31 protein-coding genes (1 of these 31 running past the window's edge) are annotated in these 57,671 nt (G+C 71.5%); 18 read left to right on the top strand and 13 right to left on the bottom strand.

Features of this window, described 5'->3' with window-relative positions:
* The 3 genes in view from RIN75_RS33335 to RIN75_RS33325 are tightly spaced (at most 6 nt apart) and all read right to left on the bottom strand, a layout consistent with a single transcriptional unit that may run on beyond the window.
* On the bottom strand, positions 1-202 hold the start of the coding sequence (locus RIN75_RS33335) for a flavin reductase family protein (RefSeq protein WP_309116052.1). Its footprint begins 296 nt before the window's first position; only the first 202 of its 498 coding nucleotides appear in the window; the start codon lies at positions 200-202; its stop codon lies beyond the left edge, outside the window.
* A gap of 4 nt (positions 203-206) precedes the next feature.
* A complete protein-coding gene (locus tag RIN75_RS33330) occupies positions 207-665 on the bottom strand; it encodes an acyl-CoA thioesterase (RefSeq protein ID WP_309116051.1) in 459 nt (152 codons plus the stop codon).
* Between the two features lie 6 nt (positions 666-671).
* A complete protein-coding gene (locus tag RIN75_RS33325) occupies positions 672-6,395 on the bottom strand; it encodes a type I polyketide synthase (protein ID WP_309116050.1) in 5,724 nt (1,907 codons plus the stop codon).
* Positions 6,396-6,746: 351 nt separating this feature from the next.
* Between RIN75_RS33325 and RIN75_RS33320 the strand changes: the two genes are divergently transcribed.
* The 7 genes from RIN75_RS33320 (at position 6,747) to RIN75_RS33290 (ending at position 15,231) form a co-directional block, all read left to right on the top strand.
* A complete protein-coding gene (locus RIN75_RS33320; protein WP_309116049.1) occupies positions 6,747-7,733 on the top strand; it encodes a hypothetical protein in 987 nt (328 codons plus the stop codon).
* Between the two features lie 21 nt (positions 7,734-7,754).
* Entirely contained in the window at positions 7,755-8,819 is a 1,065-nt protein-coding gene (locus RIN75_RS33315) for a cobalamin-independent methionine synthase II family protein (RefSeq protein WP_309116048.1), read from the top strand.
* Between the two features lie 5 nt (positions 8,820-8,824).
* The gene (locus RIN75_RS33310; RefSeq protein WP_309116047.1) at positions 8,825-9,814 is read left to right on the top strand and encodes a DUF1702 family protein; all 990 of its coding nucleotides are present in this window, start codon (positions 8,825-8,827) and stop codon (positions 9,812-9,814) included.
* A 119-nt stretch (positions 9,815-9,933) separates the two neighbouring features.
* The gene (locus RIN75_RS33305; protein ID WP_309116046.1) at positions 9,934-10,914 is read left to right on the top strand and encodes a DUF1702 family protein; all 981 of its coding nucleotides are present in this window, start codon (positions 9,934-9,936) and stop codon (positions 10,912-10,914) included.
* Positions 10,911-12,851, top strand: coding sequence for a CRTAC1 family protein (locus RIN75_RS33300; RefSeq protein ID WP_309116045.1), 1,941 nt, complete (start codon positions 10,911-10,913; stop codon positions 12,849-12,851). The genes RIN75_RS33305 and RIN75_RS33300 overlap by 4 nt, the downstream gene beginning before the upstream one ends.
* Before the next feature lie 5 nt (positions 12,852-12,856).
* On the top strand, positions 12,857-13,870 hold the full coding sequence (locus tag RIN75_RS33295; protein ID WP_309116044.1) for an enediyne biosynthesis protein: 1,014 nt from the start codon (positions 12,857-12,859) through the stop codon (positions 13,868-13,870).
* The gene (locus tag RIN75_RS33290; RefSeq protein ID WP_309116043.1) at positions 13,867-15,231 is read left to right on the top strand and encodes a cytochrome P450; all 1,365 of its coding nucleotides are present in this window, start codon (positions 13,867-13,869) and stop codon (positions 15,229-15,231) included. Before RIN75_RS33295 ends, RIN75_RS33290 begins: the two co-directional genes overlap by 4 nt.
* 264 nt (positions 15,232-15,495) lie before the next feature.
* Here RIN75_RS33290 and RIN75_RS33285 read toward each other — a convergent pair whose 3' ends face one another.
* Positions 15,496-16,224, bottom strand: coding sequence for a helix-turn-helix transcriptional regulator (locus tag RIN75_RS33285; protein ID WP_309116042.1), 729 nt, complete (start codon positions 16,222-16,224; stop codon positions 15,496-15,498).
* Positions 16,225-16,921: 697 nt separating this feature from the next.
* Here RIN75_RS33285 and RIN75_RS33280 point away from each other — a divergent pair.
* The 4 genes from RIN75_RS33280 to RIN75_RS33265 all read left to right on the top strand — a co-directional run bounded on the left by RIN75_RS33280 (position 16,922) and on the right by RIN75_RS33265 (position 21,981).
* Positions 16,922-17,452: a DUF5987 family protein gene (locus RIN75_RS33280; protein ID WP_309116060.1), complete on the top strand. Its 531-nt coding sequence runs from the start codon at positions 16,922-16,924 to the stop codon at positions 17,450-17,452.
* Between the two features lie 73 nt (positions 17,453-17,525).
* Positions 17,526-19,187 carry a GMC family oxidoreductase gene (locus RIN75_RS33275; RefSeq protein WP_309116041.1) on the top strand — a complete coding sequence of 554 codons (1,662 nt, stop codon included), beginning with the start codon at positions 17,526-17,528 and terminating at the stop codon, positions 19,185-19,187.
* A 210-nt stretch (positions 19,188-19,397) separates the two neighbouring features.
* On the top strand, positions 19,398-20,375 hold the full coding sequence (locus tag RIN75_RS33270; protein ID WP_309116040.1) for a carboxymuconolactone decarboxylase family protein: 978 nt from the start codon (positions 19,398-19,400) through the stop codon (positions 20,373-20,375).
* A gap of 1 nt (position 20,376) precedes the next feature.
* Complete coding sequence (locus RIN75_RS33265) at positions 20,377-21,981, top strand: DHA2 family efflux MFS transporter permease subunit (RefSeq protein ID WP_309116039.1); 1,605 nt, start codon at positions 20,377-20,379, stop codon at positions 21,979-21,981.
* Positions 21,982-22,128: 147 nt separating this feature from the next.
* Here RIN75_RS33265 and RIN75_RS33260 read toward each other — a convergent pair whose 3' ends face one another.
* Positions 22,129-22,554: an SgcJ/EcaC family oxidoreductase gene (locus RIN75_RS33260; protein WP_309116038.1), complete on the bottom strand. Its 426-nt coding sequence runs from the start codon at positions 22,552-22,554 to the stop codon at positions 22,129-22,131.
* A 154-nt stretch (positions 22,555-22,708) separates the two neighbouring features.
* Positions 22,709-23,374: a winged helix-turn-helix transcriptional regulator gene (locus RIN75_RS33255; protein ID WP_309116037.1), complete on the bottom strand. Its 666-nt coding sequence runs from the start codon at positions 23,372-23,374 to the stop codon at positions 22,709-22,711.
* A gap of 561 nt (positions 23,375-23,935) precedes the next feature.
* Between RIN75_RS33255 and RIN75_RS33250 the strand changes: the two genes are divergently transcribed.
* The 4 genes from RIN75_RS33250 (at position 23,936) to RIN75_RS33235 (ending at position 27,657) form a co-directional block, all read left to right on the top strand.
* Positions 23,936-24,502 carry a hypothetical protein gene (locus RIN75_RS33250; RefSeq protein ID WP_309116036.1) on the top strand — a complete coding sequence of 189 codons (567 nt, stop codon included), beginning with the start codon at positions 23,936-23,938 and terminating at the stop codon, positions 24,500-24,502.
* A gap of 3 nt (positions 24,503-24,505) precedes the next feature.
* Complete coding sequence (locus tag RIN75_RS33245; protein ID WP_309116035.1) at positions 24,506-25,732, top strand: DUF6239 family natural product biosynthesis protein; 1,227 nt, start codon at positions 24,506-24,508, stop codon at positions 25,730-25,732.
* A 65-nt stretch (positions 25,733-25,797) separates the two neighbouring features.
* A complete protein-coding gene (locus RIN75_RS33240; protein WP_309116034.1) occupies positions 25,798-26,490 on the top strand; it encodes a maleylpyruvate isomerase family mycothiol-dependent enzyme in 693 nt (230 codons plus the stop codon).
* A 144-nt stretch (positions 26,491-26,634) separates the two neighbouring features.
* Positions 26,635-27,657 carry an ABC transporter substrate-binding protein gene (locus tag RIN75_RS33235; RefSeq protein ID WP_309116033.1) on the top strand — a complete coding sequence of 341 codons (1,023 nt, stop codon included), beginning with the start codon at positions 26,635-26,637 and terminating at the stop codon, positions 27,655-27,657.
* 238 nt (positions 27,658-27,895) lie between these two features.
* Here RIN75_RS33235 and RIN75_RS33230 read toward each other — a convergent pair whose 3' ends face one another.
* Genes RIN75_RS33230 through entS form a run of 7 tightly spaced genes read right to left on the bottom strand, consistent with a single transcriptional unit; the run spans position 27,896 to position 53,435 of the window.
* Positions 27,896-31,267: an amino acid adenylation domain-containing protein gene (locus RIN75_RS33230; protein ID WP_309116032.1), complete on the bottom strand. Its 3,372-nt coding sequence runs from the start codon at positions 31,265-31,267 to the stop codon at positions 27,896-27,898.
* The gene (locus RIN75_RS33225; protein WP_309116031.1) at positions 31,261-38,658 is read right to left on the bottom strand and encodes a non-ribosomal peptide synthetase; all 7,398 of its coding nucleotides are present in this window, start codon (positions 38,656-38,658) and stop codon (positions 31,261-31,263) included. Before RIN75_RS33225 ends, RIN75_RS33230 begins: the two co-directional genes overlap by 7 nt.
* Positions 38,651-42,988 (bottom strand): amino acid adenylation domain-containing protein, encoded by a 4,338-nt coding sequence (locus RIN75_RS33220; RefSeq protein ID WP_309116030.1) that lies wholly within the window; start codon positions 42,986-42,988, stop codon positions 38,651-38,653. Before RIN75_RS33220 ends, RIN75_RS33225 begins: the two co-directional genes overlap by 8 nt.
* A complete protein-coding gene (locus RIN75_RS33215) occupies positions 42,973-51,132 on the bottom strand; it encodes a non-ribosomal peptide synthetase (RefSeq protein WP_309116029.1) in 8,160 nt (2,719 codons plus the stop codon). The genes RIN75_RS33220 and RIN75_RS33215 overlap by 16 nt, the downstream gene beginning before the upstream one ends.
* Before the next feature lie 2 nt (positions 51,133-51,134).
* A complete protein-coding gene (locus RIN75_RS33210) occupies positions 51,135-51,341 on the bottom strand; it encodes an MbtH family protein (protein ID WP_309116028.1) in 207 nt (68 codons plus the stop codon).
* A gap of 52 nt (positions 51,342-51,393) precedes the next feature.
* Positions 51,394-52,197 (bottom strand): alpha/beta hydrolase, encoded by an 804-nt coding sequence (locus tag RIN75_RS33205; RefSeq protein ID WP_309116027.1) that lies wholly within the window; start codon positions 52,195-52,197, stop codon positions 51,394-51,396.
* Positions 52,170-53,435, bottom strand: a complete 1,266-nt coding sequence (gene entS / locus RIN75_RS33200) for an enterobactin transporter EntS (protein WP_309116026.1) — start codon at positions 53,433-53,435, stop codon at positions 52,170-52,172. Before entS ends, RIN75_RS33205 begins: the two co-directional genes overlap by 28 nt.
* Before the next feature lie 67 nt (positions 53,436-53,502).
* On the opposite strand from entS, the gene RIN75_RS33195 reads away from it, so the two are divergent.
* The 3 genes from RIN75_RS33195 to RIN75_RS33185 are packed head-to-tail and all read left to right on the top strand — an operon-like array spanning position 53,503 to position 57,079.
* Entirely contained in the window at positions 53,503-55,104 is a 1,602-nt protein-coding gene (locus RIN75_RS33195; protein WP_309116025.1) for an AMP-binding protein, read from the top strand.
* Complete coding sequence (locus RIN75_RS33190) at positions 55,101-56,114, top strand: iron ABC transporter permease (protein ID WP_309116024.1); 1,014 nt, start codon at positions 55,101-55,103, stop codon at positions 56,112-56,114. The genes RIN75_RS33195 and RIN75_RS33190 overlap by 4 nt, the downstream gene beginning before the upstream one ends.
* Positions 56,111-57,079: an iron chelate uptake ABC transporter family permease subunit gene (locus RIN75_RS33185; protein WP_309116023.1), complete on the top strand. Its 969-nt coding sequence runs from the start codon at positions 56,111-56,113 to the stop codon at positions 57,077-57,079. Before RIN75_RS33190 ends, RIN75_RS33185 begins: the two co-directional genes overlap by 4 nt.
* The last annotated feature ends 592 nt before the right edge of the window (positions 57,080-57,671 follow it).

The following is a 57,671-nucleotide window of genomic DNA, read 5'->3' as shown; positions in this document are numbered from 1 at the left end:
TGGTGATCGCGTCGTGCATCACCGCCGCGCGGGAGACGCAGCACAGCACCAGCGGCGGGTCCAGCGACACCGACGTGAACGAGTTCGCGGTCATGCCGTGGGCGTGCTCACCGCCGACCGTCAGGACGGTCACACCCGTCGCGAAGCGGGACATGGCCTCCCGCAGCGACGTCTCCTCCATCGTGGGCACCGCTTCGTACATCGGGTCATCCCCCCAGTCCGGCCCGGGCCAGGACCGGGGTCTCCGCGTAGGGCGCCAGCGCCCGCCGCAGCTCCTCCGGGACCCGCGCGGGCACCGTGTCGGTGTTCGGGCCGCGCATGCAGGCGATGCGCTGCCGGCCGCGGGCGACCAGCACCTCCTCGCCGCCGGTGACCTTGACGTAGTCGAAGCTGAACTGGATCTGGGTCTGGGTCAGCTCCTCCAGCCGCATCCGCACCGAGAGCTCGTCGAACGCGGTGATCTCGTTGAAGAACTCGCACTCCACCTTCAGCGTGAACAGCTTGAGGTCCTCCTGGACCTCGGCCAGCACGGCGGGCGCCTTCTCCTTGAGGAACATCTCCCGGCACCGGCCCTGCCAGCGCAGGTAGTTCACGTAGTAGACGTTGCCGACGAGGTTGGTCTCCTCGAACCCGACGGTGTGGCGGATCTCGTAGTAGTCCGACATGGCGGCTCAGCCCTCCTTCCCGACGAGGACCGCGAAGACCACCGGCTCGGTGCGCCCGTTCACGGTCGTGGCCCAGGTGGCGACCTTCGCGTCACCCGCGGACAGCACGGCCCAGCCGTCGGGGTGGACCCGTTCGACGGTGAGGGCCTGGGTGGTGGACCCGGTCTTGCGCAGGCACTCCAGCGCGCCCCACACCCGCGTCCCGGCGACCGCCGCGGTCTCGGCGGCCTCCCGGGTGAGCAGGTCGCGGACGGCCAGCAGGTCCTTGCCCAGCAGGTCGGCCCAGTCCTGCTCGGCGCGCGGCAGCGCGGTCTCGACGTCGCAGCCGAGCTTCCCGCCGCCCGCGACGGCCAGCGTCAGGCCGGCGCCGTGCGACGCGGAGACCGCCACGCCGTCGACCTCGGGCTTGCCGTCGGGCCGGTAGCGGACGTCGACCTTGCGGTTGAGCGCGCGGCCCAGCGCCAGGGCGGTCTGGGTGCGCCGGTCGGACTCGGTGTCGGTCGGGTCGGGCTCCACGACGACCGCCCGGGTGCCGCCGAGCACGCGTTCCAGCGACCGCTCCAGGTAGGAGCCGAGCATGGTCGGCGTCCACGGGCCGGCGCCGTCGCGCTTGCGCACCGCCCGCAGAACCAGGCCCTCCCACCGCTCGACGACCTTCCCGGAGGGGTCGCGGACGTCGAGGTCGTAGGTGTAGCTGTCGCCGTCCTGGGACCGCTCGCGGGCGTCGAGCACGACGTACTCGGCGGCCTGCTCGCTCGGGTGGGCCAGGTACAGCCGCTCCACCCGCTGCGGCAGCAGGGTCGCGTCCGGGACGCAGCACTGGATGGCGTGCATCATCACGTCCCGCGTGCCCGGGTCGGCCAGCAGCCGGTCCTGCGGCAGGAACGGGGCGAACCAGGACGCCACCGGCGTGGTCGCGACCTCGGCCACGGCGTGCCGCGCGGAGGCCCGCCGGTAGCCCTGCAACCGCTGGAACCGCTTGCCCTGGAACAGGACGCTGCCGTACAGCTCGGTCACCGGGTCGACCGGGACCAGCGGCAGGCCGGGCTCCTCGACCGGGCCGCCCGCGGGGATCTCCGGGCGCGGGAACCGCAGGCGGGCGCGGAAGTGGTCGGCGGAGAACCCGGTGTCCTCGGCCCGGATGGCCACGTCCACCACGTCGCCCTGGGCCAGCGCGGCCAGCCGCACGGTCAGCGCGCCGTCCGGCCGCACCACGACCGGCCGCAGGAACTCCACGTCCTCCAGCACCGGCGGCACGTCGAACCCGGTCAACGCGGTCGCCACCTGGGTCATGGCCTCCATGCCCAGCACCGCCGGGAACAGCAGGTCGCCCTCCAGCAGGTGGTCGCCCAGGTACGGGTCGCTGCCCGCGGACAGCTCCGCCTCGGTGACCAGCTCGACCGACGGGTAGTGCACCAGCACGCGGTCCACGAACCGGGTCAGCGGGAGGTCGTTGCGCTCCATCTCCAACGTGGGCAGGCCGGCCGCCCGGCCGCTGACCACCAGCACCGGACCGACCTCGGGGTCGGCCAGCACCTCGCGCAGCACGCCGATGCCGGCGTCGGTGGAGATCGGCGTGATGCCGTCGCGCATCAGCGCCTCGACCACGCCGAGCCGCTCGCCCATGCCCGCGCCCGACCACACCGACCACTCCAGCGCCAGCACGCGCGCCTTCGGGTGCTTGCGGCCGAAGTCCACGGTCAGCTCGGACATCCAGTCGTTCGCGGTGGAGTAGTGCGCCTCGCCGCGCAGGCCCGCCCGGCCGATGATGCTGCCGAAGGTGACCAGGAGCTTGATCCGCTCCGGGTCGACCGCGTCCAGCACGGCCTTCAGGCCGTCGATCTTGGGCGCGAGGGTCTTGGCGAAGTCCTCGTCGGTCAGGCCGGTGATCGCGCGCGGCTCGTTGCGGCCCGCGCCGTGCAGCACGGCGGTCACCTCGCCCAGTTCCGCGCGGAAGACCTCCACCACGTCGGCGACCTCGGCGCGCGAGGTCACGTCGGCCCGCTCGTAGCGGTAGCGGATGCCGGCCGCGGTCATGCGGGCCAGGTTCGAGGCCAGTTCGGTGTCCTGGGCCGGGTCGGCGCGGCCGACCAGGGCCAGCGCGGCGCCGGAGTCCTGCGCCATGGCCAGGGCGCACTCGGCGGTGATGCCCTTGCCGCCACCGGTCACCAGCAGCACGTCGTCCGCCGTCAGCGGGGTGCCGGTCTTCTGCCCGGACACCGCGCGCAGCACCGGGACGGTGCGCACGCCGTCCTCGTCGTAGCGGACCTGCGAGAAGCCGGTCGTGGCGGCGACCTCGGCGGCCACCCGCGCCACCGCGTCGGTGTCGTCGGCCAGTTCGACCACGGTCACCGGCACCTGCGGCGCTTCCAGGTGCAGCGTGCGGGCCAAGCCGGACGCGCCCAGCTTGCCCTGCACCACGGCGAACCGGGTCCCGGCGGGCGCGGCCAGCACGGTCTTCGCGGCCTCCAGGAACAGGCTCGTGTCCCCCTCCGCCGCGATCAGCAGGACGCCGTCGCCGGGCAGCGCGCCGCGCAGGGCGTCGGCCAGCGGGTGCCCCTCGGGGGCGAACACGGTCCACTGCCCCGCCGCGACGGACGTGGCGACCGGGCGCGGGCGTTCGACCCGGGTGACCAGGAACGGCCGCACCCACGGCGCCACACCGGGCACCTCGCCGTCGGTCTTCTCCTCGGCGTGGGCGGTGTCGGCGAGCTGGTCGATCAGCTCGGCCAGCTCGCCCAGGCGCACGGTGGCGAAGTTCGGCTGGGCCTCCAGCGCGGGCCGCCCCAGCGTGCGGGTGACCTCGTTGACCAGCTGGCCGACCGTGATGGAACTCAGGTGCAGGTCGTCCAGCGGGTGCGTGGACGCGCTGATGGCGTCCAGCGGCAGCTCGACCCGCTCCGCCGCCAGCCGGCGCAGCAGCTCCAGCGTCGACTCGCCGGAAGTGTCCTCAGTGGACTCGGCCTTGGCGGTCGGCTCCTCGAAGACCACCGCGCCCGCGTCCCACGTCGGCGCGGTCTCGCACGGGCTGGCCAGGAACGTCATGTCCCCGTCCAGCGGCAGGGGGCGCAGGACCCGGTCGGCGAACAGGGCGTCCACCCGGACCGGCGCGCCCAGCGCGTGCGCCGCCGCGACGATCGTCAGCAACGGCACCAGGGACGCCGAGTCGGTGTCCACCGACAGCGCGGGCTTGCCCGGCGCGATCTCGGCCATCAGCCCGGACAGCACGCGCCCGGGGCCGACCTCCAGGACCAGGTCGGTGCGCGCCGCCGCCTTGGCCGCGGCCTCGTGGAAGCGGACCGGCAGCAGGACCTGCTCGCGCAGCAGCTCGCGCAGGTCGGTGCCGGGCTCCAGCACGTCACCGGTCACCGTGGAGTGCACCGGCCGGATCAGGCGGCCGAAGTCGAAGTCGACCAGCCGCTCCCGCATGGCCACCGCCGCGGGCTCGACCAGCGGCGAGTGGAACGCGTGCGAGACGTTGATGCGGGTGGCGTGGACGCCGGCTTCGCGGGCCACCGCGCACACCCGGTCCACCGCCTCGGCCGGGCCGGACAGCACGGTCTGCGTCGGGCCGTTGTAGCCCGCGATGACCACGTCCTCACCGGCGGCCAGTTCCAGCGCCCGCTCGGGGCCGGTGGCCAGGCCCGCCATCGCGCCGCCGCCGTGGCTGGCGGTGGCCATCACGCGCCCGCGTTCGGCGGCCAGGTTCAGCACCCGGCTCGCGCTCAGCGCGCCGCCCCAGTGCACGGCGGTCAGCTCGCCCAGGCTGTGCCCGACCGCGGTGTCCGCCTCGATCCCCAGCTCCCGCAACACCTTCAGGCCCGCCAGCGCCCCGGCCACGATGCGCGGCTGGGCGACCTCGGTGGCCACCTGGTTGCCGTTGGTCGGCAGGCCCAGGCCCGCGAAGACGTCCTCGGCGACGGCGAACCGGCGGCGGATCGCGCCCACCGCGCCCTTCCCGGAACCCTGACCGGGGAACAGGAACGCGATGCGCGGCGCGGACGGCCGCGAGTCCAGGAAGATGCCGTCGGCGGCGTCGAACACCGAGCCGGTGTCCAGCAGCTCCAGCAGCCGCCCGACCTTGCGCGCGGCCTCGTCGGGGCTGGTCGCCACGACCGCCGCGCGCACCGGGGCGCCGGTCAGCCGCGCGGCCAGCGCGCCCGCCAGGTCGGCCAGCTCGGCGAAGGCGATCTTCGGCGCGAGCGCGGCGACCTCGCTCAGCTTCGCGCGCACCGCGGCGAGGTCCACGCCGTCGAACAGCAGCACCTCGGCGTCCTGGCGGGACGCCACCAGCGCGCGGGTCTGGTCGTCCAGGCTCGACCGGCGGGCCGCGTCGGGCGCCTGCTCCAGCGTGATGTGGGTGTTGATGCCGCCGAAGCCCATGGCCGACACGCCGGCGCGCACGGGCCGGTCGTCGGGCCACAGCTCGGCCGAGCGCGGCACGTACATGACCGCGTCGTCGGCGGTGAGCTTCGGGTGCGGGTCGAAGTGCCCGGTGCCCGGCGGGATGACCTGGTGGTGCACGGCGAGGGTCGCTTTGATCAGTCCGGCGACCCCCGCCGCGGCCTTGGTGTGCCCGAAGTTGCCCTTGACGCTGCTCAGCGCGGCGGGGCGGGCGTTCGGGTCGGCGGCGCGGCGGGCCGAGGACAGCGCCTCGATCTCGGTGGCGTCGCCCAGCGCGGTGCCGGTGCCGTGGCCCTCGAAGTAGGACACCGACTCGACGCCGTAGCCCGCGCGCTCGTAGGCGCGGGAGATCGCCAGCCGGTGGCCGCTGGCCTCGGGGCGGGTGATGCCGCCCTTGCCGTCCGACGACACGCCCCAGCCCGCGATGGTCGCGTAGATCCGCAGGCCCTGCTTCAGGGCGTCCTCTTCGCGCAGCAGCACCAGCGCCCCCGCGCCCTCGCCCGGCCAGAAGCCGTTGGAGTCCTTGTCGTAGACCTTCATCTCGCCGGTGGCCAGCGCGCCGGTCTTGGCGAACCCGATGACCTCGAACGGGTCGATCGACAGGTCCACGCCGCCGGCGACCGCGACGTCCAGGTCGCCTTCCACCAACGACTTCGCCGCGGTGGCCACCGACAGCAGCGACGACGAGCACGCACCGTCCACTGTGTACCCGCCGCCGTGCAGGTCGAAGTAGTTGCAGATGCGGCCCGCGATGGTGTTGGCCAGACCGCCCGCCAGCGAGTCCTCGTCGATCGGCGGGAACGGCGCCTTGTACTGCACCTCCAGCTCGCGCAGGAAGCCCGCGGTCTCGTCCTCCGGCCAGCCCTTGGCGGTCAGCGCCGCGGCCACCGTGCGCCGCACGTACGGCCAGCGCAGCCGCATGATGTTGGCGCGGGAGAACTCGCCGGTCAGGCTGTTGCCCAGGACCACGCCGGTGCTGCGCCGGGGCAGGCCCTCGGCGTCGGGGAAGCCCGCGTCGGCCAGGGCCTGCGACACCACGTCCAGCGCCAGCCAGTGCGTCAGGTCGGTCGACCGGTACGTGCTGCCCGCCACGCGGTACTTGACCCGGTCGAACTCGAAGTCCCGCAGCACCGCGGCCTTGGCCGAGTAGAAGCGGTCCGGCGCCTTCGGGTCCGGCGAGTAGTAGTCGGCGTGGTTCATCCGCTCGTCGGGCAGCCGGCGGAAGGCACGTCGACCGGCCAACACGTTTTCCCACAGTTCCCCGGTGGAACCGGCGTCGGGGTAACGCAACCCGATGCCGACAATTGCGATCCGCTCACTGCTCATGCTTTCACCGTCTCCGCGACTCCGGTTCGGTCCCCTCGGCAGAAACATCGCGCACGTTTGAAGGGCATTAAGGCGATGCTTCGAAGAAATGCGCGCCCGGCCTAGCCTGCCGGAGCACCCGACGGCGTTGCTTCTCCGATTGTGCCCTCCGACCAGCGACTATTCCATAACAGCGTCATTTTCATTGTCCGATCACCTTCACCACGACCGGACCGGCCCGGCCCCGCCGCACCGGCGGCAGACTGCGCATCTTTGGAGAAGGACAGGCCGGCCGGCAGCCCGGATGCTGGTGACCGCTCGCGCAGTGCCGACCAATGCCACCGACCACGATCGAGCCGCGAGGGAGAGCCCATGACGCGCAGCGGCACCAACCACATCCACCAAAAGGGGTTCGGCGGGGTCGAGCCCGTGGCGACCTCGACGTTGGTCAACGGACATTTCCCGCGCAGGCGGGGGTTGATCATCCTGCTCAGCTCGCTGGGCGGCTTCCTGCTCACCGTGGTGTGGTCGGCCCACTTCGTGGACTCGGTGATCGGCGACAACGTCGCCAACACGATCCTGGGCCACGACGCCAAGGGCGAGCCGATCACCGGCATCGCGGCGGGCATCGCGTTCGCCTTCGCCACCGGCGTCGCGGGCACGTTCACCGCGTGCAACATCGCCGCGTTCGGCGCGGTCGCGCCGCTGCTGGGCTCCACCGGCAGCCGGTGGTCGCGGCTCAAGGCCTCGCTCAAGCCGCTGGGGTGGCTGTCGGTCGGCATGATCAGCGTGTCCGCGCTCTACGGCGCCCTGGTCGGCATCGTCGGCACCCGGATGCCGCAGTTCTCCACCGCGCAGGCCACCGCCGGCACGCTCAACAGCCGCAGCATCCAGACGCTGATCGTGTTCGGCGTCATCGGCCTGGTCATGCTCTACCTCGGCCTGGCCACCCTGGGCATCGTCAAGGACCCGTTCCGCAAGATCTCCCAGCGCCACCCCAACGCCCCGATGGTCGTCATGGGCGTGCTCATCGGCGGGTTCCTCATCGGCCGGCCGTTCGGCCTGTTCCGCAAGATGTTCCGGGACGCCGCGGAGAGCGGGAATCCCCTCTACGGAGCCGCAGCGTTCACCCTGCAGTCGGTAGGCAACATCGTGATCATGGCCCTACTGTTCCTCGCACTGGCGCACTTCACCGGCGGCCGTTTGCAGCGTTGGCTCACCGAGAAGCCCACCCGGGCCACGGTGATCACGGCCGCTGCGCTGATCGTGGCCGGTGTCTTCACCTTCCTGTACTGGGACGTCCGGCTCCTGGCCCGGCGGGAGATCATCCCGTGGTACCCCACCGCGCCGTGGAGCTGACCTGCGCGTAAGGGGAACTCCATGGGTATTCCGACGGAGCCGATCGGCAGCATCCCGCGCCCGGCGGAGCTGATCGCCGGACAGGCGGACTTCGCCGCCGGCCGCATCGGCGCCGAGCAGCTCGACGAGCTGACCGCCAAGGCCCTGGCGGACACCATCACCCGGTTCGCGGCCACCGGCTCGCCGGTGGTCACGGACGGTGAACAGGCCAAGTCCAGCTTCCTGACCTACCCGGTCGCCGGGTTGCCCGACCTCGACCCCGGCGGCCTGGTGGTGCCGTTCTCCGACGGCCACACCCGGCAGCTGCCGACGCTGACCAGAGGCCCGTTCCGGTACGCGGCGCACGCCGTGGACCAGTTACGGGCCGCCCAGCGGCTCACCGACCTGCCGATCAAGCAGCCGGTGATCGCGGCGTCCGCGCTCAGCCTGCTCTACCCGGCGGACGGGATCGACGGCTACAGCCGCGAGCAGTTCCTGGCCGACCTGGTCGACGAAGCCGAGGCCGACATCCGGCAGGCGCTGGACGCGGGCGCCCACTCGGTGCAGCTGGACTTCACCGAGGCCCGCCTGACCATCAAGCTCGACCCGTCCAAGTCGATCCTGCGCGAGCTGGTCGCGCTCAACAACCAGGTGCTGTCCCGGTTCTCCGCCGAGGAGCGGGCGAAGATCGGCGTGCACACGTGCCCCGGTGGCGACTGGGACGCCACGCACAGCGCGGACGTGGACTACGCCGACCTGCTGCCCGACCTGTTCACCCTGGAGGCCGGGCAGTTCTACGTGGCGTTGGCCGCCGAGCCGGACCGCCGCCGCGTGCTGTCCACCATCCGCGACACCCTGCCCGCCGACCGGCGGGTGTTCATCGGTGTCACCGACCCGATCAACCCGACCGTGGAGACCGCGGCGCAGGTGCGCGACCGGGTCCTGGAAGCGGCCGAGTTCATCCCGGCGGACCGGCTGGGGACCTGCGACGACTGCGGGTTCGCGCCGTTCGCCGACGACACCTCGACCTCGCGGGACACCGCGTTCGCCAAGATCGCCGCCCGGGTCGAGGGAACGAGGGAAGCCGAGCAGACACTGGGGGTCTAGAAGACATGTCCACGACGCTGGGATCGCTGCGCAGGCTCGTGATGGCGCCTTCCTTGAAGGAGGTGACGTTCGGCTCGCGCGGCTTTCCCGGCGCGTCGAGCGAGTACGCGCCCAAGCTGGAGGCCATCCCGCAGTCGGTCGTCTGCGGGTTCGAGTGGGGCATCGACTCGCGCGACCAGTGGGAGGTGGTGCGCCGGCTGGGTTTCGTCGAGCCGGAGCTGCGCGGGTTCGCCTACGAGGGCGCGACCATGGCGTTCACCATCCGCGACGTGATGGGCCGCGGCACCCGCACCCGGGACCTGCTGCGCGGACCGGGCGCGGAGCACCTGTTCGTGGCCTACATCGGCATCGGGTTCGCCATGAACCACCTGCCGCGCCCCGTGTGGCGCAAGGTGATGCCGGACCTGTCCGGGTCGCCCTACCACCCGACGATGAGCTGGCTGGCCGTCGACGGCTACGGCTTCGACCTGGCCTACTTCCACACCCGCAAGTGGGTGGACGAGCAGCGGGTGCCCGCGCCCTACCCGTGGCAGGGCCGCCCCGACTACTTCCCGCGCGCCATCGACCAGGGCATCGGCCGCGCCCTGTGGTTCATCCACGGCGCGCAGAGCGCCGAGGTGGCCGCGGCGGTGGCCCGGTTCGACCCGGCCCGGCACGCCGACCTGTGGAGCGGCGTGGGCCTGGCGGCGACGTTCGCGGGCGGCGGCACCGCCGACGAACTGGCCACCCTGCCCGCCGCCGCGGGCGAGCACCGCGCCGAACTCGCCCTGGGTTCGGTGTTCGCGGTCAAGGCGAGGATTCACGCGGGTTTCGTCCCAGCGCACAGTTCGACCGCCGTCGGAACGTTCGCGGAGATCACCCCGGAAGCCGCGTCGGAGATCGCCGACGCCACCGCCGTGGCGCCCGACGCCGAGGGCGAGGTACCGCCGTACGAGGTGTGGCGCAGTCGCATCCGTGCGCATTTCTCCGCAGCCCGGAAGAATCTCCTCGCTTGATCAAAAATTGATCGGGCCTGCTTGCGCACGACTGAAGTAGCCGGGCCGCGCGCCCCGCTGCAACTATTTTGCCGATACTCGACCCGGTTGTCTTCTCGCCCGACGTTGGGGGGACGAATGTGAGTGCTTTGCGTGCCTTGCGGCGCCGATTGTTGACGCCGAGCATGTCCGAGACCTTGATGGAGACCCGCGGCTTCCGGGTGAAGAACGAGGCCGGCAAGGAATTGCTGGAGACGGTCGGCCGGATGTTCCTCACCGGGTACGCCTTCGCCGTCGAGGCCCGGCACCCGCGGGACGCCGAAGAACACCTGGAAAAGCTGCCGACGCGGTTCAAGGGATTCGCCTACGAGGGCGCCGGAATGGGCTTCGCGGTCCTCGACGGAATGCCCTTCGGCCACTCGCGGCACGTCGAGCAGTTCCTGGAGGGCCGGGCCGCGGACCACATCTACATGGTCTACGTCGGCATCGGCTGGGCGATGGCCCGGCTGCCGCGGTTCTGCTGGCCCAAGAGCGCCTCGACCGACCCGCTGCTGCGCTGGCTGGTCCTGGACGGCTACGGCTTCCACCAGGCGTACTTCAAGACCGACAAGTACGTGCACGGCCAGTACGTCGACCGCGACTTCCCCTGGCCCGCCGAGGGGCCGCGGGCGTACACGAACCGCGCGCTGGACCAGGGCATCGGCCGCGCCATGTGGTTCGTCGGCGGCACCGACGCCGAGTACGTCGCGGACCTGATCGACGGGTTCGCCGAGCACCGCCGCGAGGACCTGTACGCCGGCGCCGGCCTGGCCGCCACCTACGCCGGTGGCGTGACCGAGGACGAGCTGGAGCTGTTCCGCCAGCGCTCCGGCCGCCACGCCGGGGTCGTCGCGCAGGCCGGCGCGTTCGCCGCCGAGGCCCGCGTGAAGGCGGGTCTGCTGGTGCCGCACACCGGCCTGGCCACGCAGGTGTTCTGCGGCACCACGCCGGAGAAGGCCGCGCAGGTCACCCAGGACGTCCGGCCCGCGCCGCCGATCACCGACGGCGCCGAGCCCGCGTTCGAGCTGTGGCGGCAAGCCATCGCCCGTCAGTTCGTCCACCAGGAAGGAGTCGGTTCGTGAGCGCCACCACCGGCTGGCTGCGCAGGCAACTACCCGGGATCCTCGCGCTGGTGCTGGTCGCCGCCACGTTCGCCGTGGCGCGCCTGCCCGAGTCGTCGGCCGCCGAGAAGCGGGACCTCGCGTCGAGCTTCGGGTTCGCGCCCGAGTCGATCGCCCTGCCCGGCGGCTACACCCAGCAGTCGATCCGCAAGGTCAACCAGGACTACAAGCACATCGACGCGTGGATCTCGTCGGTCGGCTCGGCCATCGCGATGAACGACCTCGACGGCGACGGCCTGTCCAACGACATCTGCTTCGTCGACGTGCGCATCGACCAGGTGATCGTCACCCCGGCCCCCGAGGCGGGCAAGAAGCCGCGCTACACCCCGTTCGCGCTCAGCGCCGGCTCCCTGCCGGTCAACGACGTGATGGCGCCGATGGGCTGCGTCCCCGGCGACTTCAACGAGGACGGCGCGATGGACCTCCTGGTCTACCTGTGGGGCCGCACGCCGATCCTGCACCTGGCCAAGTCCGACCAGAAGGCGCTGACCGCCGACTCGTTCGTGGCCACCGAGCTGGTGCCCGGCGCGACGAGCGGCACCTACGCGGGCCCGGAGTGGAACTCCAACTCCGCGACGGTCGCCGACTTCGACGGCGACGGCCACGACGACATCTACATCGGCAACTACTTCCCGCACGGTCCGGTGCTCGACCCGAGCAAGGACACCGGCGTGGAGATGAACGCCTCGATGTCGTTCGCGCTCAACGGCGGTGAGGACTACATCTTCGAGTGGACCGGCGGCACCGCCGGCGACAAGCCGACGGCGAGCTTCACCCGCCACGACGACGCGATCCCGCACGACGCGTCCAAGGGCTGGGTGCTGGCCTCCAGCTCCAACGACGTCGACGGCGACCTGCTGCCCGAGCTGTACCTGGCGCACGACTTCGGCCCGGACCGCATGCTGCACAACCGGTCCACGCCCGGCAAGTTCGAGTTCGCGCTCGTCGAGGGCACGCGCACGCCGTTCGAGCCGAAGTCCAAGAACGTCGGCGTGGACTCGTTCAAGGGCATGGGCGTCGACTTCGGCGACCTGAACGACGACGGCATCTACGACATGTACGTCAGCAACATCACGACGTCGTTCGGCATCGAGGAGAGCCACTTCGCGTTCCTGAGCACCGGCGAAGACGTCAAGTCGGCGCTGGAGGAGGGCACCGCGCCCTGGGAGGACGAGAGCGCGCCCCTGATGCTGGCCTGGTCGGGCTGGGGCTGGGACGTCAAGCTCGCCGACTTCGACAACAGCGGCGTCCTGGAGGTCGCGCAGGCCACCGGCTTCGTCAAGGGCGACGTCAACCGCTGGCCCCAGCTGCAGGAGCTGGCCACCGCGAACGACGCCCTGCTGGCCAACCCGGTGTGGTGGCCGTTCGTGACCGCGGGCGACGACGTCGGCGGCAGCCAGCGGTTCCACCTGTTCGCCAAGAACGCCGAGGGCCGCTACGACAACCTGTCCCCCTCGCTGGGCCTGGACATCCCGGTCCCCACCCGCGGCATCGCCACCGGTGACGTCGACGGCGACGGCCGGCTGGACATGGCGGTCTCCCGGCAGTGGGAGGACCCGGTGTTCTACCACAACACCGGCAAGTCCGACCACGGCTTCCTCGGGCTGCGGCTGACCCACGAGCAGGACGGCGACGACACCGTCGGCTCCCCCGTCATCGGCGCGCAGGTCACCATCAAGACCGCCGACGGGCGCACCCAGATCAACCGGGTCGACGGCGGCAGCGGCCACTCCGGCAAGCGCAGCCACGAGGTCCACTTCGGACTCGGTGACGCGGACGGCCCGGTGTCGGCGCACATCAAGTGGCGCGACCGCGACGGCAAGATCCACGAGCAGGACCTGACTCTGTCCGCGGGCTGGCACGACATCCAGCTCGGCGACCAGGCCAAGGAGAAGTGACGCACATGGCCGAGACCACAACGAGCCCGCCGCGGCACGACCCCAAGGTGGTCACCGCGCTCCGGCGGTTCGCGATCTCGATCACCATCTTCAACATCGTCGGCTACACGATCCTCGGGTTCGAGCAGCCCTGGCTGTGGCCGTTCATCGCGCTGGCCACCGGGTACGCGGTGGAGATCTTCCTGGAGATCATCGGCGCCCGCGTGGAGGGCCGCGCGCCGCGCTTCGCGGGCAACGGGTTCCGGGGGCTCATGGAGTTCCTCTACCCCGCGCACATCACCAGCCTCGCGATGAACATGCTGATCTACGTCAACGACAACCTGTGGGCGATGATCTTCGGCGTGACCGTGGCGGTCGGCGCGAAGTGGGTGCTGCGGGCGCCGGTGCGCGGCCGGATGCGGCACTTCATGAACCCGTCGAACTTCGGCATCACGGTGATCCTGCTGGTGTTCCCGTGGGCGTCCATCGCGCCGCCCTACCACTTCACCGAGCACGTCGGGACGTTCGTCGACTGGCTGATCCCGCTGATCATCATCACCGCGGGCACCATGCTCAACGGCATGCTGACCGGCCGGCTGTGGCTGATCCTGGCGTGGGTCGTCGGCTTCGCGCTCCAGGCGGTGATCCGCGGGTTCCTGCTGGACACCTCGATCCCCGCGGGCCTGGGCATGATGACCGGTGTGGCGTTCGTGCTGTTCACCAACTACATGGTGACCGACCCGGGCACCAGCCCGTCGCGGCCGGTGTCGCAGATCGCGTTCGGCGGCGGCGTGGCGGCGGTGTACGGCGTGCTGATGGGCATGTCGATCCCCTACGGCATCTTCTTCGCCACGGCGATCGTGTGCCTCATCCGCGGCGGCTTCCTGTGGGCGCTGGAGATCGTCGACCGCTCGCGGCGCGAGTGGGAGGCGCAGCAGAAGGCGCTCGCCGCCGCGGCCCCCGTTGAAGCGTCCACTGTGGACGCCGCGCTGAACGGCAACGGCGCGCCGAAGAAGACGACGGAGGTCGTGCCGACATGACCGGGATCGCGGCCGACGTCCGGCGGACGCCCCCGGGGCCTCCGCGCAGCGCGACACTGGGTCTGCTGAAGAAGTTGGCCGGGGACCGGCTGGCGCTGATGACGTCGGCCGCGAACCAGTACGGCGACGCCGTGAAGATGGCCATCGGGCCCAAGACGCTGTACTTCTTCAACCACCCCGACCACGCCAAGCACGTGCTGGCCGACAACGCGGCCAACTACCACAAGGGGATCGGCCTGGTGCACGCCCGCCGCGCGCTCGGCGACGGGCTGCTCACCAGCGAGGGCGAGCTGTGGCGCAAGCAGCGCCGGGCGACCCAGCCCGCGTTCCAGCACAAGCGGATCGCGCGGCAGGCGGGCGCGGTGGCCGAGTCGGCGGGCCGGCTCGTCGACCGGCTGCGCGCCGGGGTCGGCGGCCCGCCGCTGAACCTGATGGAGGAGATGACCGGCCTGACGCTGGACGTCCTCGGGCGCACCCTGCTCTCGGAGGACCTCTCGGAGTTCGAGCAGGTCGGCCACGCGTTCGAGGCCGTGCAGGACCAGGCGATGTTCGAGATGGTGTCGATGAGCATGGTGCCCATGTGGGTGCCGCTCCCGCACCAGCTCCGGTTCCGCAAGGCGCGCAAGGAACTGCGCCGGGTCGTCGACGAACTGGCGGCCCGGCGGGTGGCGCACGGCAGCGCCGACGGCGACGACGTGCTGTCCCGGGTGATGGCGTCGGTCGCCGAGGAGGCGGACCCCGCGTTCGGCACCCAGCGGCTGCACGACGAGCTGGTGACGCTGATGCTGGCCGGGCACGAGACGACGGCCAGCACGCTGGGCTGGACGTTCCACCTCCTCGACCGCCACCCGGAGGTCAAGGAGCGGGTCCGGGCGGAGGCGCGGTCGGTGCTCGGCGACCGCCTTCCGGAGTACGAGGACCTGCACGGCCTGCGCTACACGGCGATGGTCGTGGAGGAGGTCATGCGGCTGTTCCCGCCGGTGTGGATCCTGCCGCGGGCGGCGCAGGCGGACGACGAGGTGGGCGGCTACCACGTGCCCGCCGGCGCGGACGTCCTGATCTGCCCGTACACCCTGCACCGGCACCCGGCGTTCTGGGACGAGCCGGACCGCTTCGACCCGGAGCGGTTCAACCCGGACCTCACCCACGACCGGCCGCGCTACGCCTACATCCCCTTCGGGGCCGGCCCGCGGTTCTGCGTGGGCAACCACCTGGGGATGATGGAGGCCACCTTCACCATCGCCATGATCGCCCGCGAGCTGGACCTGCGGACGCTGCCCGGTTACGAGGTGGTGCCCGAGCCGATGCTGTCGCTGCGCGTGCGCGGCGGCCTGCCGATGACCGTTCACCCGGTCGACTGACCCCCGGCACCGGGTCCGGGTAAAGAGGGGCCGCTCTCCCCAACGGGAGAGCGGCCCTTTCCGTTCGCCCGAGGCAACCTTTCGGACACCGATCCATCGACCACTCGACGATTCGAGACACCGATCCGATCCGTCGACCCGCTCCGGACGTCCAAAGGGCCGCCCTCCCGTTGCAGGGGGCGGCCCTTTTGCTCGATCCCGGTTCGCGTTTTCGGTTGTCTCGCGCCGACGCCTTCGCCGTACCGCCCGTTGTCGGCGGGCCGGTCAGCAGGCGGCGTCGGCCCCCAGTGCGATGGTGCGCACGTCCAGGAGCGCAAGCAGGACCGGTGGGTCCAGCATGCAGATCGGACGCAGGTGGAGATCGGCGTGCGCGAACGGCACGCCGGGTCGGACGGTGATCGGCCCGTAGGAAGCGACCGACAGGGCCAGGTCCTCGGCGAACGGCCCGTCCCCCAGCATGGACTCGCGACCCGGCGCCACCGAGTGCGCCAGCAGGTGCCACGTCCCGGGCGGGACGTTGGTCAGCGTGTACGACCCCGGCCGGTGCAGGACGGAGCACCTGATCGGCGAGCCCTGCGGGATGCCGTCGGGGAACAAGCCGACGAAGATCAGCCCGGACGGCGACCCCAGCGGGGCCGAGATCTCACCCTGCACCGAGGCCGGCCGGGCGTCCACGGCGCGCCGGGCCATCGGGATGTGCGGGGCGAAGCCGCCGAGCTGGCGGTAGGTGGTCGGCGAGACGCCGACGCTGCTGCGGAACCGGGAGCTGAACGTGCCGACACTGGTGTAGCCGACGCGGTGGCTGATGTCGGTGACGGTCAGCGTGGTGGAGACCAACAGGCGTTTGGCTTCTTGTAATCGGATAGCCGCCAGGAACCGCCCCGGGGAGACCCCGGTCACCCGTTGGAACGCCCGCGAGAAGTGAAACTTGCTGTAATTCGCGGTCCGCGCCATGTCGTCGATGGTGAACTGCTCACCTATGTTCTGGTGCATGAAGTCGATTACCCGACCGACCGCTCGCTCTATAACTTCCCCCACTACCAAGGCCCCCATTCGCGCAGATGCTTGCAGAGGTGACTCGGAAACTGCGCGACAGGTTGCCCCGGACGGCGGCGTATGCGTGGTGATCCCCATTGATCACCACGCGAATGCAGTGCAGCCTCTAAAGGCCCCCAGTAGCGCACTACCCGGAAAAGCTACCAGCGCTCGACAGCCTGCGCAAGGTGCGAGAACGTGCTTCCGATGAGCATTTCAAGATCAACCGGCACACCCCTCCGCAAAACCCGCCCCAGTGCGGTCTGCAAGTACGGACGGCCGTATATGCATGCCCGCCGCGGCGCGGTCGGCGCCCATTGTCGATCAACCCGGGCAGGCCACCGCGACAGCATTTCGCCCGATTAGGACAATGCCCGGACGACTGGTAACGGTGCGGTGTTCGGAGCAGTCCGGACGACGTCCACCGGACCAGCGGAGGCCTGCGGACATCCTATTGCGTCGAGCACGGCAAGCAGGAAGAAGCGTCGTCCGGCGGCTGCCCGGACGATGGTGAAGACGCCGGGGGCGACGGCCGCCGACGTATTCGAAGGGGCCGAATACCGGTGTTCCACCTACCCTCGGCCTCCTTTTTCGCCACCCCGAGGAAGGACCTGCCGTGCAATCCGAGACCGTGCCGGACCGGGCCACCCGGACCATGACCCTGGAAGCATTCGCCGACACGATCGTGCCCGGGGTGAAGCGTTCACCGGAGGACCGCGCCATCGCGGGCGCCGCCGACGACGACGGCGCGGTCGTGGCGGGCGCGGTCGAGCTGCTGGAGACGCCCGCCGCGGGTGTCGTCGACGGGCTCGACAGCCTCACCGTGATGCTCAACGGGCACGCCACCGACTACGCGGCGGAACACGGCCTGGAGCTGGACGACGACGTCCCGCCGTTCGTGGCGCTGTCCTACGAGCACCGGATCGCGCTGGTGGCCCGGCTGGTGGCGCCGGGCCACCCCGAGAAGGACGGCTGGGTGGCGCTCGCGCTGTTCAGCAACATGGCCTTCGACACCGGCGCCCACCTGCACACGCTCGACGCGATGGCCCAGGGCCACCCCGGCCTGCGCTCGATGAAGTTCGCCCAGCCCGACGCGGACGGCCTGTGGCGCTTCCCGGCCTACTCCTACGGGAGGCCGCTGGCCCGCCGGCACCCCGGCACCACGCCGTCCGGCAACCCCGCCTGACCAGCCCACCCGCGAGGGGGACGTCCCCTCGCCCCGTACGCCGTGCCGGTCGGGCCCGGCGATTGGAGTTTCGATGACGAGCACCGAAAGCACCGACGTCCTCATCGTCGGCAGCGGGTTCGGCGGCGCGATCGCCGCCTACCACCTCGCCGCGGGCGGCGCCAAGGTCACCGTGCTGGAACGCGGGCCCTGGTTGGAGAGCAAGGACTTCGAGCACGACTACCTGCTGGGCTCCTCGTACACCCGGATCTTCGACTTCGTCGTCGGCGACGGCATGAGCCTGCTCGGCGGCAACTGCGTGGGCGGCGGCAGCGTCGTGTACTTCGCCGCCATGCCCCGCGCGCCGCGGTTCATCTTCGAGCGCAAGGGCAGCATCGGCCGGCGGATGTGGCCCTCGGCGATCAACCGCGACACCCTCGACCCCTGGTACGACAAGGTCAGCGAGGCGCTGCCGATCACCAAGCAGGACTGGGACGAGGTCACCTACGCGGGCGGCCTGTTCGCCGCGGCGTGCAACCACGCGGGCCGCACCGCGAACCCGGTGCCGGTGGCCATCGACACCAAGCTGTGCACCAACTGCAACTGGATGATGGCCGGCTGCAAGTTCGACGCCAAGCGGTCGCTGCTGCTCAACTACCTGCCCGCGGCCCTGGCGCACGGCGCGGAGATCCGGCCGCTGCACGAGGTGCAGAAGCTGGTCCGCACCGAGGACGGCGGCTACCGCGTCAGCTACAACGTCATCCACGACGTCGACTACCGGGTGAGCGTGGGCAGCGGCGAGATCGACGCCAAGATCGTGATCCTGGCGGCCGGCGCGGGCGCCACCCCGGTTATCCTCCAGCGCTCGGAGGACACCCTGGGCAAGATGCCGCACGCGGTGGGCCGCTACTTCTCCGGCAACGGCGAGCGGCTCAACACCGCGATCATCGACGAGGACAAGGCGCGCGACCTGCTCGGCCTCTCGCGCGAGGACAACCTGTCCTACGCGGCCAACCAGATCGGCAAGGGCCCGTGCGTCGCGAGCTGGGACAACCTCGACGGCTCGCTGCCGGAGTTCTCCCGGTTCTGCCTGGAGCAGCTGTACTTCCCGCCCGGGTTCGGCACCATCCTGGCGCAGACCCCGGACGCGCTGCCCGGCACGCCCACGTGGTTCGGCGCGGAGAAGAAGAAGATCGTCGAGCAGTGGCAGTCGTGGCTGACCATCTTCTCCATGACCGAGGACGACAACGAGGGCGTCTTCGGCACCCCGCCGCCCACCGGCAACGCGGTCCGCATCTCCCAGCAGATGCTGGGCCGGGGCCCGATCCGCTACAACCCCACCGAGAACACGCTGTACGGGTGGCGGCAGGCGGACGCGGCGGTCAAGGCCATCATGGAGAAGGACGGCCTGTCGAAGGTCATGCCGTGGACCAACGACGTGGTCGGCGCGTACACCGTGCACCCGCTGGCGTCGTGCCGCATCGGCGACGACCCGGAGACCTCCGCCCTGGACGACCGGCACGAGCTGCGCGGCCACCCGGGCATCTTCGTCACCGACGGTTCGGCCGTCCCCGGCGCGCTCACCGTGAACCCGGCGCTGACCATCGCGGCCCTCGCCGAGCGCGCGATCCCGGGCATCGTGAAGGCCCTGCGCGACCGCGGCGTGGACGTCACCTACGGCGCCCCGTCCCCCGACGGCGAGACCAGCGGCCGGCGCGGCGTGGCCCCGCTGGTCCGGGACCTGGTCCGGGACTGAAAAGCTCGAGTTGATCCACCCCGGCCGGGGCGCGGCCGGTCCCCTCTCGGGACCCCCGCGCCCGGGCCGGTTCTCTTCACCCGGCGCACTCGACACGCGTCGTGCGCCTCATCGACGAAAACGCCGTACTACGACCGGTGTTCGTGGTAGGCATTGCGTCGGTTGCATGACCAGACCTACCCAACCGCCAGCCGACCAGGGAGTACTCCGATGGGCAGGATCGTCCGAGCGGCGCTGCGCCAGTCCCTGAACCAGATTCGGCACATCAAGCCCGTTCACCCGAACGCCGCAACCGGCCCGGTCGCCGCCGTCTACGCCGAGGTCGAGTCCGACTTCGGGATGCTGGCGCCGCCGGTCGCGCTGCACTCCCCCGCCCCGGACGCCCTGGCGGCGGCCTGGTCGCTGCTCCGCGAGACGCTCGTGGCCGCCGGCAACGCGCCGCGCGCGGCCAAGGAGGCGGTCGCGGCGGCCGTGTCGCGGTCCAACACGTGCCCCTACTGCGTCACCGTGCACACCGCGACCCTGCGAGGGCTGACCGACACGTCGTTCGACGCCGTCGAGGCTTGGGCCGACCGGTCGTCCACGGTGCGGCCGTTCGCCGACGACCAGTTGCCCGAACTGCTGGGCGTCGCCGTCACGTTCCACTACCTGAACCGGGTGGTGAACGTGTTCCTGGGCGAGTCACCACTGCCGTCCGGCGCGCCCGCCGTCGCCGGGAAGTTCCTCGGCCGCTTCATGGGTTCGCACGCCCGCGCGGAGCACCCGCCGGGCACGTCCCTGCGCCTGCTGCCCGAGGCCCCGACGCCGCCGGACCTCGCGTGGAGCGCGGGCAACCGGGTCGTCGAGGACAGCCTGGGCCGGGTCGCCGCCGCCTTCGACGCGGGCGGCGCGCGCGTGCTGTCCGATGCCGTGCGCGAACTCGTGCTCACCCGGCTGGCCGACTGGGACGGCACCGCCCCCGGCATCAGCCGCGCCTGGGTGACCGACGCCGTCGCCCCGCTGCCCGCCGAGGACCGCCCCGCCGCGACCCTGGCCCTCCTCGTGGCCATGGCGTCCTACCAGGTCGACGACGACACCGTGGCCGCGTTCGGCCGCGACGACCGGTCCCTGGTGCAACTGGTGTCCTGGGCCGCTTTCGCGGCGGCACGCCGGATGTCGACCCTTCTGCACCGAACGACGGAGGTGTGACATGACCGGCGTCAACCCGTGGCGGGCGCTCGCCGTGCTGTGCCTGGCAAACTTCCTGATCCTGCTCGACACCACGATCGTCAACACCGCGGCGCCGGACATCATGGCGGGCATCGACGCGGGCATCGACGAGATCCTGTGGGTGCTCAACGGCTACCTGCTGGCGTTCGCGTCGCTGCTCATCGTCTTCGGCCGACTGGGTGACCTGGTCGGCCCCCGGCGCGTGTTCGTCGCCGGCCTGGTGGTGTTCACCGCCGCGTCCGTCCTGTGTGGACTCGCCGCCGACCCGGCGCTGCTGATCGCCGCCCGGGTGCTGCAAGGCGTCGGCGCGGCGGCGTTGACCCCGCAGGCGCTCACGCTGATCTCCAGCATCTTCCCGGCGGAGCGGCGGGGCGCGGCGTTCGGCATCTTCACCGCGGTCGCGGGCGTGGCGTCGGTGAGCGGCCCGACCCTGGGCGGCCTGCTGATCACCGAGTTCGGCTGGCAGTCGGTGTTCTACATGAACGTCCCGTTCGGCATCGTGGGCGTGGTCCTGGCGCTGCGCCTGGTGCCCGAGCTGCGCTCCGGCCGCCGGCCGCGGTTCGACGGGGTGGGCGTCGCGCTGGCCACCGTCGCGCTGCTGTGCCTCGTGTACGGCCTGGTGGAGGGCGAACGGCACCACTGGGGCGTGATTTCCGGCGTGATCAGCATCCCCGCGATCCTCACCGTCGCCGTGCTGCTCGGCGTGGCGTTCGTGTTGTGGGAGCGCCGCCAGCGGGAACCGCTGGTGCCGTTGGAGCTGTTCCGGAACCGGAACTACTCGGTGGCCACGGGGATCACGCTGATCACGTCGTTCTCGATGTACGGCCTGCTGCTGGTGTTCGTCATCGAAACCCAGACGCTGCTGGGCATGAGCCCGCTGATGTCGGGCGTGACCGCCCTGCCGTGGACCATCGCTTTGAGCGCTGTGGCGCCCGTAGGCGGGCGTTTGGCCGACCGGGTGGGTGGTCGCCTGCCCCTGACCGTGGGCCTCGTCCTGTACGCCGTGGGCGTGCTGGGAGTCGCCTTCATCCCGGACAGCACATCGGGTTTCGGCACTTACGTGGCACCCATGCTCTTGACCGGCGTGGGCATGGGCCTGGCCCTGGCTCCCGCCACCACCGAGGCGATGCGCGGCGTGCTCCCGCCCCTGGCGGGCGCGGCCTCGGGCGTGCTCAACACGGCCCGCCAGACCGGCGCGGCCCTGGGCGCGGCCGTGATCGGCGCGGTCCTGCAGAACCGCCTGGTCTCCGCGCTGCGCGAAGAGGCGCAGGCGCTGGCCGAACGCCTCCCGGAGTCCGTGCGCCCCAGGTTCCTGTCGAGCTTCGAGGAGGCCGCCGCGCACGGCCTGCGCCTCGGCTCGGGCCAGCAGGGCGGGATCACCGTGCCGCCGGACCTGCCTCCCGACCAGCAAACCCTCTTCACGGACCTGACCCGGGAGGCGTTCGGCTCGGCTTTCATCACCGCCGCCCGCCCGGCCCTGATCGTCGCGGCGGCGGCCCTGGTCGTGGGCGCCTTCCTGGCCACCCGCCTGACCCGCCACCCCACATCGGCCGCCACACCCAGCCCGACTCCGGCCGAACCTTAAAGCGGTCGCTCATGGGCGAATTCGGGGGGTTGTCGCGGAACGCATTCTTTCGAGGCACGACGAAAATGTCCTCCGACACCCCCCGGACACAGCCGGTTCAGCCCGGCCGAGGTGTCGACCGGGCTGGAACCGACGTTCAGCCGGTCATCACTCGCCCGGCAGCGGCGTGTCCGCCAAGCGGCCGTTCTGGTAAGCGGAGACCAGCCACTTCCCGTCCTGCTTGGCGAACACCCAGGTGGCGCGGAGCGCGCGCTCGGGCGACGGGACGGACTGCCCCGGCGCGAGCACTCCGCCCTCGGTGATGACCACCGCGGCGTCGTCGGAGATGATCTTCGTGTCGACGATGTTCTGCAGCAGCGTGGTGCCCTTGTGGGCGGTCTTGAACTGCTGGACCGCCACCTGCCGGATGACCTCGCGACCGCGGAAGAAGCGGTCGCCGGACAGCACCATGGTGGCGTCGGCGGTGTAGGAGTCGGCGAACCGGTCGGGGTTGTTGTCGGCCCACGCCTCGGCGACGCCGTCGATGACGGCTTTGAGTTCCACGCCGGTGGCTTCGTTGGCGATGGTGGTCATGCTGTCGTGCCTCCGGTTGTGCGCTAGCGGAATTCCCGTGGTCATATCGTTGGGCATTGCGCCCGCGCCGGGCATCTCCGAGATTGCTCTGGAAATACCAACCGCCCACGTTTTCGGGCAGCCCTGGATCAACCAACCCGTTGCCCCGCCGGGATCAGCCGGCGGCGGCCAACCGGTGGATCGGGAACAACCCGAGGAACCGTTCCGCCCGCTCGCGATCGCCCGCAACGGACAATTCACCCGCCGCGACCGCCTCGGCCGGGCTGACCTTGCCCCGCATGACCGCGTTCAGCGTCTCCGGAGCGGCCGTCACCACCGCGTCGGGACCCTCGGGCTCGCCGCGCGTGACGTCGATGGCGTCCGGTGTCAACGCCACCGTGAACGAGTACTCGCCCATCCGCAGCACGACCCGGCCGGTGAACCCCTCCGTCCGCGCCGGGTCGAACCGGGCCTTGAGCGACAGCGCCAGGGCGTCGGGGTTGATCGGCGCGTCGTCGCGCAGCGTCGGCGACTGGCAGCCCCACCGGCCCAGGGCGACCACCACCGGCTCCAACTCCTGGCCCCACTCGGTGAGTTCGTAGACCCACGCGGCGGCCGGCGGCGGGAGCTTGCGCCGGCGGACCACGCCCGCGCCGTCCAGTTCCCGCAGCCGCTGGGACAGCACGTTGGGACTGGCGCCCGGCATCCCGGCCCGAAGGTCGGTGAACCGCTTCGGGCCGAGCAGCAACTCGCGGATGATCAGCAAAGCCCAGCGCTCGCCCACGAGGTCGAGGGCGTGCGCCGCGGCACACCCGTCGTCGTACTTGCGCTTGGTGGACATGAAACCCACCGTACCAGCGGTGGTCCTGCACTGTGAGACCACGGTTGTTTTTCAGGACCAGATGGTTGTAGATTCCAACACCGGTTGCCGCTCGAGCCCGCCGGCCTTCCCCCGCCGACGAGCCCCCAACGGCGGCCCGGTGTTCGACCGCTCCCGGGGCGGTCGAACACCGCGACGTCCCCCACAAGACGTTCGCTGTCGGCCCACCACCCCACGCGCAGGGGGTGGTGGGCCGGCGGCGGCGTCCTCCGGCGGAGTCGACCCGCACACCGGCAACGACCGCGCACCCCCCGATCGCGCCGCACGACGTCGCACCGGCCGCCGAATGCCCCGTCCCGTGCCCGCCCCACACCCGGGCGCACCGGGCACGAGGACTCGCCGGAACCGGGTGGGGCGACGGCCTCCGGCAAGTGGTCCCGCTCGGCGCGCGCATTCGCCCGAACGGCCCTTCTTTCGAATTGCTCTCTCCGCCGTTGAGCGTTTTCCCAGGTAAACCCGGCCGGTAGCGTTTTTCCCGCCGGAAGTTCTCCACCGTGGACCGGTAAGGAGCCTGGAGGATCTGTGGCCGACACCCACGTCCATTCGCACGCGGCCGGTGGCGAGGCGGGGACGCTCAACACCCGCCACCACAAGCTCGCGCTCTACGCCTTCCTGTTCGTCGTCCTCGCGCACTGGGCCGAGCACCTCGCCCAGGCGTTCCAGATCTACGTCATGGACTGGGCCGTCCCCAACGCCAAGGGCGTGCTCGGCCTGTGGTTCCCGTGGCTGATCACGTCCGAGGTCCTGCACTACGGGTTCGCGCTGGTCATGATCGTCTCGCTGTTCGCGCTGCGGAAGGGCTTCGTCGGCCGCGCGCGCACGTGGTGGACGATCGCCCTGGTGCTGCAGTTCTGGCACCACATCGAGCACCTGCTGCTGATCATGCAGTCGTCCACCGGCGTCAACCTGCTGGGCCGCCCGGTGCCGACGAGCATCGTGCAACTGCTGGTGCCGCGCGTCGAACTGCACCTGTTCTACAACTTCATCGTGTTCGTGCCGATGGTGGTCGCGATGGTGCTCCACGCGCGCCCGAACTCCGAGGAACGCGCGCAGATGCAGTGCACGTGCGCGGTGCCGGCGACGGTCTGACCGGTGCACGGCCACGGCGGTGGGGCGGTCGGGCTGCCCCTGGGCTTCACCCTGTTGCGGCTCGTCCTCCTCATCGCCGTGACCATCGCGGCCGGGTGGGCGCTGACCCGCCCGTTCTCCTCGACCGGCACCCGCACCAGGCAGGTGGTCACCGCCGCGGCGGCGGCCGGCGGGGTGGTCTCCCTGCTCGTCGCCGACGCGCGGTGGCTGCCCGCGCCGGCCGCCGCGGCGGTGTTGCTGTGCCTGTGCACGCCGCCGTTGCTGCGTGACCGGTTCGCCGTCGTCGCCCGGTGCGTGGTGGCACTGGTGGTCTTGGTCGCGACCGCCGCTCTCGTGTGGTTCACCGGTCCCCCGCTGGCCGGCGCGCACGTGGTCCTGATGGCGGGTTTCGCCGGTGTGGCTTGGATCGCGCTGTGCCCTCCCACGTTGATGGCCCGCCTGGTGGGCGTCGGTCTGGGCATGGCGCTGCTGGTCAGCCTCGCCCAGATCACCATGGCCGGTCACCTGGTCACGCCACCGTCCGGCCGCCCCGTCCTGACCCGGGTGGCCGTCGGCAACACCCCGGTGGACGTCCTCGTCGTCCCGCACCGCCCCGGCTGGAACCTCCTGCACACCGCCGGCGCCCTGAAGGTCGGCAACGCCCCCAACGCCCTCGTCGAGACCCGGGAACACCCCGGCGCCAGCGGCCGGTGGGCTTTGGTGTGGTTGGGCGAAGTCCGCACCTCACTGTGGCTGGAACGCGATGGCGCACGCGCGACCATGCCGGTCGACCCGGGCAAAACCCCTTGGGACGGCCCGGACATCCGCGGCCCCGAGGGTCCGGAGCACGCCAGCGCGGTCCTGGCGTCCTTGCTCACCGGCAAACCCGCCGACCTGCCCTGGCCCACCCTGACCGACTCGGACGCCGCCGCCTTGCGCGCCGCCGTCGCCGCGATGCCCGGCCCGTTCGCCATCTCCCGCGACTCCTCGGAGCGCTCCGCCAAGGCCGAAGAGGTCGTGCGCGCCGAAGCAACCCTCCGCGGCGTGCCGATCCTCGACTCCGCCCCAGACGTCCTCGTCCTGGGCGGACACCCGAAGCCGGGCCGAACCCACCCGGCCCCCTGGCTGCGTCCACCGGACCTGACGTCCCCGGAAGCCCAGCGCTACGCCCGCGCTTTGGCCGACGCCTTCCCCGGCGAAGCCCCCACCGCCGCCGGCCTCGCCGCCTGGACCGCCGGCCGCACCCAATAACCCCCGCTGTGTCTGGAGCAATGCGGGAGATGCGGTCGACCACCCGTTCGCCGTAGCGTGGCCCGATGCGGGTCTACGACATGCTCGTCGACGAGCGGTTGCGGATGGCGGATTTCCTGGAGTCGCTGAGCGCCGAGCAGGCGCGGACGGCGAGTCTGTGCGACGGGTGGACCGTCCACGACGTCGGTGCGCACCTGGTGACCTACCTCAGGTTCGGGCAGGCCAAGCTGTACTGGGCGATCGCGACCACGGCCGCGAACTTCGACGAGTACAACCGCAAGCTCACCGCGCGCGAGGCGCGACTGTCCACTGTGGAGGTCGCCGGGCGGCTGCGCAAGTGGGCGAGGTCGAAGACGACGATCCCGCGGGCCGGGTTCGAGCCGATCCTGGCGGACATCGTGCTGCACGACCTGGACGTGCGGATGCCGCTGGGCGTCGGGCGCACGATCCCCGAGGACCGGTTGTTCGTGGTCTTCCAGCACCTCGCCGAACGCCCCTCCCCCGGGTTCTCGATGGGGTCCCGGCTGCACGGGCTGCGGCTGGAGGCCGTGGACACCGGGTGGACGCACGGCAGCGGCCCGCTGGTCCGCGGCGACGCCGAACCGCTGGTGCTGGCGATGAGCGGCCGGCCGGAGGGGTTCGACCGCCTCGAAGGGGACGGGCTCGCGGTGCTGCGCGAGCGGGTCACCGCCCCGCCGCCGCGTGGCGCGGGCGAGCGGATGATGGCAGTGGTCCGGCAGGCGTTGAACCGGCACTGACCAGCGCGCTTGATCGGTGAACGGGGGCCGGCGACCGGGTGGACGTGATCCGCATCGCAGTGTCACACATTGCTTTCTTAGGTAAGCCTTGCTTCACTTGCGACGCCTCAAGCCCCAGTGCACGTCCACCGAAAGGGTGTTGCCATGTCTCGCAGGGTTCGTCTGTCCGGCAGAGCGCTCCGGGCCTTCTCCGCGGGTTCGCTCGCGGCCGTGCTCGGGTTCGGCCTGATCGCGTGCGGCGAGGTCAAGGACGCCTCCACGCAGACGACCTCCTCGTCGAGCGCGGGTTCCACGGCCTTCCCGGTGACCATCGAGCACAGTTTCGGCAAGGCCGAGATCACCAAGGAGCCGACCAAGGTCGTCGTCGTCGGCACCGCGACCGACGACCTCGACGCCGCGATCGCGCTGGGCGTGACCCCGGTGGCGTTCTTCAACAAGTCCGGCGGTGACGCGGTCCCCAGCTGGCTCAAGGGCAAGCTCGACCCGGCCAAGACCAAGATCGTCGACGCGGCGGCGGGCGTGGACCCCGAGCAGGTCGGCAAGTTCACGCCGGACCTGATCCTGGCCACGTCGTCCTACGGCCTGGAGCAGGAGTACCCGAACCTGGCCAAGCTCGCGCCGACCGTCGGCTACGCCACGGACTGGGGCAAGCAGACCTGGCAGGAGCACGTCCAGGTGGTGGCCAAGGCGCTGGGCAAGTCCGCCGAGGGTGACAAGGTCATCTCCACCACGCAGGCCGCGATCGACAAGTTCAAGGCCGACCACCCGAAGGCCGCCGGCAAGACCTTCACCGCGTCGGTCGGCAACACCGCGGGCAAGATGTTCACCCTGGTGTCCAAGGAGGACTTCGCGGTCCGCCTGATCGAGCAGACCGGCCTGGCGCTGAGCCCGACCGTCGCCGACGCGACCAAGAACGAGTCCGGCAGCCCGACCGGCACGCTCAACCCGGAGCAGTACGACAAGCTGGCCGCCGACCTGGTGATCGTCGCGTTCACCACCCCGGACCTCAAGCAGGCCTTCGAGGCCAACCAGCTCGTCGCGTCCGTCAAGTCCGGCAACTACCTGTCGGTCGACATGGAAACCATCTCGGCGCTGCGCTACCCCACCGCCCTGGACATCCCGTGGGTGCTGGAGAAGCTCAAGCCGGGCGTCGACAAGATCGCCTGACGCAGGCAGCCGGAAGGGGCGCGCTTCCACCAGGAGGCGCGCCCCCTTCGGCGTTCCCACGAGCCTGGCGCCGAAGGGCTGCCCAGCCACAGGAAGGGCCTCGGGGGCCTGCCGCGCGGCGAGCGCCGCTTTTGATCTTTCAAGCTTTTGCTCTTGAGAGCGCGAAGCGCGTAATTCCGGCGCAGCGACCACAGCCCAGGGGGCGGGTTCCGATCCGGAGCCCGCCCCCTTCTCGTTGTCAGAGCTGGGCTTCCAGGTCTTCCTCGGACAGGGCGTCGACCTCCAGGAAGATCTCCGCGACCTGCGCCAACCGCCCCGGCACCGACTCGTCGGCCAGCATCCGGGCCGCCATCGCGCCCACCGTCAGCGTCCCGAACAACGTCCGCACGGTCACCTCCGAGGTGTCCAGCGCCTCCCGCAGCCGGCCCACGATCATGGTCGCCAGCACGGAATCCCCGCCCAGCGCGAAGAACGGGTCGTCCAACCCCACCCGCGCCACACCCAGCACCTCGGCCCACACCTTCGCCAGCACCTGCTCCAACGGCGTCACCGGGGCCACATAGCTGTCCGTCTCGGCCTGCCAATGGGCAGCCACAGCCTTCCGGTCGACCTTCCCGTTGGCCGTCAACGGCATCTCGGGGAGCACGACCACCCGCACCGGCACCATGTGCGGCGGCAGCAGGGACTGCACGAAGGAACGCACCTCGTCCCCGTCCACCGCGCCAGCCACGGCCGCCACCAACTGCGTCCCGGCGACACCCGCGACACCGCGCCGCACACCGGGGTGCTCGGCCAGCGCCGCCTCGACCTCGCCCAGCTCGATGCGCATACCGCGCACCTTCACCTGGTGGTCGCGCCGCCCCAGGAACTCGACCGTCCCATCCGGCCAGTACCGCGCGAGGTCACCCGTCCGGTACCAGCGACGACCCTCGAAACCCACGAACCGGTCCGCCGTGCGCGAGGGGTCAGCCCGGTAGCCGTGGGCGACGCCGTCGCCGCCGATCCACAGTTCGCCGGTCACCCAGTCCGGGCAGTCCCGGCCCCGCACGTCCACCACGCGCAGCGCCACGTTCCGCAGCGGCGTGCCGTAAGGAACGGACCGCCAGTGCGGCGGCACCTCGGTCACCTCGCACACCGTGGAGTGGATGGCGGTCTCGGTCGTGCCGCCCAATCCCGCGAACCGGCACGCCGGGGCCTGCGCGTGCACCCGGCCCGGCAGGTCGGTCCCGACCCAGTCGCCGCCCAGCAGCACCGTGCGCAGCCCGGACAGCTCACCGGGCCGGGCCGTCACCAGCAGCATGTCCAGCAGCGCCGGCACGCAGTTGACCAGCGTGACCCCGCGCGCGGCCGCGAGTTCGACCCACTGGCGGGCCTCCTTGCGGTCGCCCTCCTCCACCAGCACGACCGCGCCGCCCACAGCCAGCAGACCGAACACGTCGTACACGGACAGGTCGAACTCCAGCGCCGACACCGCCAGGCACCGGTCGCCGGGCCCGATCCCGAACCGCTCGTTCAAGTCGTCGATGGTGTTCACGGCCGCCCGGTGCGGCACCTCGACACCCTTGGGCTCACCGGTCGAGCCGGACGTGAACAGCACGTACGCCACGTCCTCCTCACCGCCGCGCACCGGTTCCGCCAGCGGCTCAAACGTGCTCGACGCGTCGGTCAGCACGTGCGAAAGCCCGGCGATGCGCCGGATCCGCTCGGCCCGCGCCGGCGGCTGGTCGACCCCGATCGGCACGTACCCCGCGCCCGCCGCCAGCACGCCCAGCACGGCCGCGATCTGGTCGGGTCCCTTGGGCATGCTCACGCCGACCAGGTCACCGTCCGAAACACCCTTGTCCCGCAACGAAGCCGCGATCCGCAACGCCCGGTCGGCCAGCTCCCCGTAGGTCTGCACACCATCCCGGCCCCACAACAACGCGGGCGCGTCCGGAGTCCGGCCGGCCTGCGCGAAGAACCCGTCCTGCAACAGGTTCCCGCTGCGCGGCCCGTCCGTCGCGTTAACCCGCGCACGCACTTCCAACTGGGCAGCCGGAAGCGCGTTGCCGACCGGCCGCTCCCACACGTCGTCACGCTGGCCCAGGCTGGTGACCAGGTCCCGGAACGCGGCGAACATGGCGTCCACCACGCCCTCGGGGAACGACCCCTCCCGCACGTCCCAGTTGATCAACAGACCCTCGTTGACCTCGGTGACCTGCGCGTCCAGCAGCACCTGCGGGCCCTGCGAGATGATCCACACCGCCTCGCCGAAGCACCGCCGCACCCGCGCGTCGAACAGCTCGCCCAGGTTCAGCGCGCTGGTGAACACGACCGGGGCCAGCACCTGCTCGCCGTGGTGGCGGGACAGGTCGCGCAGCACCTCGACGCCGGAGTACGCGGAGTGCGCGGCGTCCTCGTGCATCCGGGCCTGCAACGCCTTGGCGTGCTCGGCGAACGGCGCCTCGTGCGACAGGTCCACCTCCAGCAGCACCGAGGAGGTGAAGTCGCCGACCAGCTTGTCCACGTCCGGGTGGGTGCCCTGCCGATCGAACATCGGCAGGTTCATCAGGAACCGGGGCTGCGCGCTCCACGCCGACAGCGTCTCGGCGAACGCGGCGGCCACCGCCATCGCCGGGGTGACGCCGTGCTCGTGGGCGCGGGCGGCCAGCCGCTTGCGGTCCTCGGGCGCGAGCCAGTGGTGGCGGCGGGTCACGCGGGACGCGTCGCCGTCCACCAGCGGCAGGTCCGGCGCGGTGGGCAGCTCGGGGATCCGGTGCTGCCACCACTGCCGGGCCTGCTCGCGCTCGGCGGCCTTGGTGACCTCGCGCTCGGCCAGGTAGCGCGGGTAGCTGTAGGCGATGGGCTCGGGCTGGTGGTCGGGCTCGTCGTAGTAGCGGGCGAGGTCGGCCAGCAGGACGCGGTAGCTCAGGGCGTCCGCGGCGAGCATGTCCACGTCGACGTGCAGCCGGGCCTTCCCACCGGGCAGGCGGGAGAGCTGGATCTTGAACACCTCGCCGTTCGCCACGTCCAGGCGGGCGTGCGAGGAGGCGTCCCGCAGCTCCTCCAACGTCCGCGCGACCACGTCCTCCGCGGCATCGCGCAGGTCGTGCAGGACAAGGGGGTCCTGGCGGCGCTGCGGCAGGATGCGCTGGCGGCCGTCGTCGCCGAACTCCGCGCGCAGCATCCCGTGCCGCGCCACCAGCTTCCGCACGGCGTCCGCGAGCCGCCGCGGGTCGAGGTCCGGCCCGTCGAACTCCACGTACAGGTGCGCGGCGACGGAACCCAGGGTGGCTTCCTCGTCGCGGCCGATCCAGTACGCGTGCTGCATCAGGGCGAGCGGGAACGGCGCGTCCTCGTCGACCTCGACCGCGACCTCCGGCTCGGGCGCGACCCCGGCCGCCTCGGCCAGGATCTCCCGCCACCCCGCCAGCGTCGGGCGCTTCGCGAGCAGCGCGAACGGCACCTTGATGCCGCGCCGCCGCCACTTGTTCGCCACCTGCATGAGCTGGATGGAGTCCAGGCCCCACTCGATCAGGCTGTCCTGGTCGGACAGACCCGCGGCCTCGGGCCCCAACAGGTCGGTGACCTCGCGCAGAAGTTCGCCCGCTGTCGGCTGCTGACTCACCACGTGCCCAGCTCCACTTCGAACTCGTCGATCTCTTCTTCGGAAACGTCCACCAGGGCCGTGTCCCGCGTGGTCGGCGCGGAGCCGGCCAGCGCGGTGCGGAACAGCCCGACCAGGTCCGGCTCGTCGGCCCCGATCACCTCCACGCGCAACTCGTCGCCGATGACGACGGCGTTGACCTCCAGCGCCCAGTGCTCGACCTTCGGCGGCACGCGCAGCACCGGCACCTCCGGCGCGGGCGTCCACGGCGGCCCGTCGCCCACGCGCAGCCGGCCGTGGTAGTTGACCACGATCGTCGGCTCGCGCAGGCCCGCGAGCGGGCGGACCAGGCCGTAGCCGATGCCGTTGTCGGGCACCGAGTCGAGCTGGTCCTTGATGTCCCGCAGCCGTGCGCCGGGGCGCAGCCGGACGGGGAAGATCGTGGTGAACCAGCCGACCGTGCCGGACAGGTCCACGCCACCCGCGATGTGCTCCTCCCGACCGTGCCCCTCCACGGCCACCACGACGTCGCCCTTGCGCCCGCGCCAGGACTCCAGGGCCTGCGCGAACGCCGAGAGCAGCAGTTCCCGCACACCGGCCTGCTCAGCGCCGTCGGGCAACGGCACCGAGAACGCGGTGACGTGCCCGCCGCCCGTCGTCAGCACCGGGTCCGCGCCGTCGAGGACGTCCCGCCACAGCCCGGTCTCGCCGCCCCGGTCCTGCGCGGCGAGCAGTTCGGCCCAGCGGCGGAAGGACGTGCCGGTGCGGGTCAACGGCCGGCCGGCCCAGGCGTCGGCGAGGTCGTCGGTGAGGATGCGCCAGGACACGCCGTCCACGACGAGGTGGTCGGCGACCACGAGCACCCGGTCCGGGGCGAACCACACGACCTGGACCAGCCGGTCGGGCGTGAGGCGGTCGCGGGCGGCGAGCAGTTCCTCCTCCGGTCCGCGCTCGGCCCTGCGGATGATTTCCTTGGCGTCGAAGGACTCCTCGGGCACGACCAGCGTCCGGCCGTCCCACCGGGCGCGCAGCACGTCGTGCCGGTCGAGGACCGCTTGGACCGTGCGGGCCAGCCCGTCCTCGGTCAACCCTTCGGGTGCCACCAGGAGCATCGCCTGGCTCAGCCCGCCCTTGGTCCACCGCATGATCGGGGTCGGTTCGACGCGGCCCACCGGGTCGTCGGTCGTCACGGCTACCGACGCCGTGAGCGCGGCGAGCCCGGCCGGGGTGCGGTGCTCGAACACCTGCCTTGGCGTGATCGCCACCCCGACCTTGCGGGCGCGGCTGACGAGCTGAACGGACATGATGCTGTCGCCGCCCAGCGCGAAGAAGCTGTCCTGCGCACCGACCTGCGGCAGGCCCAGGACTTCGGCGAACAACGCGCACAGCACGGCTTCGCGTTCGGTGGTCGGCTCGGCGTGACCGGTCAAGGCCGCGAAGTCCGGGGCGGGCAGGGCCTTGCGGTCCAGCTTGCCGCTCGGGGTGAGCGGCAGGGCGTCCAGCTCGACGACCGCCGCCGGGACCATGTGCTCGGGCAGTTCACGCGCCAGGTCTTCGGTGATGTCGGCCCGGCCGACCACGTAGGCGACCAGCCGGTCGTCCCGGACAACCACCGCCGCCTGCTTGACGCCCTCGACCCGGCTCGCGGCGGCCTCGATCTCGCCCAGCTCGACGCGGAAACCCCTGATCTTGACCTGGTCGTCGGTGCGCCCCAGGTACTCCAGCGCGTCTCCCCGGCGTTTCACCAGGTCACCCGTGCGGTAGAGGCGTTCCCCGGCGGCGAACGGACTCGCGACGAACCGGGAGGCCGTCAGCCCCGGCCGGTTGAGGTAGCCCTGCGCGAGCTGGACACCACCCAGGTACAGCTCGCCCGCCACGCCCGGCGGCACCGGCCGGAGGAACCGGTCGAGCACGTAGACCTGTGTGTTCCACACAGGACGCCCGATCGGCACCGTGGTCTCTCCGGCACCCTCGGACACCGGCCAGTACGTGACGTCGACCGCCGCTTCCGTCGGGCCGTAGAGGTTGTGGGTGTGCGGGAGGGCTTGCGCGATGTCGGACGGGAGAGCTTCGCCGCTGCAGATCACCCGCCGCAGGCTTTCCGGCCGGGCACCCGATTCGACGAAAGCCCTCAACATGGACGGCACGAAGTGCACCGTCGTGACGTGTTCGCGGTCGATCAGCTCGGCCAGGTAGGCGGGGTCCTTGTGCCCTTCGGGCTTGGCCACGACGAGGGCCGCGCCCGTGATCAACGGCCAGAAGAACTCCCACACCGACACGTCGAAGCTCGACGGCGTCTTCTGGAGGACTCGGTCATCGGCGGTCAGCCCGTACTCGTGCTGCATCCACAACAACCGGTTCACGATCGCCCGGTGCTGCACCACCACACCCTTGGGCCGACCCGTCGACCCCGACGTGTAGATGACGTACGCGGCGTCACCCGGCCGCGGCTTTTGTGGTTCGGCGATCTCGCCATCGCTGAGCAGCCCCGGCTCCAAGACCACGGTCGGCTGGGCATCCTCGACCATCATGTCGAGTCGGTCGGCCGGGTAGGACGGGTCGAGCGGCAGGTAGGCCGCACCCGCCTTGATCACGCCGAGCAACGCCACGATCAGGTCCAGCGAACGGTCCATCCGCACGCCCACGACGTGCCCAGGACCAACACCCCGACCCGCCAGCCTTCCGGCCAACTCGGTGGCCCGCGCGTCCAGGTCCGCGTATGTCGTTCTGGAGCCCTCGAAGACGACGGCGGTGGCGTCCGGAGTGCGGGAAGCCTGTGCTGCCAACAACTCCGCGAGGGTCGTGGCCGGCACCGGGTGGTCGGTGGTCCGGGTGAGAACGGCGTCCCGCTCCCCCGGCGTCAGGACGGACACGCGGGACAGGGGGCGGTCCGGGGCGGCGACCAGGTCGTCCACCAGGCGGACGAAGCGGTTGACGACACCCTCCACAGTGGACCGGTCGAACAGGTCCCGCGCGTAGACGAGCCAGCCGTCCAGGCCGCCGTCGCCGCCGTGCTCGAACAGGTGGAACGACAGGTCCAGCCGGGCGGTGTAGAAGTCGACGTGCTGCTCCCGAAGGGAAGCCGCGCCGAGCGGCACCGGGCCGGCAGGGGCCTGGTTGAACGCGAGCATCACCTGGAACAGCGGGTGCCGGCCCAGCGACCGCGCCGGATTGACCGCCTCCACCAGCCGCTCGAACGGCAGGTCCTGGTGGGCGAACGCGGCCAGGTCGGTGCGGCGGACCCGGTCCAGCAGTTGCCGGTAGGTCGGGTCGCCGGACAGGTCGTTGCGCAGCACCAGGTTGTTGACGAAGAACCCGACCAGGCCGTCCAGCGCGGCGTCCGCGCGGCCGGCGACGGGCGCGCCGATCGGGATGTCCTCACCCGCGCCGAGCAGGTTCAGCAGTGCCGCGACCGCCGCCTGCACGGTCATGAACACCGTGCCGCCGGACTGGCGGGCCAGGTCCGCCAGCGCCCGGTGGGTCCGGGGCGGGAGCCGGAACGGCACCGCGTCACCGGCGTAGGTCGCCTCGGCGGGGCGGGGGCGGTCGGTCGGGAGGGTGATCTCGTCGGGCAGGTCGGCGAGGGCGGCGGTCCAGTGGGCGAGTTGTTCGGCGGCCAGGCTCTTGGGGTCGGCGTCGTTGCCGAGCACGTCGCGCTGCCACAGCGCGTAGTCGGCGTACTGGACCGGGAGCGGGGCCCAGCCGGGGGTCCGGCCGCGTTCGCGTTCGGTGTAGGCGGTGGCCAGGTCGGCGACCAGGCGTTCGGCGGACCAGCCGTCGCTGGCGATGTGGTGCGTGAGCAGGGACAGGACGTGGTGGTCGCCGACCCGGTACAGCGTGGCCTCGAACGGTGGTTCGCGGTCCAGCTCGAACCGCCGGGCGGCGGCGTCGCGCGGGTCGCCGGTGCCGTGGTGCAGGGTCGGCAGGACGTCCAGGACCTGCTGGTACGGCTTGCCCTCGAACTCGGGGTAGACGGTGCGGAGGACCTCGTGGCGGCGGACGACGTCGGCGAGGGCGAGGGTAAGGGCGTCCACGTCCAGTCGGCCGTCGATGCGGACGGCGAAGGGGACGTTGTAGGTCGCGCTCGGGCCTTCGAGGCGGTAGAGGAACCAGAGGCGCTGCTGTGCCGAGGACAGCGGGGTGCGGCGGGGGCGGGGCATCGGGGTGAGGGCGGGCCGCTTCCGGCCGCCGCCGTCGAGCAGTGCCGCGAGCCCGGCGACCGTGGGGGCGTCGAAGACCTCGCCGATGGCCAGTTCCACGTTGAGGTCCGCGCGGATGCGGCCGACCAGGCGGGTGGCGAGCAGCGAGTGGCCACCGAGGGCGAAGAAGTCGTCGTGGCGGCCGACGGTGGGGACGCCGAGGAGTTCGGCGAAGAGTCCGGCGAGGGTGCGTTCGGCTCGGGTTTGCGGTTCTTCGTGGGCTGTGGTCGTCAGCTCGGGCTCGGGCAGCGCCTTGCGGTCGAGCTTGCCGCTGGGGGTGAGCGGGAGTTCGTCGAGCACCACGATGGTGGACGGAACCAACTGCTCAGGCAGCGTTTCCGCTACCGCCGCGCGCAGTGCGGACGGGTCGAGCGCCGGCCTCCGGCCCCCGTCACCATTCTCCCACGCCCCACCGACAATTTCCGTGCCACCGACCGTCCCGGTGCCGCCGACCGTCCCGGTGCCGCCGACCGTCCTGGTGCCACCGGCAGTCTCGGCGTCGGTCTCGGCGGGCACCACGTAGGCGATGAGTTGTTGGCGGGCGGTGTTGACCGTTGCTGCTGCCGCTCGGACGCCGGGGAGGGCGGTCAGGGCGGCCTCGACTTCGCCGAGTTCGATGCGGAAGCCGCGCAGCTTGACCTGGTCGTCGGTGCGGCCCAGGTATTCCAGCGCGTTGCCGTCCCACCGCACCAGGTCACCGGTCCGGTACAGGCGCTCCCCCGCGTTGAACGGGCTTGCCACGAAACGGGTCGCGGTCAGGCCCGGCCGGTTGAGGTAGCCCTGTGCGAGCTGCACGCCACCCAGGTACAGCTCCCCCGCCACACCCGGACCGACCGGCTTGAGGAACCGGTCCAGCACGTACGTCTGCGTGTTCCACACCGGACGTCCGATCGGCACCGTCCCCTGACCCGCGCCCTCGGACACCGGCCAGTACGTGACGTCGACCGCCGCTTCCGTCGGCCCGTACAGGTTGTGCGTGTGCGGCAGCGCACGACCGAGGTCGGACGGCAAGGCCTCGCCACTGCAGATCACCCGCCGCAGACTTTCCGGCCGGGCACCCGATTCCACGAAAGCCCTCAACATGGACGGCACGAAGTGCACCGTCGTCACACGCTCACGCGCGATGAGGTCCGCCAGATAAGCCGGGTCCTTGTGCCCCTCCGGCTTGGCGACGACCAGCGTGGCACCGGTGATCAGCGGCCAGAAGAACTCCCACACCGACACGTCGAAACTGGATGGCGTCTTCTGGAGGACTCGGTCATCGGAGGTCAGCCCGTACTCGTGCTGCATCCACAACAACCGGTTCACGATCGCCCGGTGCTGCACCACCACACCCTTGGGCCGACCCGTTGACCCCGACGTGTAGATCACGTACGCCGCATCACCGGGGCGGGGCGGGTTCGGCTCCGCGGTCTCGCCGTCGCTGAGCAGACCTGGCTCCAGCACGACGGTCGGCTGGGCGTCCTCGATCATCATGGCCAAGCGGTCCGCCGGGTACGACGGGTCCAACGGCAGATAGGCCGCACCCGCCTTCACCACACCCATCAACGCCACGATCAAGTCGAGGGAACGGTCTATGCGCACGCCCACGATGTGGCCCGGACCCACACCTCGACCAGCCAACCGTGCAGCCAACTCGGTCGCCTGGGCGTCAAGGTCCGCATATGTCGTTCGAGAGCCCTCAAAGACGACGGCGGTAGCGTGCGGCGTACGGGACGCCTGTGCTGCCAACAACTCCGCGAGAGTGGTCTCAGGGACCTCGACCGGCGGGCCGATGAGGCGAGCCTGTTCGTCGGCGTCCAGGAAGTCCAGGTCGCTGAGGCGGCGGTCGGGGTCGGTCAATCCCGCCGCCAACAGGCGTTCCAGGTGGGTCAGGAAGCGGTCGACGGTGGCCGGGGTGAACAGTTCGGTCGAGTAGGTCGCCTCGACGCGCATCCGACCGTCGGTCAGGAACGCCTCCAGCGCCAGGTCGAACTGGGTGGTGTCGTTGTGCACCGTCTCCCAGCTCGCCTCCACCCCGGGCAACTGGAAGCCCTGCAAACCCTGGGTCAGGAACAGCAACATCACGTCGAACAGCACCGAACGGCCCGGCACCCGCGGCGGGCGCAGGCGTTCGACCAGCAGGTCGAAGGGCAGGTCCTGGTGGGCGTAGCCGTCGGTGCACACCTTCCGCACGCGGGCCACCAGGTCGGCGAAGGTCGGGTCGCCGGACAGGTCGGCGCGCAGCACGAGGGTGTTGCCGAAGTTGCCGATGAGCCGTTCGACCTCGCCCGCATCGCGGTTCATCGACGCCGACCCGATCGGCACGTCCGTCGCGCCCGTGTACCGGCCCAGCAGAGCGGCGTAGGCGGCGAACACGACCATGAACGGCGTGACGCCCCGGGCCTGGGCGAACTCGGCGATCCCGTCCGTGACCGCGGTGTCGAAGGTGCGGAACCGGCGGTCGCCGCGGTCGGAGCGCAGGGCCGGACGCGGCAGGTCAGTCGGCAGCGGCAGGTTCTCCGGCATCGGGTCGAGTGCGCGGCGCCAGTGGTCGAGGTCGCGGGACAGGCGTTCGTCGGTGAACGTCTGCCGCTGCCACACCGCGAAGTCCGCGTACTGCACGGGCAGCGGCTCCAGGCCCGCGGGGCGTCCCGTGGTGTCCTCGCGGTAGAGGGCGGACAGGTCGCGGGACAGGGTGTTGAAGGTGAAGCCGTCCCACGCGATGTGGTGCACGGTGAGCACCAGGACGTGGTCGTCGTCGGCGCGGCGCAGCAGGCGCAGCCGCAGCGGGTGGTCCCGGCGCAGGTCGAACACGTAACCGGACTCCGCGCGCGACACCTTGCGCACGGTCCGGTCCCGCTCTTCGGGCGTGAGGCCGCGCAGGTCGGACTCGGGCATGGTGACCACGGCGTACGGGTCGACCACCTGGTGGGGCTCGCCGTCGTCGCCGGCGGTGTAGCGGGTGCGCAGGATCTCGTGCCGCTCCACCAGCCGCTGGAACGAGCGGTGCAGGGCGGCGGTGTCCAGCGCGCCGCGCAGCTCGATCGCCAGGCACACGTTGTACGCGGGGCTGTTCGGCGCGATCTGCTGGAGGAACCACATGCGGGACTGCGCGTAGGACAGCGGCAGGTCGTCGTCGGAGGTCCGCTTCGGGATCTGCGCCGTGCTCGCCAGACCGGCCTGCGCCAGCCGTCGGCGCAGCAGTTCGCGCTTGCGGGCGGCCAGGTCACTCACCAGGGGTCTCCTTCGCGATCAGCGTCAGCGCGGCGAACCACTCGCGCGACAGCTGCTGGATCCGGTCTTCGCTGAACAGGGCGGCCGGCCACTGCCAGTCCGCTTCGAGGGTGCCGCCGCGCACCAGCACGTTGAGCACCAGGCAGTACGGCGCGGGCATCGCGTCGTCGACACCGCCGCCCATCGCGCCCACCTCGGGCGCGCCGGACCACGGTTCGCCGTCGCGCTCGCCGATCGTGAGCCGGCCGAGGTAGTTGAACTCGATCTGCGGCTCGGGCAGGGCGGCCAGTTCCTCGGCGGTGTCGGGATTGAGGTAGCGGAGCAGGCCGTGGCCGATGCCCTTGTCGGGCAGGGAAAGCTGCTCGTTGACCCTCAGGAGTCCCTTGTGGACGCTCGCTGTGAGGTCACCCGGGTCGACGCGGACCGGGAAGACACTGGTGAACCAGCCGACCGTGCCGGACAGGTCCGCGCCGGGCACGACCGCCTCCTCCCGCCCGTGGCCTTCCAGCGCCAGCAGCAACGAGGTGTCGGCCGTGCCGCGCCACTGGGCCACGGCGTGCGCGAGACCGGCGAGCAGGACGTCGTCCACGGTGACGCCGTGCCGTGCGGGGACCGTGGTCAGCAGGGCGGCGGTGGTGTCGGTGTCGAGGAACGCGCGGGTGGCGCGCATGGTGGCGCGGGTGTCCACCGCCGGGTCGAGGCGGCGCGTGCCCAGCACCGGGTCCGGGCCGGACAGGACGTCCCGCCACAGCGGCAGTTCGGCGGTCTTGGTGCGGGCGGCGTCGACCAGGCCCAGCGCCCACTCGCGGAACGACGTGCCTACCGGCGGCAGTTCGCGCCCTGCCCACAGGTCGGCCAGTTCCGGCACCAGCACGCCCCACGACGCGCCGTCCACGACCAGGTGGTGCAGCAGGACCAGCAGGCGGCCGGTGCGGGTCGGACCGGTGTCGAACCACACGAACCGGACCATCTCGCCGGTCGCGGGCCGCAGCCCGGCCAGTTCCTCCTCCATCACCCCGGGCAGCCGTTCGGCGATGGCGGTGTACTCCAAGTCCGACGCCTCGATCCGGCGCACGCACGCGTTCGCGTCCACGGCTCCGCGCGGCCGGACGGTGAACGTGCCGTCGAACGTCGCCCGCAGCACGTCGTGGCGGTCGAGCAGGGTCGCGACCAGCTCCACCAACCGGTCCCGGGTCAACTCGGCCGGCGTGCACAGCATCCGGGCCTGGCTGAGCCGGTCGTAGGGCGCGTTGTCGTTGAGCCAGTGCAACATCGGCGTCAGCGGCACCTCGCCGACACCGGCCCCCAAGTGTCCACTGTGGACGGAGTCGCGCACGACCCGGGCGAGGCCGGCGACCGTGCGGTGCTCGAAGACGTCCTTGGGACTGAACGACAAGCCCGCGCCGCGCGCCTTGCTGACCAGCCGCATGGACACGATGCTGTCCCCGCCCAGCGCGAAGAAGCTGTCGTCCGCGCCGACCTCGGGCAGTCCCAGGACCTCCACGAACAGGGCCGCGATCTGCCGTTCCCGGTCGGTGGCGGGCGGTCGGGAGGCGGTTGTCGTGCAGTCGGGCGCGGGCAGTGCCTTCACGTCGAGCTTGTCGTTGCGGGTCAACGGGAACCGGTCGACCGCGACGATCGCCGCGGGCACCATGTGCTCGGGCAGGGCCGCCGCCACGCGCTCCCGCAACCCGTCCGTGCCACTCGCCACCACATAGGCGACGAGCCGCTTCACGCCCGGAACGTCCTCCCGCGGCACCACAACAGCCCGTTCCACGCGGTCGTCGCGCAGCAGCACGGCCTCGATCTCGCCGGGCTCGATGCGGAACCCGCGGATCTTGACCTGGTCGTCCACCCGGCCGAGCAGTTCGATCAGGCCCTCGGCGTTCCACCGGGCCACGTCGCCGGTGCGGTACATGCGGGTCCCGGGCGCGCCGAACGGGTCGGCGACGAACCGCTCCGCCGTGGTGCCCGGCCGCTTGAGGTAGCCGCGCGCCAACCCCTCGCCCGCCAGGTACAGCTCACCCTCCACGCCCACCGGGCACGGCCGCAGGTGGCGGTCCAGCACGTAGGCGTGGGCGTTGCCGACCGGCGAACCGATGCACGGGTTCTCGGTGCGGTCGAAGTCGCACGCCGCCGAGTCGACGGTGCACTCCGTGGGGCCGTACAGGTTCCACACGGCCAGGTCGGGCTCGTCGCGCAGCGACCGCCACAGCGACGGCGGCACCGCCTCACCGCCCACGCCCAGCACCTTCAACCCGCCGCGCCAGCCGGGTTCGGACGCGACCTGCGCCAGCAGCGAGGGCGACAGCTCCACGAACTCGATGCCGTGGTCGACGAGGAACGCGCGCAGCAGGTCGGCGTCCCGGCGGACGTCGGCGGGCACCAGGTGCAGCTCGTGCCCGGCGAACATCCACAGCATCGGCTGCCAGGACGCGTCGAACGCCATCGGCCACGCGTGCGCCACCCGCAGCGGGCGGCCCAGCCGCTCCTGCGCCGGGTCGAACAGGTCGGCGCGGTGGCTGACCAGCAGGTTCCGGATCGACCGGTGCGGCACGACCACGGCCTTCGGCGTCCCGGTCGAGCCGGAGGTGTAGATGACGTAAGCCGGGTGCTCGGGGTGCGGCGGGGTCGGCAGGTCGTCTTCCGGGACGCCCGTGACGTCGGGCAGTTCGGTCAGCACGATGGCCGGGTCGGCGTCGGCGAGCATGAAGTCGATGCGCTCGGCCGGCCACTCCGGGTCCACCGGCAGGTAGGCGGCGCCCGCCTTGAACACGGCCGCGAGCGCGACCAGCATGTCCGGCCCGGCGGGCATCTTGAGCGCGACGATCTTCTCCGGCCCGGCGCCGTGGTCTTTCAGGACGCGGGCCACCTGGTTGGCGCGGGCGTTCCACTCGGCGAACGTCAGCTTGTCCGTGCCCGCTACGATCGCGAGCGCGTCGGGCGTGCGGCGGGCCTGCTCGGCCAGCACCTCGGGCAGGGTCGCGGCCGGGACGTCTCGCGCTTGGCCCGTGCCGTAGCGGCGCAGGTCGGCGAGTTCGTCGTCGCTGAGGAGGGTCACCCGGGTCGCCGTGGTGGTCGGGTCGGCGACGAAGGCCTCTGCGGCGCGCTCGAACCAGGCGGCGACGGTTTCCGCCCACTGCGCGGTGAAGACGTCCGGTCGGTGCTCGAAGACGACCGACAGGCGTTCCTCCGCCGCGACGGCCAGGGTCAGCGGGTAGTGCGTGGAGTCCTCGACCTCGACCCGGCTGATCGCGATGCCGGCGGCCCGTTCGGCTTCGGCGACGGCGTCCCGGTCGACCGGGTAGCTCTCGAACACCACGAGGGTGTCGAACAGGTCGCCGTGGCCGATCGCGCGTTGGACGTCGGTCAGGCCGAGGTACTGGTGCTCGATCAGGCCGCCCTGCTCGTCCTGGACGGCTTTGAGGACGTTGAGGAGGCTTCCGTCGACGCGGACGCGCACCGGGACGGTGTTGATGAACAGGCCGACCATGCCGTCCACGCCGGGCAGGTCCGCCGGGCGGCCGGACACGGTGGCGCCGAACAGGACGTCGTCGCGGTTGGTCAGGCGGGTCAGGAGCAGGCCCCACAGGCCTTGGACGACCGTGTTGACGGTGAGGCCGTGTTCGCGGGCGCGGGCGTAGAGGCGTTCGGACAGGTCCTGCGGGAGGTCCAGTCGGTGCTTGGCGGGGCGGATCGGGGAGTTGGGGGCGTTCGGGGCGAGCAGGGTCGGGCCTTCGACGTCGCCCAGCGCTTGTGACCAGGCTTGCAGGGATGCGTCGCGGTCGCGGGTCGCGAGCCAGGCCAGGTAGTCGCGGTAGGGGCGGGGTGCCGGCGGCGGGGTGCCCTGGTAGAGGGCGAGGAGTTCGCCGACCAGGAGCGGGAGGGACCAGCCGTCGAGCAGGACGTGGTGGTTGCTCAGCACCAGCCGGAAGTCCCGGTCGCCGAGCTTGACCAGGGTCATCCGCAGCAGCGGCGGGTTGTCCAGCTCGAACTTCTCTTCGCGGTCGTTCGCGAGGAAGTCCGCGAACTCGTCCTCGGTCAGTTCAACGCTGTTCCAGGGCAGTTCGACGTCGCGGAGCACCACCTGGACCGGTTCGTCCACGTCTTCGTGCACGAACGCGGTGCGCAGGTTGGCGTGCCGCTCCAGCAGGGCTTGGGCGGCCCTGCGAAGCCGGTCCGGGTCGACGTCGCCGGTCAGGCCCAGCACGAACTGGACCGTGTAGACGTCGTCGGCGGCCTCGTCGAAGACCGCGTGGAACAACATGCCCTGCTGCAACGGGGACAGCGGCAGCACGTCCTCGATGGGGTCGCTCACTTCTTCCGCCATTTCGCCGCGATCTTGTCGAGTTGGTCCTGCTTGAGCGACACCAGCGGGACGTCGGACACCGTCAGCCCCGACACCCCGCCGCTTTGCGTCTCGCTGATCAGCGCTTCGAGCGCTTCCCGCCACCGCTCGATGAGACCGTCCACTTCGGACCCGGTGTGGTCGTCGGTGTAGGAGAAGGTGGCCTTGACGACCGGCCCGTCCGCGCGGTCCTCGGTGACGACGTCCAGTTCCAGCGGGCGGTGCTGGGTGGTCGGTTCGGGCAGCTTCTCGGGTGCGGGCACCCAGAAGCCCTCGGGGTTGTCGACGTCGAAGCGACCCAGGTAGTTGAAGCCGATCCGGGCGTCGGGCGCGGTGAACCGGTCGCGGTCTCGGTCGCGGTCTCGGTCGCGGTCTCGGTCGCGGTCTCGGTCGCGGTCGCGGTCGCGGTCGCGCAGGAGCCCATATCCGATCCCGTTGTTGGGAATCGCCCGCAGGGTTTCCTTGACCCGCTTGAGCGTGTCACCCGGATTGGGCGTCGGTTCCAGGCGAACCGGGTAGACCGTGGTGAACCACCCGACCGTACGCGACAGGTCCGCACCCGGCACCAGGTGCTCTTCCCTCCCGTGCCCTTCGAGGGCGATGTGTTCAGGTCGGCCGAGGGCGGTGGCGAGGGCGGCCAGCAACACGTCCTGCGTGCCGGTCCGGAACGCCGCCGGCACGTCCCGGAGCAGCGCTTTAGCCCGCTCCCCGCCGATCTCCACAGTCCGCCGACCCACGGTAGGCGCCGGCCTCCGGCCCCCGGTTTCCATTGTCCCACGGGGGTACGACAATTCCGCTTGAGGCGCCCTGGGGCTCATTGTCTCACCGGGGTACGACATTCCCGCTTGTAGCGCCCCGGGGCTCATTGTCCCATCGGGGTACGACATTCCCGGTTCAAGTGCCCTGGGGTCCATTGTCCCAGCGGCCTCCGACAATTCGGCCGGCTCCGGCGCGGTCGGCCCGGTCGGCTCGGGGGCGGTCTGTCGGATCGGGTTCAGGGTGCGGGTCCACCAGTCGGTCTCGGCCTTGCTCGGCGTCGGCAGGTTGCGGGCCCACCAGCGGAACGAAGTCGGGACCGGGTCCAGCTTCGGCGGGTTGCCCTCGCGACAAGCGGTGAAGGCCTGCTCCAGGTCCGCCGCCAGCACACGCCACGACACGCCGTCCACCGCGAGGTGGTGCAGCACCAGCAGCAGCCGCCCCGGAACGTCCTCCCCCAGGTCGAACCAAGTCGCCCGCAGCAGCACGCCGGCCACCGGGTCGAGTTCGGCCAAGGACCGCTCGTACTCGGCGCGCACGGCCGATTCCAGGTCGCCCTCGACTCGCACATGGGTCAAACCGGCAACAACCCCAGCCGGCGGCACGTCCAGCGCGCCGTCCACCAGACGTGCGCGCAGCAGGTCGTGGTGGTCGAGCAGCGCCTGCACGGCCCCCTCGAACACCCCCGGCCCGGACGCCGCAGGCACCCGCAGCAGCGCCGCCTGGGCCATGCGCGGATCACCGGACTCCACCCACCACCGCATGATCGGCGTCAACGGCACCTCGCCCACGCCCTGCGCGCGGTCCTCGTCGTGCTGGACCGGTGGGTCGCCGACGGCACGGGCGAGCGCGGCGGCGGTCTGGAACTCGAACACCTGGCGTGGCGAGATCCGCAGCCCCGCCGCGCGCGCCTTGCCGACGAACTGGATGGACAGGATGCTGTCACCGCCGAGCGAGAAGAAGTTGTCCTCCGGCGACACCTTCGGCACCCGCAGCACCTCGGCCATCAGCGCGCACAGCAGCTTCTCGGCCTCGGTCTCGGCTTCACGGCCACCGCTGACCGGTTCGGGCGCGGGTTCGGGCAGGGCCTTGCGGTTGACCTTGCCCGAAGGCAGCAACGGGAACTCGTCCAGGAACACGAACCGCTGCGGCACCATGTGGTCGGGCAGGCGGGTCCGCAGCCAGTCACCGAGACCGTCTACTTCGGACCCGAGGCAGTACCCGACGAGCTTCTTGTCCCGCAACAGCACCACGGCCCGTCGAACCCCGTCGTGCTGTTCGAGGACCGCTTCGATCTCCTCCAGCTCGACCCGCATGCCACGGATCTTGATCTGGTTGTCGGCGCGTCCGAGGAACTCCAACGTGCCGTCGCCGCGCCACCGGGCCAGGTCACCGGTCCGGTAGAGCCGTTCCCCGGGCGGTCCGAACGGGTCGGCGACGAAGTGGTCCGCCGTGCGGCGGGGGTCGTTGATGTAACCCCGTCCGAGGTACACGCCACCCGCGTACAGCTCACCCGGCACGTCCACGGGAACCTGCCGCAGGTGCCGGTCCAACACGTAGAGCCGGGTGTTCCCGTTCGGTCGCCCGATCGACACGGCCCGGCGCATCGCGTCGGGTTCGCGGTACACGACGTGGCTGACGCCGATCGTCGCCTCCGCCGGCCCGTACCCGTGGTACATGACCGCGTCGCTCACCTGCCGGAACCGCTGGAACAACTCCGGCGTGAGCACCTCGCCACCACACCAGACGTGCTTGAGCGACCGGCCGCGCTCGGCGAACCCGTCGACCTGGACGAGGAGGTCGAGGATCGAGGACGGCAGGTAGGTGAACGTCACCCTGTGGCGTTCGATCAGCCCGAGCATGTACTCGATGTCCCGCTCACCACCGGGCTCGGCGATGACCAGCTTGCCGCCGGTGACCAGGGGGAGGAACACCTCGTTGATCGAGATGTCGAACCCGAGCGGGGCTTTGAACAGCGCGGCGTCCCCCGGCCCGAACCCCAACATCTCCCGCTGCCACAGCAACCGGTGCGTGATGGCCCGATGCCGGATCATCGCCCCCTTGGGCGTTCCGGTGGATCCGGACGTGTAGATCACATACGCCAGTCCTTCGGGCTCCACAACCCCCGCCGGCGCGCCGGCACTCGCCGCGGGCCCGGGGTCATCCGCCACAACCGCCGGCCCACCGACACTCGCCGCAACCGCCGCAGCAGCACTGTCAGCCCCAGCCCCGGCGTCCGCCGCAACCGCCGCCTCCGCAGCACCCACCGCAACCGCCGCTTCCCCAGCGGTCGCCGCAACCGCCACTCCCCCAGCGGTCGCCGCAGCCGCCACTCCCGCGGCGTCCGCGGCGTCCGCCGCGCTCGCCCCTCGGCCAGCGTCCGCCGCTCCGCCAGCGTCCGCCGGTCCGCCAGTGCTCGCCGGTCCGCCAGTGCTCGCCGGAATTGTCGGTGCCTCGTGGGACGATGGAGACGGGGGCCGGAGGCCGCCCAGCTCCACGTGCACCACCGGAATCCCCAGCTCACGCACCGGCCCGTCGTGCGCCGCCCCGCTCAGCACCGCCGTCAGCCCGGCACTCGCCGCGACCTCCGCGATCCGCCGCGCCGGCCACGAAGGCTCCAGCGGCACGAAAGCGCCGCCCGCCTTCTCCACCGCCAGCAACCCGACGACCAGCTCCAGCGACCGCTCCCAGTGCATCCCGACGGTCCGCTCCGGCCCCACCCCGGCCGCCACCAGCCGCCGGGCCAACCCATCGGCCAACCCGTTCAGCTCGGCGTAGGTCAAGCGCTCGTCGTGGAACTCGACGGCGGGCGCGTCGGGCGTGCGCGCCACCTGCTCCTCGACCATCGCGGTCAACGTCGTGACCGGCCGCTCCTCCGCCGTGTCGTTGAACGACGCCAGCAAGGCGCGCTCGTCGTCGTCCAGCAGGTCCACCAGCCCGACCCGGCGGTCCGGCGCGTCGACCAGCGCGGTCAACACGCGAACCAGCCGGCGGGCCGTGCGGTCGACGGTGGGCAGGTCGAACAGGTCGGTGGCGAAGGTGACCTGGCAGTCGTCCGGTCCGAAGTGGAACGCCAGGTCGAACTTCGCCCCGGTCACGCCCGCGTCCAGCGGCCGGACCCGAAGCCCGGCCAGCCGCAGGTCGGTCGCCGCGACGTCCCGCTGCGACACCATGACCTGGAACAACGGGTGCCGCCCCGGCGCACGCGGCGGCGAGACCGCCTCCACCACCCGCTCGAACGGCAGGTCCTGGTGCGAGAACGCGTCCAGGTCGCTGTCACGCACCCGCGCCAGCAGCTCGCGGAACGTCGGGTCGCCGGACACGTCCGTGCGCAGCACCAGCGTGTTGACGAAGAACCCGACCAGGTCGTCCAGCGCGGGATCGGTGCGCCCCGCGACGGGCGTGCCGAGCGGGACGTCCTCGCCCGCGCCCAGCGCCGACAGCAGCACGGCGGTCGCGGCCTGGCCGATCATCAGTTCGGTGACGCCGAGCTTGCGCGCCAACGCCCGCATCCGGTCGGCGAGGCCGTCCGGGAAGGCGACGGTCACGCTGCCGGCCGCGCGGGTCGGGCGCTGCGGACGGGGCCGGTCGGTCGGCAGGGGCAGTTCCTCGGGCACGTCCTCCAGCCGCCGCGTCCAGTACGCGCGCTGGTCCTCGACCGGGATCTCCTGCCGCCACAACGTGTAGTCCGCGTACTGCACCGGCAGCGGCGACCAGTCCGGGGCGCGGTTCTCGCGGCGCGCGGCGTAGGCGGTGGCCAGGTCGCGCAGCAGCGGGCGGGCGGACCACTCGTCGGCGGCGGAGTGGTGGACGACCAGGACGAACACGTGCTCTTCCGGGCCGACTTCGAGCAGTTCGGCGCGGATCGGGATCTCGCTGTCCAGCCGGAACGGCCGCCGCGCCACCTCCGCCACGAAGTCGTCGGAGGACTGACCGGTCCGGCGGGTGCAGCGGATGTCCTGCGGCGGCTGGACGTGCTGGCCCTGTGCGCTGAGCAGGGTGCGCAGGGATTCGTGCCGGGTGACCACGTCGGTGACCGCCGCGTCGAGGGCGTCGGGGTCGAGCGGCCCGGTCAGGTGGGCGGCCAGCGGGATGTTGTACGCGGGGTCGGGGCCTTCTAGTTCGTGGAGGAACCACAGGCTGCGTTGCGCGGGCGAGAGCGGCACGACGTCCGGGCGGCGGCGGGCGTGCAGCGGCGGGCGGTCGGTGCTGCCTTCGAGTCGGCGGGCGAGGCGGGCGACGGTCGGGGCGTCGAAGATCGCGCGGATGCGGACGTCGACGTTCAGCGTGCGGCGGATGCGGCTGACCAGGCGGGTGGCGAGCAGCGAGTGGCCGCCGAGGGCGAAGAAGTCGTCGTCGCGGCCGACCCGGTCGAGGCCGAGGACGTCGGCGAACAGCTCGGCGAGGATCTCCTCGCGCGGGTCGCGGGGCGCTTCGGCGGTGGTTTCGGCGACTTGGGGTTCGGGCAGGGCCTTGCGGTCCAGCTTGCCGGACGGGGTGAGGGGCAGCGCTTCGAGCACGACGATCGCCGAGGGCACAAGCTGCTCGGGCAGCCTTTCCGCGAGCGCCCGGCGCAGCGCGGCAACGTCCAGCGCCGGCCTCCGGCCCCCGACACCATTATCCCACGCACCACCGACAATCCCGCGAGCACGGGCAGCCATGTCATCCGCGGCAAGCCCGCCGGCGGCAGCCGCAAGTCCGCCGCCATCGACGATTTCGCCGCCAACGGACCGCTCGCCGCCAATTGCCGCAGCCGGCGCGCCATCAGCCGCGCCGGCGCCATCGGTGGCGCGCTCGCCGGAGGCCGAGTGGTCGCCGGGTGTCGGGCTTTCGTCGGGCACCACGTAGGCGATCAACTGCCGGCGGCCCGTGTGGACCGTGGCGGCTGCTGCTCGTACGCCCGGCAGCGCGGCCAGAGCGGCTTCCACCTCGCCCAACTCCACCCGGAAACCCCGGATCTTCACCTGGTCATCACTCCGACCCAGGTACTCCAGAGCACGGCCGTGCCAGCGGGCGATGTCGCCGGTTCGGTACAGGCGTTCGCCCGGCGTGAAGGGGTTCGCGACGAAGCGGGACGCGGTCAGCCCCGGTCGGTTCAGGTAGCCGCGGGCCAACTGGGTGCCGGCCAGGTACAGCTCTCCCGCGACCCCCTCCCCCACCGGCCGGAGGTAGCGGTCCAGGACGTAGACCTGGGTGTTCCACACCGGGCGGCCGATGGGGACGGTGGACTCGCCGGCGCCCGACGACACCGGCCAATACGTCACGTCCACGGCGGCCTCGGTGGGGCCGTAGAGGTTGTGGGTGTGGGGTAGGGCGTGGGCGAGGTCGGTCGGTAGGGCCTCGCCGCTGCACAGCACGCGTCGCAGAGAAGTCGGTCGGGCACCCGATTCGACGAAAGCCCTCAGCATGGAGGGGACGAAGTGGACGGTGGTGATCTGTTCGCGATCAATGAGATCAGCGAGGTACGCGGGGTCCTTGTGGCCCTCGGGCTTGGCCACCACCAGGGTCGCCCCCGTGATCAACGGCCAGAAGAACTCCCACACCGACACGTCGAAGCTCGACGGTGTCTTCTGCAGCACCCGGTCCTCGGCGGTCAGGCCGTACTCCGCCTGCATCCACAGCAACCGGTTCACGATCGCCCGGTGCTCGACCACCACGCCCTTGGGCCGACCCGTCGAACCGGACGTGTAGATGACGTACGCGGCATCGCCGGGAGTCGCCGGGCGCACGGGTGCCGGCTCACCGTCCACCACCAGACCCGGCTCCAACACCACGGTGGGCCGGGCGTCTTCGATCATCATGGCCAGGCGGTCCGCCGGGTACGACGGGTCCAGCGGCAGGTAAGCCGCACCGGCCTTGACCACACCCAGCAACGCCACGATCAGGTCCAGCGAACGGTCGATCCGCACGCCCACGACGTGGCCCGGACCGACACCCCGACCCGCCAACCGGCCGGCCAGCTCAGCAGCCCGCGCGTCCAGATCGAAATATGTCAACCGAGTGCCCTCGAAGACCACCGCGGTGGCGTCGGGAGTGCGGGAGGCCTGTGCTGCCAACAATTCCCTGAGAGTCGTGGCCGGCACGGGATGGTCAGTCGCGTTCAGCTCGGTGACGACGTGGGCGTGCTCGGAAGCGGTCAATGGCTGGAGGTGGGCGACCGGGAGAGACGGGGTGGCGGCGAAACTCGCCAGGACGTCCTGCACGCGTTCGGCCACGCGAGCCACGGCCTCAGCATCAAAACGAGCCGGGTCGTGGTCGAAGCGGAGGGTCAGAGTCTCGCCGGGAACCACCAGCAGCGCCAACGGGTAGTGGGTCGCGTCGCGCACCTCCACGCCCGCCGGCGGCGAGTCGGCCAGGTCGGTGCCTGGGTAGCTCTCGACCACCAGCAGGGTGTCGAACAGCGGCGACCGGCCCGCGGCCTGCTGGATGTCGGCCAGGCCCAGGTGCTGGTGGTCCAGCAGGGCGGCCTGTTCGTCCTGCACGCGGGTCGCCAGCTCCACCAGCGTTTCCGCCGGGCGCAGGCGCACCCGGGTCGGCACGGTGTTGATCAGGAGGCCGACCATGGTCTCCACGCCGGGCACGTCCGGGTTCCGGCCGGAGACGGTCGCGCCGAACACCACGTCGTCCCGGCCGGTCACGGACGCGAGCACCAAGGCCCATGCCGACTGGACCACGGAGTTGAGGGTCAGGCCGTGGTCGCGGGCGAACCTGGTGAGGGCCGCGAAAAGGTCCGAAGGGAGAGGGAACTCGGTGCGCTGGGGCAGGCCCGGAGCAGCGGACGAGCCGACCAGGGTGGGGCCGTCCAGGTCCGACAGCGCCGAGGACCAAGCGGCCGAAGCAGCGGCGGTGTCCTGTTTGGACAGCCAGCTCAAGAAGTCGCGGAAAGGCCGCACGGGCGGCAGATCATGGCCGTCGTACAAGGCGAAAAGCTCGCGCACGAGGATCGGCGCGGACCAGCCGTCCCACAGCAGGTGGTGGGAGGAGATGACCAGGAAGTTCTCCTCGCCCCTCACCAGGACGAAGCGGACGAGCGGCGGGCGGCCCAGGTCGAACGGGGTCGCGCGGTCGGCGTCCAGGAACGCCCGGAGGTCCGCCGGGGCGTCCACAACCTGCCACGGCACCTCGACGGTCCGCCGCACGACCCCGACGAACTGGCCGGAAGCCTGCGTGCGGAACGCCATCCGCAGCACCGCGTGCCGCCGCACCAGCGAGACCACGGCCCGGTGGAGCCGTTCGGCGTCCACCGGACCGGCCAACCGCAGCACGGTCTGCACCGTGTAGACGTCGGTCTGCTCGCCGAGGAGGGCGTGGAACACCATGCCCTGCTGGAGCGGGGTGAGCGGGAGAACGTCCTCGACGCTCGTCGACACCGTCAGCGCTCGCTCTCGACCAGGCTGCGCGGCCTCATGTCGACCCAGGCGGCCTCGATGTGGGCCAGGCACGCCTCCCGCGAGTCCTCGCCGAACACCACCCGCCAGCCCGCGGGCACCTCGGCGAAGGTGGGCCACAGCGAGTACTGACCCTCGTCGTTGACCAGCGCGTAGAAGCGCCCGCTGTCGTCGTCGAAGGGGTTCGTCACGGCAAGCCTCCAGTGCGAGAAGTTAACTGAGGCTTACCTTAGTAAGGGCGGACTAAGAGTGTCCAGCGGCGAAGAAGGTGAGAATCGCGGAGTTGACCTCGGCGGGTCGTTCCAGGTAGCCGTAGTGGCCGCACCCGTCCAGCACCACGAATTCCGCCGTCGGGATCGCCTCGGCGACCTCGCGGCCCAGGTGCGCGGGCAGCCGGACGTCGTCGGCGAACCCGATCACCAGGCACGGCGTCCGGATCTCCCGGTACGCCTGCAGCCTGCTCGACGTGATGTCCAGGTCGAGCTGGCCGCGCAGGCCCGGCGTCCACAGGATCGGCGACAGTTCGAAGAGGTCCAGCCACTGCTGCACGGCCTCGTCGTCGTTGAGGGTGCGCGGGGACAGGTTGCGGAGCGCCCGGTTCACCGCCTCGTACCGCGGCGGCAGCACCACGTCCGACTCGCGCAACTCCCGCTCCGCCACGGCCATCGCCGCGCGGAACGCGTCCGGACGGCCGCGGGTGGCCATCATGACCGCCTGCGAGACCAGGTCCGGCCGGGCCAGCGCGAGTTCGGCGACCACCTGCGCGCCCATCGACGTGCCGACCAGCCGGCACGGCCCCACGTCCAGGTGCTCGATCAACGCGGCGGTGTCGGCGACCAGGTCGTCGATGGTGAACCCGGGCGGGGACGGCGTGATCCCCCGGTTGTCGAACGTGATCGCCCGGTACCCGGCCCCGACCAGCGCGGGCACCTGGTGCAGGTGCCACACCCGACCGGTGGCGCCGGTGCCCATGACCAGCACGACCGGCTCGCCGGAACCGGTGTCGTCGTAGGGGATCGTCAGGCCGTTGAGGCGGGCGACGGCCACGGTTCCCCTCGCAGGTCGGCCCGGCGCAGCGCGGGCATGGTCAGGGCCACCAGGCACACGCCGAGGATGCACACGATCCCGCCGGCGGCCACGCCGAGCCCGGGTCCGAGCAGCCGCGCCGCCAGACCGGCCTCCGCGCTGCCCACCGCCGGACCGCACGTCGCCTGCGCCAGCCACAGGCCGCTCACCCGGCCCTGCAAGCGGTCCGGGGTGTGGTGCTGCAACAGCGCCCGGCGCAGGATCTCCGACGTCGTGTCCCCGACACCGGCGATCACCAGGCACAACAAGGCCGGCCACAGGTTGCCGGACAGGCCGAACGCGGTGATCGACACACCCCACAGCAGCACCGACGCGATCAGCGCCCGCCCGCTGTGCTTGAACCGCCCGGTCCACCCGCTGAACAGACCGCCCACGAACGCGCCCACGGCGGGCGCGGTGAACAGCAGGCCCACGGTGTACGCGCCGCCGCCCAACACCTCGTCGGCCATCTGGGGGAACAACGCGTACGGCATCGCGAAGACCATCGCCCACAGGTCGATCACCAGCAGGCCGCGCACGACCGCGTTGCCCCGCACGAACTTCCAGCCCTCGGCCAACGACCGCAACGGGTGCTGCTGCTCCTCGTCGGCGCTCTCGGCGCGCATCGACGGCAACCGCCACAGCAACGCCACCGCCGCCACGTACCCCAGCGCGTCGATGGCGAAGCACGCCGCCACACCGGGACCGGACGCGATCACACCCGCGATCGACGGCCCGACCATCGCGCCGAACTGGCTGGTCAACGTGATCAGCGCGCCGGCGGCGGTGATGTGCGCGGGCGAGACCAGGGTGGGGATCACGGCCATCAACGCCGACCCGCCCAACCCCGCGACCGCACCCGCCAACACCGCCGCCACGTACACGAACAGCAGCGACGGCGAAGAGCTCGCCGCGTTCACCGCCAACCCGCCCAGCACGACCGCGACGACCCCGCGCGAGCCGAGGATCAGCTTGCGCCGGTCCGCCCGGTCGGCCAGCACGCCACCGGCGAGCAACCCGACCAGCAGCGCCGCGCCGAACACCAGGCCCACCAGCCCGACCTGGACCGAGGAGCCGGTGATTTGGTAGACGTGCAGGTTGATCGCGACGTTGGTCAACGCGGTGGTCAGCACGGTCACCGTCTGCGCGGCGAACACCAGCCGGTAGGCGGGGTCCGTGCGCAGGGGTGAGATGTCGATCACGAGTTCGCCGAGGCGCACGGCACCTTCCCTCCGGTATGTCGGCTAGCCTAACCTAACTTTCGCGAGGCGATCTAGGGAGTCGACGATGCTGGACGGCTGTGTGCCCTGGCCCAGTGAGCTGGTGGAGCGGTACCGGGCGGAGGGGTACTGGACCGATCAGCCCCTGGACGAGCTGCTGCGGGGCGGCGCGCGCCGGCACCCCGAGCGCACCGCGCTGGTGGCCGCCGACGGCGCCCGCTGGACCTACGCCGAGCTGGACGCGTGGGCCGACCGGCTCGCCGCCGGCCTGCACGGCCTGGGCCTGACCCGCGACGAACGCGTTGTCGTGCAGCTGCCCAACGTCCCCGAGTTCGTGGCGTTGTTCTTCGCGCTGCTTCGGGTTGGCGCACTGCCCGTGCTCGCCCTGCCCGCGCACCGCGAGAGCGAGATCGTGCCGCTGTGCGAGCTGAGCGACGCCGTCGCCTACTTCATCGCCGACTCCGACGGCGACTTCGACTACCGCGATCTGGCGCGGACCGTGCGCAAGGCGGTGCCGTCCCTGCGGCACGTCTTCGTGGTGGGCGACCCCGCCGAGTTCGAGGCACTGCCCGAGGCCGCGCCGGTCGAGCTTGGCGCCCCCGACCCGGTCGCGCCCGCGTTGTTCCTGCTGTCCGGCGGCACCACCGGGACGCCGAAGCTCATCCCCCGCAGCCACAACGACTACCTCTACAACGCGCGCGCGAGCGCCGAGGTGTCCGGCTTCTCCGAGCGGACCGTGTACCTGGTCGCGCTGCCCGCCGCGCACAACTTCGCCCTGGCCTCCCCCGGTCTGCTGGGCGTGATGGCCGCCGGCGGCACCGTCGTGCTCGCGCCCGACCCCAGCGCGGACACCGTGTTCGAGCTGATCGAGCGGGAACGGGTGACCGTGACGGCGGTCGTGCCGCCGATCGCGTTGCTGTGGATGGACGTCGTGGAGTTCATGGACGCCGACCTGTCGTCACTGGAGCTGCTCCAGGTCGGCGGCGCGAAGTTCAACGCCGAACCCGCCTCCCGCGTCCGCGAGACCCTGGGCTGCGACCTCCAGCAGGTGTTCGGCATGGCCGAAGGACTGCTGAACTTCACCCGCCTGGACGACTCCGACGAGCTGAAGACCACCACGCAGGGCGCGCCGCTGTGCCCGGCGGACGAGGTGCTGATCGTCGACGAGGAGGGTTCACCGGTCGCGCCCGGCGAGAGCGGCGAGCTGCTGACGCGCGGCCCGTACACGCTGCGCGGCTACTACAAGGCCGAGGCGCACAACGCGCGGTCGTTCACCGCGGACGGCTTCTACCGCAGCGGTGACGTGGTGCGGCAACTGCCGTCCGGACACCTGGTGGTCGAGGGCCGGCGCAAGGACCAGATCAACCGCGGCGGCGAGAAGATCCCCGCCGAGGAGCTGGAGAACCACCTCCTGGCGCACCCCGCCGTGCACGACGCGGCCGTGGTCGGGATGCCCGACGAGGTGATGGGCGAGCGGACGTGCGCGTTCATCGTGCCCAAGGGGCAGGCGCCGACGTTGCGCGAGATCACGGCGTTCCTGCGGGATCGTGGGGTGGCCTCCTACAAGCTGCCCGACCGGTTGGAGACGCTGGAGTCGTTCCCGCTGACCAAGGTCGGCAAGGTCAGCAAGGTCGAGCTGGTGCGCAGGCTCACCGGGGCCGCCGGGTGAGCGTCACCGCCCCGGCGCGGGTCGCCGCGCCGAGCCGCCGGGTCTTCGGGCTGGTGTGCGGGCTGGTCGCGCTGGTCGTGGTGGCGTTGCTGAGCATCGCCGTGGGCTCGCGGTCGATCCCGTTGGGCACCCTGCTGGACGTGTTGTTCCAGCGGGACGGGTCGGATTCGGCGTTCGTGGTGTGGGAGCTGCGGATTCCGCGCACGCTCATCGGCATCGCGGTCGGCGCGTCGCTGGGGGTGGCGGGCGCGTTGATGCAGGCGTTGACGCGCAACCCGTTGGCGGACCCGGGTTTGCTCGGGGTCAACGCGGGGGCGTCCACGGCGGCGGCGCTGGCGATCAGCGTGTTCGGGCTGACCGACCTGCGGGCGTTCGTGTGGTGCGCGTTCGGCGGCGCGGCGCTCGCCGGTGTTGCTTTGTACGCGATCGCCGGGCGCGGCGGGGCTTCGCCGGTGCGGCTGGCGTTGGCGGGCGCGGCGGTGTCGGCGGCGCTGACCGGGATCACGCAGGCGGTGATCCTGCTCGACCAGCAGGCGTTGGACCAGATGCGGTTCTGGACGGTCGGGTCGTTGGAGCGGGCCGGTTGGACCACGTTGGTGGAGGTTCTGCCGTTCTTGGCGGTGGGGTTGCTGCTCGCTGTCGCGATGGGGCGGCCGTTGAACGCGTTGTCTTTGGGCGACGAGGCCGGGAAGGCGTTGGGCGCGCACCTGGGGCGGACGCGGCTGGTGACCTTGGTGGCCATCACGTTGTTGGCGGGTGCGGCGACGGCGGCCGTGGGGCCGTTGGTGTTCGTGGGGTTGGCCGTGCCGCACATGGTGCGGGCGTTCACCGGGCCGGACGAGCGGTGGGTGGTGCTGTACTGCGCGGTGCTCGCGCCCGTGTTGCTGGTGCTGGCGGACGTGCTGGGCCGGGTCATGGCGCGCGAGGAGATCGACGTTGGTGTGGTGACGGCGTTGTTGGGCGCGCCGGTGTTCCTGTGGCTGGTACGACGGGGGAAGGCCCGCGCATGACCCGTCGTTCGCTCTCCGTCTCCGTGGTGCTGGTGGCGGTGATCTTCGCCATCGGCGTGCTGGCGCTGGGCACCGGGGCCATTCCGGTGGCGCCGCTCGACGTCGTGCGCACTTTGCTCGGCAACGGCAGCCGCATCACCAACTTCGCCGTGCTGGACCTGCGGCTGCCGCGCGTGCTGATCGCGCTGGCGGTGGGTGCGGCGCTGGGGATGAGCGGCGCGGTGTTCCAGAGCTTGTCGCGCAACGCTTTGGGCAGCCCGGACATCATCGGCTTCAACTACGGCGCCGCGACCGGTGGCCTGCTGGTGATCCTGGTGTTCGGGGGCAGTGCTACTTCGGTGTCCGTCGGTGCGCTGGTGGGTGGCCTGGTGACCGCTGTGCTGGTGTACGTGCTGGCGTGGCAGCGGGGCGTGCGCGGGCTGCGGCTGGTGCTGGTCGGGATCGGGGTCAGCGCGATCCTGCAGGCGGTCAACTTCTACCTGATCGTCAACGCCGGTGTCGCGGACGTGACGCGGGCGACCGTGTGGCTGACCGGGAGCCTGAACAACCTGGGCTGGCCGCAGCTGTGGCCGCCGGTGATCGCGCTGGTGGTGCTGGTGCCGGCGTTGCTGTTCGGCGCGCGGTGGCTGGAGATGCTGGAGATGGGCGACGACGCGGCGCGGGCGCTGGGTGTGCCGGTGGAGGGCAGTCGGGTCTATCTGTTGGTGGTGGGGACGGCGGCTTGTGCGGTGGCCACGGCGGCGGCCGGCCCGATCGCTTTCGTGGCCTTGATCGCGCCGCAGGTGGCCAAGCGCTTGACCCGCGCTTCGGGGGCGGGGTTGCTGCCTGCCGCGTGGGTGGGGGCGTTGCTGGTGCTGGCGGCGGACTTCTCGGCTCAGCGGTTCGCGGGGAACCTGCCGGTGGGGGTGGCGACCGGCGCGTTGGGCGGCGTGTACCTGGGCTGGCTGCTCTGGCGCAAGCGCTGAAGCCTTCGGCAGACAGATCCGCAGCCCGACAAACCAGTCCACCTTGTCGTGCGGGCAGTCCGCCCGAGCGGACACACCCCAACTTGGGCTTCTTGCTTGTGTCATCCCCGTATGGCCCGCCCGAAGGGCTACCACAGATTTCCCGGGTGCAGCCAAAAAGTTTTGCGAGGAACGAGCAAAAGTTTTTAGCGGCACCCGGGAAATCTGTGGTTGGCTTTGCCGGGTCATGCGGGGATGGCACAAGCAAGAAGCCCCGCAGTTGTAGTTGTGTCATCCTTGGCGGCTCGCCCGCCGGCGAGGCTCTTTTGATCTTTAGAATTGCGCTTCCCCGCTCAACTCCACGCTGCGCGCGTGGTCACGCAACGCGCTCCGCGCTGCTGGAGGATGAACGCGCTTCGCGCTCTTGAACGGCGCTGACGCGCTCTCAAGCTTGAACGCGCTGCGCGCTCTCAAGATCAAAGCGCCTCGCCGGCGGGCAGGCCGCCAATGGGGGAGGGAAGGGCGTCGGTTCCCCCACCGCATGGCCTGGCAAAGCCAACCACGCTGCGGGCCGGGTTCCGCAAAAACTTTTGCTCGTACCTCGCAAAACTTT

This window comes from Saccharothrix sp., from assembly GCF_031180885.1.
Lineage (GTDB): Bacteria > Actinomycetota > Actinomycetes > Mycobacteriales > Pseudonocardiaceae > Actinosynnema.
Note: the sequence above shows the minus strand (reverse complement) of the source record. Positions and strands in the feature narration are given on the sequence as shown.

What these genes read in the sequence shown, in the direction of transcription:
- RIN75_RS33260 (WP_309116038.1), bottom strand. Translation starts at nt 22,554, where the DNA reads ATGACCACCATCGCCAACGAAGCCACCGGCGTGGAACTCAAAGCCGTC.
- RIN75_RS33295 (WP_309116044.1), top strand. Translation starts at nt 12,857, where the DNA reads ATGGCCGAGACCACAACGAGCCCGCCGCGGCACGACCCCAAGGTGGTC.
- RIN75_RS33315 (WP_309116048.1), top strand. Translation starts at nt 7,755, where the DNA reads ATGGGTATTCCGACGGAGCCGATCGGCAGCATCCCGCGCCCGGCGGAG.
- RIN75_RS33280 (WP_309116060.1), top strand. Translation starts at nt 16,922, where the DNA reads ATGACCCTGGAAGCATTCGCCGACACGATCGTGCCCGGGGTGAAGCGT.
- RIN75_RS33270 (WP_309116040.1), top strand. Translation starts at nt 19,398, where the DNA reads ATGGGCAGGATCGTCCGAGCGGCGCTGCGCCAGTCCCTGAACCAGATT.
- RIN75_RS33240 (WP_309116034.1), top strand. Translation starts at nt 25,798, where the DNA reads ATGCGGGTCTACGACATGCTCGTCGACGAGCGGTTGCGGATGGCGGAT.
- RIN75_RS33255 (WP_309116037.1), bottom strand. Translation starts at nt 23,374, where the DNA reads ATGTCCACCAAGCGCAAGTACGACGACGGGTGTGCCGCGGCGCACGCC.
- RIN75_RS33325 (WP_309116050.1), bottom strand. Translation starts at nt 6,395, where the DNA reads ATGAGCAGTGAGCGGATCGCAATTGTCGGCATCGGGTTGCGTTACCCC.
- RIN75_RS33290 (WP_309116043.1), top strand. Translation starts at nt 13,867, where the DNA reads ATGACCGGGATCGCGGCCGACGTCCGGCGGACGCCCCCGGGGCCTCCG.
- RIN75_RS33220 (WP_309116030.1), bottom strand. Translation starts at nt 42,988, where the DNA reads ATGGCGGAAGAAGTGAGCGACCCCATCGAGGACGTGCTGCCGCTGTCC.
- RIN75_RS33185 (WP_309116023.1), top strand. Translation starts at nt 56,111, where the DNA reads ATGACCCGTCGTTCGCTCTCCGTCTCCGTGGTGCTGGTGGCGGTGATC.
- RIN75_RS33320 (WP_309116049.1), top strand. Translation starts at nt 6,747, where the DNA reads ATGACGCGCAGCGGCACCAACCACATCCACCAAAAGGGGTTCGGCGGG.
- RIN75_RS33310 (WP_309116047.1), top strand. Translation starts at nt 8,825, where the DNA reads ATGTCCACGACGCTGGGATCGCTGCGCAGGCTCGTGATGGCGCCTTCC.
- RIN75_RS33275 (WP_309116041.1), top strand. Translation starts at nt 17,526, where the DNA reads ATGACGAGCACCGAAAGCACCGACGTCCTCATCGTCGGCAGCGGGTTC.
- RIN75_RS33285 (WP_309116042.1), bottom strand. Translation starts at nt 16,224, where the DNA reads ATGCACCAGAACATAGGTGAGCAGTTCACCATCGACGACATGGCGCGG.
- RIN75_RS33195 (WP_309116025.1), top strand. Translation starts at nt 53,503, where the DNA reads ATGCTGGACGGCTGTGTGCCCTGGCCCAGTGAGCTGGTGGAGCGGTAC.
- RIN75_RS33330 (WP_309116051.1), bottom strand. Translation starts at nt 665, where the DNA reads ATGTCGGACTACTACGAGATCCGCCACACCGTCGGGTTCGAGGAGACC.
- RIN75_RS33235 (WP_309116033.1), top strand. Translation starts at nt 26,635, where the DNA reads ATGTCTCGCAGGGTTCGTCTGTCCGGCAGAGCGCTCCGGGCCTTCTCC.
- RIN75_RS33265 (WP_309116039.1), top strand. Translation starts at nt 20,377, where the DNA reads ATGACCGGCGTCAACCCGTGGCGGGCGCTCGCCGTGCTGTGCCTGGCA.